Annotated in this window: 50 protein-coding genes and 1 tRNA gene (2 of these 51 only partly in view); 37 read left to right on the top strand and 14 right to left on the bottom strand. The window is 64.8% G+C overall.

Annotation, left to right across the window (positions count from 1 at the left end; translation table 11 throughout):
* Positions 1-214, bottom strand: partial view of an SOS response-associated peptidase gene (locus AC07PE_RS23565; protein WP_498769088.1) — the 5' end (the start) only. The gene continues 470 nt to the left of window position 1, outside the view; 214 of the gene's 684 nt are visible here — the first part of the coding sequence; it begins with the start codon at positions 212-214; the stop codon falls past the left edge of the window.
* Positions 215-559: 345 nt separating this feature from the next.
* On the opposite strand from AC07PE_RS23565, the gene AC07PE_RS23560 reads away from it, so the two are divergent.
* A complete protein-coding gene (locus AC07PE_RS23560; RefSeq protein WP_498769086.1) occupies positions 560-754 on the top strand; it encodes a hypothetical protein in 195 nt (64 codons plus the stop codon).
* Between the two features lie 3 nt (positions 755-757).
* Here AC07PE_RS23560 and AC07PE_RS23555 read toward each other — a convergent pair whose 3' ends face one another.
* Positions 758-1,354 (bottom strand): hypothetical protein, encoded by a 597-nt coding sequence (locus AC07PE_RS23555; RefSeq protein ID WP_498769084.1) that lies wholly within the window; start codon positions 1,352-1,354, stop codon positions 758-760.
* Between the two features lie 442 nt (positions 1,355-1,796).
* On the opposite strand from AC07PE_RS23555, the gene AC07PE_RS23550 reads away from it, so the two are divergent.
* Entirely contained in the window at positions 1,797-3,350 is a 1,554-nt protein-coding gene (locus tag AC07PE_RS23550) for a hypothetical protein (protein ID WP_498769082.1), read from the top strand.
* Between the two features lie 52 nt (positions 3,351-3,402).
* Here the strand turns inward: AC07PE_RS23550 and AC07PE_RS23545 are convergent, their stop codons facing one another.
* A complete protein-coding gene (locus AC07PE_RS23545; RefSeq protein WP_498769080.1) occupies positions 3,403-4,848 on the bottom strand; it encodes an NAD-dependent succinate-semialdehyde dehydrogenase in 1,446 nt (481 codons plus the stop codon).
* An 83-nt stretch (positions 4,849-4,931) separates the two neighbouring features.
* On the bottom strand, positions 4,932-5,399 hold the full coding sequence (locus AC07PE_RS23540; protein WP_498769078.1) for an Lrp/AsnC family transcriptional regulator: 468 nt from the start codon (positions 5,397-5,399) through the stop codon (positions 4,932-4,934).
* A gap of 117 nt (positions 5,400-5,516) precedes the next feature.
* Between AC07PE_RS23540 and AC07PE_RS23535 the strand changes: the two genes are divergently transcribed.
* Positions 5,517-9,047: an indolepyruvate ferredoxin oxidoreductase family protein gene (locus AC07PE_RS23535; protein WP_498769076.1), complete on the top strand. Its 3,531-nt coding sequence runs from the start codon at positions 5,517-5,519 to the stop codon at positions 9,045-9,047.
* A gap of 5 nt (positions 9,048-9,052) precedes the next feature.
* Here AC07PE_RS23535 and AC07PE_RS23530 read toward each other — a convergent pair whose 3' ends face one another.
* Entirely contained in the window at positions 9,053-9,949 is an 897-nt protein-coding gene (locus AC07PE_RS23530) for an alpha/beta fold hydrolase (RefSeq protein WP_498769074.1), read from the bottom strand.
* An 81-nt stretch (positions 9,950-10,030) separates the two neighbouring features.
* Here AC07PE_RS23530 and AC07PE_RS23525 point away from each other — a divergent pair.
* The 11 genes from AC07PE_RS23525 to AC07PE_RS23475 all read left to right on the top strand — a co-directional run bounded on the left by AC07PE_RS23525 (position 10,031) and on the right by AC07PE_RS23475 (position 21,365).
* Positions 10,031-10,115: transfer RNA gene (locus tag AC07PE_RS23525), tRNA-Leu, on the top strand.
* Between the two features lie 90 nt (positions 10,116-10,205).
* Entirely contained in the window at positions 10,206-10,991 is a 786-nt protein-coding gene (locus AC07PE_RS23520) for a hypothetical protein (RefSeq protein ID WP_498769072.1), read from the top strand.
* Positions 10,992-11,017: 26 nt separating this feature from the next.
* Entirely contained in the window at positions 11,018-13,255 is a 2,238-nt protein-coding gene (locus tag AC07PE_RS23515) for a penicillin acylase family protein (protein ID WP_498769070.1), read from the top strand.
* Between the two features lie 132 nt (positions 13,256-13,387).
* Positions 13,388-14,011, top strand: a complete 624-nt coding sequence (locus tag AC07PE_RS23510; RefSeq protein ID WP_498769068.1) for a PEP-CTERM sorting domain-containing protein — start codon at positions 13,388-13,390, stop codon at positions 14,009-14,011.
* 138 nt (positions 14,012-14,149) lie between these two features.
* A complete protein-coding gene (locus AC07PE_RS23505; protein ID WP_498769066.1) occupies positions 14,150-14,701 on the top strand; it encodes a thymidine kinase in 552 nt (183 codons plus the stop codon).
* A 14-nt stretch (positions 14,702-14,715) separates the two neighbouring features.
* Entirely contained in the window at positions 14,716-15,210 is a 495-nt protein-coding gene (locus tag AC07PE_RS23500) for a hypothetical protein (protein ID WP_498769064.1), read from the top strand.
* A gap of 82 nt (positions 15,211-15,292) precedes the next feature.
* On the top strand, positions 15,293-17,575 hold the full coding sequence (locus AC07PE_RS23495) for a carboxy terminal-processing peptidase (RefSeq protein ID WP_498769062.1): 2,283 nt from the start codon (positions 15,293-15,295) through the stop codon (positions 17,573-17,575).
* A gap of 179 nt (positions 17,576-17,754) precedes the next feature.
* A complete protein-coding gene (locus AC07PE_RS23490) occupies positions 17,755-18,429 on the top strand; it encodes a PEP-CTERM sorting domain-containing protein (RefSeq protein ID WP_498769060.1) in 675 nt (224 codons plus the stop codon).
* A gap of 141 nt (positions 18,430-18,570) precedes the next feature.
* Positions 18,571-19,761 (top strand): acyl-CoA dehydrogenase family protein, encoded by a 1,191-nt coding sequence (locus AC07PE_RS23485; protein ID WP_498769058.1) that lies wholly within the window; start codon positions 18,571-18,573, stop codon positions 19,759-19,761.
* Positions 19,762-19,773: 12 nt separating this feature from the next.
* Positions 19,774-20,916, top strand: a complete 1,143-nt coding sequence (locus AC07PE_RS23480) for an acyl-CoA dehydrogenase family protein (RefSeq protein WP_498769056.1) — start codon at positions 19,774-19,776, stop codon at positions 20,914-20,916.
* On the top strand, positions 20,913-21,365 hold the full coding sequence (locus tag AC07PE_RS23475) for a MaoC family dehydratase (protein WP_498769054.1): 453 nt from the start codon (positions 20,913-20,915) through the stop codon (positions 21,363-21,365). Before AC07PE_RS23480 ends, AC07PE_RS23475 begins: the two co-directional genes overlap by 4 nt.
* On the opposite strand, the gene AC07PE_RS23470 is transcribed toward AC07PE_RS23475, so the two are convergent.
* The 5 genes from AC07PE_RS23470 to AC07PE_RS23450 all read right to left on the bottom strand — a co-directional run bounded on the left by AC07PE_RS23470 (position 21,362) and on the right by AC07PE_RS23450 (position 29,895).
* Positions 21,362-22,282 (bottom strand): diguanylate cyclase, encoded by a 921-nt coding sequence (locus tag AC07PE_RS23470; protein WP_498769052.1) that lies wholly within the window; start codon positions 22,280-22,282, stop codon positions 21,362-21,364. The two genes, AC07PE_RS23475 and AC07PE_RS23470, sit on opposite strands and share 4 nt — an antisense overlap.
* Positions 22,279-26,772, bottom strand: a complete 4,494-nt coding sequence (locus tag AC07PE_RS23465; RefSeq protein ID WP_498769050.1) for a response regulator — start codon at positions 26,770-26,772, stop codon at positions 22,279-22,281. The genes AC07PE_RS23470 and AC07PE_RS23465 overlap by 4 nt, the downstream gene beginning before the upstream one ends.
* A 69-nt stretch (positions 26,773-26,841) precedes the next feature.
* A complete protein-coding gene (locus tag AC07PE_RS23460) occupies positions 26,842-28,059 on the bottom strand; it encodes an acyl-CoA dehydrogenase family protein (protein WP_498769048.1) in 1,218 nt (405 codons plus the stop codon).
* A 15-nt stretch (positions 28,060-28,074) separates the two neighbouring features.
* Entirely contained in the window at positions 28,075-29,142 is a 1,068-nt protein-coding gene (locus tag AC07PE_RS23455; RefSeq protein WP_498769046.1) for a phosphotransferase, read from the bottom strand.
* A 57-nt stretch (positions 29,143-29,199) separates the two neighbouring features.
* The gene (locus AC07PE_RS23450) at positions 29,200-29,895 is read right to left on the bottom strand and encodes a histidine phosphatase family protein (RefSeq protein ID WP_498769044.1); all 696 of its coding nucleotides are present in this window, start codon (positions 29,893-29,895) and stop codon (positions 29,200-29,202) included.
* Positions 29,896-30,124: 229 nt separating this feature from the next.
* Here AC07PE_RS23450 and AC07PE_RS23445 point away from each other — a divergent pair, with 229 nt between their 5' ends.
* From AC07PE_RS23445 to AC07PE_RS23370, 16 genes are all read left to right on the top strand, one after another.
* On the top strand, positions 30,125-31,831 hold the full coding sequence (locus tag AC07PE_RS23445; protein ID WP_498769042.1) for a GspE/PulE family protein: 1,707 nt from the start codon (positions 30,125-30,127) through the stop codon (positions 31,829-31,831).
* Between the two features lie 3 nt (positions 31,832-31,834).
* Positions 31,835-33,082 (top strand): type II secretion system F family protein, encoded by a 1,248-nt coding sequence (locus tag AC07PE_RS23440; RefSeq protein ID WP_498769040.1) that lies wholly within the window; start codon positions 31,835-31,837, stop codon positions 33,080-33,082.
* Positions 33,079-33,558 (top strand): prepilin-type N-terminal cleavage/methylation domain-containing protein, encoded by a 480-nt coding sequence (locus AC07PE_RS23435; RefSeq protein ID WP_498769038.1) that lies wholly within the window; start codon positions 33,079-33,081, stop codon positions 33,556-33,558. The genes AC07PE_RS23440 and AC07PE_RS23435 overlap by 4 nt, the downstream gene beginning before the upstream one ends.
* A 63-nt stretch (positions 33,559-33,621) precedes the next feature.
* Positions 33,622-34,131: a type II secretion system protein gene (locus AC07PE_RS23430; protein WP_498769036.1), complete on the top strand. Its 510-nt coding sequence runs from the start codon at positions 33,622-33,624 to the stop codon at positions 34,129-34,131.
* A gap of 35 nt (positions 34,132-34,166) precedes the next feature.
* Positions 34,167-34,754 carry a pilus assembly FimT family protein gene (locus tag AC07PE_RS23425; protein ID WP_498769034.1) on the top strand — a complete coding sequence of 196 codons (588 nt, stop codon included), beginning with the start codon at positions 34,167-34,169 and terminating at the stop codon, positions 34,752-34,754.
* Positions 34,755-34,785: 31 nt separating this feature from the next.
* Positions 34,786-35,370, top strand: coding sequence for a type IV pilus modification PilV family protein (locus tag AC07PE_RS23420; RefSeq protein WP_498769032.1), 585 nt, complete (start codon positions 34,786-34,788; stop codon positions 35,368-35,370).
* Positions 35,367-36,368 carry a prepilin-type N-terminal cleavage/methylation domain-containing protein gene (locus tag AC07PE_RS23415; protein ID WP_498769030.1) on the top strand — a complete coding sequence of 334 codons (1,002 nt, stop codon included), beginning with the start codon at positions 35,367-35,369 and terminating at the stop codon, positions 36,366-36,368. The genes AC07PE_RS23420 and AC07PE_RS23415 overlap by 4 nt, the downstream gene beginning before the upstream one ends.
* Complete coding sequence (locus AC07PE_RS23410; RefSeq protein WP_498769028.1) at positions 36,365-36,796, top strand: agglutinin biogenesis protein MshP; 432 nt, start codon at positions 36,365-36,367, stop codon at positions 36,794-36,796. Before AC07PE_RS23415 ends, AC07PE_RS23410 begins: the two co-directional genes overlap by 4 nt.
* A 32-nt stretch (positions 36,797-36,828) precedes the next feature.
* The gene (locus tag AC07PE_RS23405) at positions 36,829-40,080 is read left to right on the top strand and encodes a hypothetical protein (protein ID WP_498769025.1); all 3,252 of its coding nucleotides are present in this window, start codon (positions 36,829-36,831) and stop codon (positions 40,078-40,080) included.
* Between the two features lie 190 nt (positions 40,081-40,270).
* On the top strand, positions 40,271-41,164 hold the full coding sequence (locus tag AC07PE_RS23400) for an agglutinin biogenesis protein MshI (protein ID WP_498769023.1): 894 nt from the start codon (positions 40,271-40,273) through the stop codon (positions 41,162-41,164).
* A complete protein-coding gene (locus AC07PE_RS23395; RefSeq protein ID WP_498769021.1) occupies positions 41,161-41,814 on the top strand; it encodes a hypothetical protein in 654 nt (217 codons plus the stop codon). The genes AC07PE_RS23400 and AC07PE_RS23395 overlap by 4 nt, the downstream gene beginning before the upstream one ends.
* On the top strand, positions 41,811-42,527 hold the full coding sequence (locus AC07PE_RS23390; protein ID WP_498769019.1) for a type II secretion system protein M: 717 nt from the start codon (positions 41,811-41,813) through the stop codon (positions 42,525-42,527). Before AC07PE_RS23395 ends, AC07PE_RS23390 begins: the two co-directional genes overlap by 4 nt.
* Complete coding sequence (locus AC07PE_RS23385) at positions 42,524-42,904, top strand: hypothetical protein (RefSeq protein ID WP_498769017.1); 381 nt, start codon at positions 42,524-42,526, stop codon at positions 42,902-42,904. Before AC07PE_RS23390 ends, AC07PE_RS23385 begins: the two co-directional genes overlap by 4 nt.
* A 23-nt stretch (positions 42,905-42,927) precedes the next feature.
* The gene (gene mshL, locus AC07PE_RS23380; RefSeq protein WP_498769015.1) at positions 42,928-44,700 is read left to right on the top strand and encodes a pilus (MSHA type) biogenesis protein MshL; all 1,773 of its coding nucleotides are present in this window, start codon (positions 42,928-42,930) and stop codon (positions 44,698-44,700) included.
* Positions 44,700-45,608 carry an ExeA family protein gene (locus AC07PE_RS23375; protein WP_498769013.1) on the top strand — a complete coding sequence of 303 codons (909 nt, stop codon included), beginning with the start codon at positions 44,700-44,702 and terminating at the stop codon, positions 45,606-45,608. The genes mshL and AC07PE_RS23375 overlap by 1 nt, the downstream gene beginning before the upstream one ends.
* A 10-nt stretch (positions 45,609-45,618) precedes the next feature.
* Positions 45,619-46,956, top strand: a complete 1,338-nt coding sequence (locus AC07PE_RS23370; RefSeq protein WP_498769011.1) for a tetratricopeptide repeat protein — start codon at positions 45,619-45,621, stop codon at positions 46,954-46,956.
* A 157-nt stretch (positions 46,957-47,113) separates the two neighbouring features.
* Here the strand turns inward: AC07PE_RS23370 and AC07PE_RS23365 are convergent, their stop codons facing one another.
* Both AC07PE_RS23365 and AC07PE_RS23360 read right to left on the bottom strand, forming a co-directional pair.
* On the bottom strand, positions 47,114-48,271 hold the full coding sequence (locus AC07PE_RS23365; RefSeq protein ID WP_498769009.1) for a pyridoxal phosphate-dependent aminotransferase: 1,158 nt from the start codon (positions 48,269-48,271) through the stop codon (positions 47,114-47,116).
* Between the two features lie 28 nt (positions 48,272-48,299).
* The gene (locus AC07PE_RS23360) at positions 48,300-48,755 is read right to left on the bottom strand and encodes a putative toxin-antitoxin system toxin component, PIN family (RefSeq protein WP_498769007.1); all 456 of its coding nucleotides are present in this window, start codon (positions 48,753-48,755) and stop codon (positions 48,300-48,302) included.
* A 36-nt stretch (positions 48,756-48,791) separates the two neighbouring features.
* Between AC07PE_RS23360 and yaaA the strand changes: the two genes are divergently transcribed.
* Both yaaA and AC07PE_RS23350 read left to right on the top strand, forming a co-directional pair.
* The gene (gene yaaA, locus AC07PE_RS23355; protein WP_498769004.1) at positions 48,792-49,565 is read left to right on the top strand and encodes a peroxide stress protein YaaA; all 774 of its coding nucleotides are present in this window, start codon (positions 48,792-48,794) and stop codon (positions 49,563-49,565) included.
* Between the two features lie 127 nt (positions 49,566-49,692).
* Entirely contained in the window at positions 49,693-50,697 is a 1,005-nt protein-coding gene (locus AC07PE_RS23350; RefSeq protein ID WP_498769002.1) for a S41 family peptidase, read from the top strand.
* Positions 50,698-50,735: 38 nt separating this feature from the next.
* Here AC07PE_RS23350 and AC07PE_RS23345 read toward each other — a convergent pair whose 3' ends face one another.
* The gene (locus AC07PE_RS23345; protein ID WP_498769000.1) at positions 50,736-51,575 is read right to left on the bottom strand and encodes an outer membrane protein assembly factor BamD; all 840 of its coding nucleotides are present in this window, start codon (positions 51,573-51,575) and stop codon (positions 50,736-50,738) included.
* Between the two features lie 99 nt (positions 51,576-51,674).
* On the opposite strand from AC07PE_RS23345, the gene AC07PE_RS23340 reads away from it, so the two are divergent.
* Both AC07PE_RS23340 and pgeF read left to right on the top strand, forming a co-directional pair.
* The gene (locus AC07PE_RS23340; RefSeq protein ID WP_498768998.1) at positions 51,675-52,691 is read left to right on the top strand and encodes an RluA family pseudouridine synthase; all 1,017 of its coding nucleotides are present in this window, start codon (positions 51,675-51,677) and stop codon (positions 52,689-52,691) included.
* Positions 52,691-53,479, top strand: a complete 789-nt coding sequence (pgeF, locus tag AC07PE_RS23335) for a peptidoglycan editing factor PgeF (RefSeq protein ID WP_498768996.1) — start codon at positions 52,691-52,693, stop codon at positions 53,477-53,479. Before AC07PE_RS23340 ends, pgeF begins: the two co-directional genes overlap by 1 nt.
* Here pgeF and AC07PE_RS23330 read toward each other — a convergent pair.
* A complete protein-coding gene (locus AC07PE_RS23330) occupies positions 53,472-53,678 on the bottom strand; it encodes a hypothetical protein (protein ID WP_498768994.1) in 207 nt (68 codons plus the stop codon). The two genes, pgeF and AC07PE_RS23330, sit on opposite strands and share 8 nt — an antisense overlap.
* A gap of 55 nt (positions 53,679-53,733) precedes the next feature.
* Here AC07PE_RS23330 and phaC point away from each other — a divergent pair, with 55 nt between their 5' ends.
* The 3 genes from phaC to AC07PE_RS23315 all read left to right on the top strand — a co-directional run.
* Entirely contained in the window at positions 53,734-55,491 is a 1,758-nt protein-coding gene (gene phaC, locus AC07PE_RS23325) for a class I poly(R)-hydroxyalkanoic acid synthase (RefSeq protein WP_498768991.1), read from the top strand.
* A gap of 183 nt (positions 55,492-55,674) precedes the next feature.
* A complete protein-coding gene (phaR, locus tag AC07PE_RS23320) occupies positions 55,675-56,232 on the top strand; it encodes a polyhydroxyalkanoate synthesis repressor PhaR (RefSeq protein ID WP_498768989.1) in 558 nt (185 codons plus the stop codon).
* Between the two features lie 114 nt (positions 56,233-56,346).
* Positions 56,347-57,671 carry the 5' portion of a tetratricopeptide repeat protein gene (locus AC07PE_RS23315; RefSeq protein WP_498768986.1) on the top strand. The gene runs 547 nt beyond the window's last position, so the window shows 1,325 of its 1,872 coding nt (coding positions 1-1,325); it begins with the start codon at positions 56,347-56,349; the stop codon falls past the right edge of the window.

Here is a 57,671-nt window from a genome sequence, read left to right as displayed (position 1 = left end):
CGATCGGGATCTTGCCCTCGGCCCAGCGGGGCCGGTAGCTCCAGAACACGTCGTCGACGCGGTGCTCGCCGTCCTGCATATGCAGCACGGGCCGATAGGTGCCGGGCGCGGCGTTGGTCGTCGGCGCGGATTCGCTGTCGAAGACCGCGTCGGCCCAGCCGAAGGCATTGGCGTAATGGCGCGCGGTCTGGCTTTGGTCAAATCGTCCACACATGGCCCGATCCTACCGCAGTCGCGGCAAACCGGTCGTCCGTTAGCCGGGCAGTATCGCCATGCGCAGGGTTGCAAAGTGGATGTGAGACCAGGCTGACGTCACGACGGGGATTTGCTTACCCATTCCGGGCCTTGTGAGGGCCGAAGACGTCCCAATTTCCTGTCATGTTTCGTCAAGTAGTCTCTCTGCTTCTTTGTGTGTCTCCACCTCAGTGATCGGCTGAGTATTTGCCGCTGTTCGCCTACGCGACAGCGGCATTTTTTACGAGCTTCCGCTCGTGCATTTGCAGCCGGGCCGATGCAGGCGTAAGCTGTGCTCACAACATTCGTATAAATGGAGACAATCATGAAGCTACGTTTTGCCCATGTGCATCTACCGGCGCGTTTCCATGGTCCCCTGCGTTTCGGCAGCCGCTGGCGCGGCCACGAGCTTGGGCTGCGCATCTGTCAGATCGTCGCGTTTGCCCTGCTGGCGGTGGTGGGTGGGCAGCTGATCGCCCAGCTGATCAGGTTTGTCGTGCGGACCTTCGCCGCTACCTGAGCCCTACAGGCGGATCGTAATCTCGATCTTTTCGGAGGCTATGCCAAGGGACTCGGCGAGCTTGCGCTTGGCTTCCGCGATCGCATCGATCAGATTCGCGCCTTTTATTTCGCCGGCATCCGCCGTTGCGAAGGCGGCAGCTTTTTCCTGCACCTGCAGCGGCGCGGGGCTGCCCATGAGCTGCTGCCAGTCCAGTTCGTCCGGATTCAGGTCCAGGCGGCGAAACACTTCGGACGTCTCCAGGTAAGCCACCGGAAAGCGCTGGCTGTTAGCGAGTAGTTGCCATGCGCCGGGAATGTGAACCATCGCATAGGTCTCGAATTCAATCGTGATCCTTGCCGCATGCGCCGACGGTTTCGTGCTCTTGATGCGCGCGATCAGGAAAGCGACGCCATGCTCGAAATCCATCGCGGCCCACTGCTCGCGGCGGTTGCGGACGCAGACGAGGTACTGCGCCGCCTCCACGCGGATCGGGCTGGCGGTCCAGTGGCCGCATCCGCCTTCCTCGCGCATCCGCCGCAAATCCTTGCCTGTGTAGACGATTACACTTTCCATGAGCATTCCGGTAATGATTGACTCGACATTACTGGTTTGCATCATTGGCAGGTTTGATGGTGCTCACCTTGCTCGCGTATGCGGCGCCCGTTCTATCGGCAGGTATCTGGCGCCTATATGCTTGCTCCTATTTGATAAGGGTCACGAGTCAACTTTTCACCAGCAACTTCAGACGAACTCAGCCGTCCAAACCAGCGTAAGGAAAGCCACACGAAGGCGTTCCGAGCGAAGCGGCCCGAAAGCCGCCCATAACTTTTGGACAAATGAGGACAATCATGGAAATGCTTCGATTAGTTACCGAATTCCTTACGATATTGGAAGACAAGCCTTACGCAGCCATCGTCTTGATTGCACTGGCAGCCGTCATCAGGCAATGGCCGCCCAAGGCCTGAGCGTCGCGCCGCCGGCCAGGGCGGAACCTCTGCATTGCCATTCAGGTCCAAGCTGGGAATGGCGAAATCGAGCACGCGAAGCAGCGGAGACGCCCATGTCCAGAGTGATTGTCATACTCGCCTTCCTGGCCTGCTGGCTGACCGGCTGCGCGCCTTTTCCTCCCAACCGGCAGGCAAATGCCGAGCCTGCGCCAGGCTGCGCAGCGGTCTTCGAAAGCGCCAGGTCCGCGCAAGCGGCGCAGACGGCAGGCTCGGACAGCGACCGTGCAGAAAACGATCCACGCCTCGATTACAGCACGCCATGCTGGCAGGCTGCGCACGAGTACACGCCCGCTTACGATCTGTATTTCGTCGAATTCGACGATCATGGCTGGCTTTCCAGTCCCGCCAGCGAATCGCTGCGGATCAAGTGGGTCATGCAGCGGCTGAATGCGCTATCCGAACAGGGTGGCGGCACGCCCTTGAATCTGATCGTCTACACCCATGGCTGGCATCACACGGCAGCGCCGGACGACAGGAACGTGAATGCTTTCCGTAACCTGCTGGCGCGTGCTGCGCGGCTCGAACAACGCATGAGCGCGCGGCCCGAGAACGGCGCCGCCAGGCGCCAGCGCAAGGTCGTGGGCGTGTACATCGGGTGGCGCGGCGACTCGGTGCTGGGCCCGGGCATCAAGCATTCCTCGATATGGGACCGCAAGCTCGCGGCCGAGGAGGTGGCGCAGGAACTGTTCGCGCGCCTGCATAACTTCTACCTGGCCCACGCCTGCCACTTTTCGGAAGCGAGCGACGCCAGGATTGCGGGAAAATCGGCTGCCGTCCCGGAACCGCGGCAGTGCAACGATGTGCACATGCTGACGATCGGCCACAGCTTCGGCGCCTTGATCACCTATCGCGCGCTGGCGGGCCGGCTGATCGCCAATATTGCGGAGTCCCAGGCACCCGGCGACCGGGCCGATGTGCCGCCTTACGCGCACAGTTTCGGCGACCTGGTCGTCCTGATCAATCCAGCCTTCGAGGGCGTCCATTTCGAGGCGCTCGCGAGAGCTGCCGCCGAGCGCGCATATCGATCGGACGCGCCGGGACAAGGACGTCACGGAGCGCAGCTTCCCATCATGATCGTGCTGCAATCGGAAGGCGATTGGGCCACGCGGCGCTTCTTTCCCGCCTTCCGAACGTTCACGACGATCTTCAGCCCTTCGCGGGGGACGGCGCAGTCGGACGCCAGCCGCAACAGCGTCGGCTGGACCGACCGCTACGTAACACATAGGCTGGACCTCGAGACCGCTGCAGACGCCAACTGCAATCTCGAATGCCGGCTCGAACACGAACACGCCTGGAGCAAGGCGCAACAGCAGATACGCTACAAGGGCTTCGGCGAACCGAAGCTGTCCTTGACCAACGGACAGGTGCTGAAACGATGCGCCGTCAACGACAAGGGCAGGCTGGTATGCGGCGACGAGCTTGGTGCCAGCTTCGTCCGCGACCCGCTGGGCCTGGAGCGGCCACCATTCATGCCGGTCTGGGTGGTCAGGACGGACCCGCGCATCATCAAGGATCACACTGATTTCCTGAACCCGAATCTGATCGTGTTCATTCGCCAGATGTATTACACGGTGCTGGCGGAGTCGCTCGCCGAGCCGCGCGACTGAAAGAAGCTGACGCGGCGGCGCCGGCAAGCTGCCGAACGCCACCGGCAGCTACTTACACCCCGACCATCGAAACGGCCTTGGTATTAAGGTAGGCTTCCAGCGCCTCCGGGCCGCCTTCGGAACCGTAGCCGGAATCCTTGATGCCGCCGAAAGGCAGCTCGGCGCTCGGGGTAGCCGGCTGGTTAATCCACAGCATGCCGACTTCCACGCGGTTCATCAGCAGCTGGGCGTTCTTGATCGAGCGGGTGAAGGCATAGCCGGCCAGGCCGAAGGGCAGGCGGTTCGCTTCAAGGATCGCATCTTCCAGGCTGTCGAAACCGCGCACCGCGGCCACCGGGCCGAAGGGCTCGTCGTTGAACACGCTGGCTTCCAGCGGGACGTCGGCCAGGATGGTCGGGGCGAAGAAGTTGCCTGCCTCGCCCACGCGCTTGCCGCCGGTCGCCAGCACCGCGCCCTTGGCCTGCGCATCTTCGACCACCTTCGCCATCGCCGTCACGCGGCGCGCGTTGGCCAGGGGGCCCAGCGTGATCCCTTCCTGCAGGCCGTCGCCCAGCTTCAGGCCTTCGGCATGCGCCACCAGCGCGCGCGTGAATTCTTCCTTGATCGCGTTGTGGACCAGGAAGCGGGTCGGCGAGATGCAGACCTGGCCGGCATTGCGGAACTTGGCCGCACCGGCCGCCTTCACCGCGAGCATCACGTCCGCGTCTTCGGCGATGATCACCGGCGCATGGCCGCCCAGTTCCATGGTCGCCCGCTTCATGTGGGCGCCGGCCAGTGCGGCGAGCTGCTTGCCGACCGGGGTCGAGCCGGTGAAGGTGACCTTGCGGATGACCGGGTGCGGGATCAGGTAGCCGGAGATTTCGGCCGGGTCGCCGAACACCAGGCCGACCACGCCGGCCGGCACACCGGCATCGACGAAGCACTGGAACAGGGCCGCAGGCGAAGCGGGCGTCTCTTCCGGCGCCTTGCACAGGAAGGAGCAGCCGGTGGCCAGGGCGGCGGCCAGCTTGCGGACGACCTGGTTGATCGGGAAGTTCCAGGGCGTGAAGGCGGCGACCGGGCCGACCGGCTCCTTCAGCACCAGTTGCTGGGCTGCCGGATTGCGCGCGGGGACGATGCGGCCATACACGCGCATGCCCTCGGCCGCGAACCAGTCGATGATCTCGGCGCCGGCCATCGCTTCCATCTTCGCTTCCGCCAGCGGCTTGCCCTGTTCCTGGGTCAGCAGGCGGGCGATGTCGGCGGCGCGTTCGCGCAGCAGGCTGGCGGCGCGGCGCATCGTGGCGGCACGTTCGGCGGCGGGGACGGCACGCCAGGTCTCGAAGCCCTTTTGGGCGGCGGCCAGGGCGCGGTCAAGGTCGGCGATGCCGGCGTGGGCGACCGTGCCGATGGCCTGGCCGGTGGCCGGATTGACAACCGGGATGGTCTTGCCGCTGGCGGCGTCGCTCCATTCATTGGCGATCAGGAGACGGGTGTCGGGATAGCTGGATGTCGTCATGTGAGTCGGTTCCTGTGTTGACGTGAACTGGAAATTGGGTACTGAGACCGCCATGATCGCATTGTCTGGCATTCCTTGCATGGCTACAGCGGCAAGGCGGTCTCGTACTTCACCTCCCGCAGCGCCACGCTGGTATTCACCTGCGACACCCCGTTCAGCTTCACCAGCACGTTGTGCAGGAAGTCGTGGTAGGCATCCATGTCGGCCACCACCACCTTCACCAGGTAATCGGAGGTGCCGGTGGTTTCGTAGCACTCGACCACTTCCGGCCGCAGCCGCATCGCCTGCTCGAACTGTTCGACCACGCCCTCCGCGTGCCGCAGCAGCGAGACGTGCAGCAGGCACACCACCGACAGCCCCAGCTTGCGGCGGTCGAGCAGGGCGGTGTAGCGCAGGATGTAGCCGTTGTCTTCCAGCTCCTTCTGGCGCCGCCAGCAGGGGCTGGCCGACATCCCGATCTTTTCCGCCAGCTCGTTGGAGGAGATCCTGCCGTCCTTCTGCAGCTCGGCGAGAATTTTCATGGATGCTGCATCAATCGAATGATTTTTCATCTTTTTGGCCAGAAGTAGACAAGTTCTTGCAATTCTAGCGTCGCAGATTGCAAAGATAGAAAAAATCTTTCGCGCCCGCGAGCCTATCCTGTCTCATCATTTACCTACTATAAAAACATGAACGACATGACGCTCCCCGCGCCGGTCGGGCTGGCAGACCCCGACTACGCACTCGACGACAACCTGACCCGTACCCAGGGCCGGGTGTTCCTGACCGGCACCCAGGCCCTGGTGCGCCTGCTGTGCATGCAGAAGCAGCTGGACGAAGCGAACGGGCTGGACACGGCCGGCTTCGTCAGCGGCTACCGCGGCTCGCCGCTGGGCGCCGTCGACCAGGAACTGTGGCGCGCCAAAAAGCTGCTGGCCGAGCGGCGGATCGAATTCCTCCCCGCGATCAACGAGGAGCTGGGCGCGACCGCCGTGATGGGATCGCAGCAGGTGGAAGCCAATCCCACCCGCAAGGTCGACGGCGTGTTCGCCATGTGGTACGGCAAAGGGCCGGGCGTGGACCGCGCCGGCGACGCCCTCAAGCACGGCCACGTGTACGGCTCATCGCCGCACGGCGGCGTGCTGGCCATTCTCGGCGACGACCACGGCTGCGTGTCCTCGTCGATGCCGCACCAGAGCGAGCAGGCGCTGATCGCCTGGGGCATGCCGGTGATTAATCCGGCCAACATCCAGGAGTACCTGGAATTCGGCCTGTACGGCTGGGCGCTGTCGCGTTATTCCGGCGCATGGTGCGGCTTCAAGGCGATCTCGGAAACGGTGGAAGGCGGCGCGGTGGTCGAGCTGCCGCCCATGCCCACTTTCGCCACGCCGACCGACTACACGCCGCCGCCGGACGGCCTGCACAACCGCTGGCCGGACCTGCCTGGCCTGGCGCTCGAGCAGCGCGTGGCCGCCAAGCTGGAGGCGGTGCAGGCCTTTGCGCGCGCGAACTCGATCGACCGCCTGGTGGTGCCGGCGCCGGACGCCCGCATCGGCATCATCGGCGCCGGCAAGGCTTACCTGGACCTGATCGAAGCGCTGGAGCGCATGCAGCTGCCGCTGGCGCGCCTGGCCGAACTCGGCGTGCGCCTGTACAAGCCGGGCCTGAGCTATCCGCTGGAACGCACGCGCTTGTCCGCCTTTGCGCAAGGGCTGGACGAGATCCTGGTGGTCGAGGAAAAGGGGCCGGTGATCGAGCAGCAGGTCAAGAACCTGTTCTACAACCTGCCGGCCGAACAGCGGCCCACGGTCGTCGGCAAGCTTGATCGCGATGGCGCGCCGCTGCTGTCCGCGCTGGGCGAGCTGCGGCCCTCACGCATTGCGCCGGTAATCGTGCGCTGGCTGGGGACGAAGTATCCGGCATTGGACCTTAACCGCTTCCTTCCCGATTTCTGCGCCGCCGAGCTGCCCTTCGACCCGGCAAATGGCGTGCGCCGCACACCATACTTCTGCTCCGGCTGCCCGCACAATACCTCGACCCGCGTGCCCGAAGGCAGCCGCGCGCTGGCCGGCATCGGCTGCCACTTCATGGCCACCTGGATGCAGCGCGACACCTATTATTTGTCGCAGATGGGCGGCGAAGGCATCAGCTGGGCCGGCACCGCGCCTTTCGTGGGCGAGAAGCACATCTTCCAGAACCTGGGCGACGGCACCTACTATCATTCCGGCTCGCTGGCGATCCGCCAGAGCGTGGCCGCCGGCACCAACATCACCTATAAAATCCTGTACAACGACGCGGTCGCGATGACCGGCGGCCAGCCGGTGGACGGCACCTTGTCCGTGCCGCAGATCCTGCAGCAGGCGATCAGCGAAGGCGTGAAGAAGGCAGTCGTCGTCACCGACTACCCGGACAACTACGAAGGCGTGGTCCTGCCGGAAGGCGTCACCGTGCACCACCGCAGCGAACTCGATGTCATCCAGCGCCAGCTGCGCGAAATCCCCGGCACCACGGTGCTGGTGTATGACCAGACCTGCGCCGCCGAGAAGCGCCGCCGCCGCAAGAAGAACAAGCCGGACCACATCGTGTTCCCCGATCCGGCGCGCCGCATGGTGATCAATCCGGCCGTGTGCGAAGGCTGCGGCGATTGCGGCGTGCAGTCGAACTGCCTGTCCATCCTGCCGCTGGAAACGGAGCTGGGCCGCAAGCGCCAGATCGAGCAATCGTCCTGCAACAAGGACTACTCCTGCGTCGAAGGCTTCTGCCCGAGCTTCGTCTCGGTCCTGGGCGGCACGCTGCGCAAGCCGGCCGGCGTGAAAATGTCGCTGGCCGACCTGGAGCGCGCGCTGGAAAGCTATCCGGTCCCGCCCCAGCCGGCGCTGGCGAAACCCTTCGAGATCCTGGTGGCGGGCGTCGGCGGTACCGGCGTCGTCACGGTGGGCGCGCTGATCACGATGGCGGCGCACCTGGAAGGCAAGGGCGCGTCCACGCTGGACTTCATGGGCTTCGCGCAGAAGGGCGGCGCGGTGCTGTCCCATGTGCGGGTGGCGTCTTCGCCCGAACGCTTGCACCAGGTCCGCATCGACCTGCGCCAGGCCGACGCCGTCTTTGCCTGCGACCTGGTCGTGGCCGCGATGCCGGACGGCCTGGCCGTCATCTGCCATTCTCACACCAGAGTGGTCGCCAACGAATACGAGATCCCGACCGCGGACTTTACCCGCGACCGCGATGCCCAGGTCGACCGCGAAGGCCTGCTCGGCAAGCTGGCCGCCGCGGCGGGCGAGGCGAACCTGCTGCGCCTGAACGCGCAGGCCACTGCCGCACGCTTCCTCGGCGACCCGATCGGCAGCAATATCCTGCTGATGGGCTATGCCTGGCAGCAGGGTCTGGTGCCGGTCGGCCTGGTCGCACTCATGCGTGCGATCGAGCTGAATGGCGTGGCGGTCGACATGAACAAGCGCGCCTTCACGCTGGGCCGCCTGCTCGCCGCCGACCAGGCGAAGCTCGATGGCATGGCGCAGCCGGCGCAGGTGATCCAGTTCGCCGCGCCGAAGTCGCTGGAGGAGATGGTGGCCTTCCGCGTCGACTGGCTGACGCGCTACCAGAATGCCGCCTATGCGCAGCAGTACGCGCAAGCGGTGGCAGCGGTCGAACAGCGCGAGATCGCGCTCGAAGGCAGCGGCTCGCGCAAGCAGGTGGCCAAGGCGGTCACGCGCAACCTGTTCAAAGTCATGGCCTACAAGGACGAATACGAAGTGGCGCGCCTGCATGCCGACCCGGCCTTCCGCGCGCAAATTGCCGCCCAGTTCGACGGCGACTACAAGCTGGGCTTCCACCTGGCGCCGCCGCTTCTGGCGCGCAAGAAGCCCGGTTCAGAGGTGCCTGCCAAGATGGTGCTGGGCGGCTGGATGATGCCGGTGTTCGGCGTGCTGGCCCGCTTCAAGGGCCTGCGCGGCACGGCCTTCGACCCCTTCGGCTACACGCGCGAGCGCAGGCAGGAGCGTGCGCTGCGCGACCGCTACCTGGCCTTCGCACGCGGCCTGGCGAGCGGCCTGCGCGCGGACAACAAGGAAGCGGCGCTGAAGCTGGCGCAGCTGCCGGAGCAGGTGCGCGGCTATGGCCACATCAAGCAGGCGGCCATGGACAAGTTCGACGGGCAGTGGGCAGAGCTGAGCGCGCGCTACCGCGATGACGTGGTGGTGGAGCTGAAGCGCCGGGCCTGAGTCAGCTAAGCGGCAAGGAAAGGCAGCGCCTGCGCCAGCAGGGCCTCCGGCGCTTCCTCGGGGATGTAATGCCCGCAGGGCAGGGCGGCGCCGCGCACGTCCTCGGCCACCTTTTGCCACTCCTGCAGCGGCTCGAAGCAGCGCTGCACGATGCCGCTCGCGCCCCACAGCACCAGCAGCGGCATGGCCAGGCGGCGCCCGGCCGTACGGTCGGCGCGGTCGTGCTCGAGGTCGATGCCGGCGGCGGCGCGGTAGTCTTCGCACAGGCCGTGGGCGCTGCCGGGCAGGGCCAGGCAACGCTGGTATTCGGCCAGCGCGCGCGGATCGAAAGGCGCCAGGCCGGCGCTGCGGCTGCCCATCACGCTGGTGATATAAGCGGAAGGATCCGCCTCGATCAGGCGTTCCGGCAGAGGCGCCCGCTGGATCAGGAAGAACCAGTGCCAGTAGGCGCGCGCGAAGGCTTCGGTGGTCTGCTCGTACATCGCCAGCGTCGGCGCGATGTCGAGCAGGACCATGCGCTCGACCGCCTCCGGATGGTCCATCGCAAGCCGGTGCGCGACCCGCGCGCCGCGGTCGTGGGCCAGCACCTTGAAGCGCTCGAAGCCGAACGCGCGCATCGTTGCGAGCACGTCGGCGGCCATGGTCCGCTTGCTGTAGTTGGCATGGTCCTCAAGACCCGGCGGCTTGGAAGAATCGCCGTAACCGCGCAGGTCGCAGGCCACCAGGGTGAAGTGCTGCGCCAGCTCGGGCGCCACCTTGTGCCAGATGGCGTGGGTCTGCGGATGGCCGTGGAGCAGGAGCAGGGGCGGGCCGCTGCCGCCGGCGATGGCGTGGATGGCAATGCCGGGCGCGGTTTCGATGGTCCGGGTCTGGAAGCCGGGGAAGAGGGATGTCATCGTCATGGTGGATTCCCTGGGGCGCATGCCTGCAATGTAGCGTAAACTACCACCATCGTCGGCGACCGTAGTACAATCCCGCCCGGCGCGGGCATGGCGGAACTGGTAGACGCATCAGACTTAAAATCTGCCGCCGCGAGGCGTGCCGGTTCGATTCCGGCTGCCCGCACCACCTCATCTTCATTCTTCAGTTGAGTCCCTGCATGGTGTAGCATGCGCAAAGCAAACGCTACACACAGCAATCGAAGTGCAAGGACCCGAATTGAACATCACGATTAACGACGAACTCCGTACTTACGTCGACCCCCTCACGCCCGCCGAACACGAAGCCCTGGAACGCAGCCTGCTCACCGAAGGGTGCCGCGAAGCGCTGATCCTGTGGCGCGACGTCCTGATCGACGGCCATAACCGCTACGCCATCTGCAGCCAGCACAACATCCCGTTCCGGACCGTCCAGAACGACAGTTTCGACTCGATCGAAGACGTCAAGCTGTGGATGATCGATAACCAGCTGGCGCGCCGCAGCGTCACCGATTTCCAGCGCGGCCTGATGGCACTGCGCAAGAAGGAGATCCTGGCCGCGCGCGTGGTCCAGAAGACCGACGACGAACTGCAGACCGAGGCTGACCAGGCCGTCCCCTTTGCCCCGCCGTGGAACACGCGCCAGGAAGTGGCGCGCGCCGCCCGCGTCTCGGCCAACACCATCAGTCAGATCGAGCGGATCCAGAAGGCCGCCGCGCCGGAGCTGGTGGAGGCGGTGCGCAGCGGTACCATCTCGATCAGTTCCGCCGCCAACGTGGCCTCGCTGCCGAAGGAAGCCCAGGTAGCGGCGGTCGCCGGCGGCAAGAAGGAGCTGCAGCAGGCGGCGCGCCAGGTGCGCGAGCAGAAGAGCGCCGCCAAGCCGAAGAAGGAGGCCGAGTTCGAGACGCCCGAAGACCAGATCAAGGCCCTCAAGGCCCAGGTGGCCGAGCTGAAGGACCGCGTCGCCACCCTGATCGGCGAAAACGACGTGCTGAAGCAGAAGCTGGTCCTGCTCGGCGCCGAATAAAACCATAATAACATCCAGGAGACCCCATGCCGACTTCCCGCCTGATCGCCTCGACCGCCGCACTGAGTCTGGCCGTGCTGGCCGCGCTGCCGCCCGCGATGGCGGCCGCCGCACCCGAGGCGACGGCGCAAGCCGCCGGCAGCTTCTCGAACGCCGAACTGGCGCGCCTGAAGAAGGCGGCCCAGCGCGTAACGATCCTGCGCGACAAGTGGGGCATCCCTCACGTGTACGGCAAGACGGACGCGGACGCGGTGTTCGGCATGGTGTACGCCCAGGCGGAAGATGACTTCAACCGCGTCGAACTGAATTACATCAATGCGATGGGGCGCCTGGCCGAGGTCGAGGGCGAGAAGGAGATCTGGCGCGACCTGCGCATGAAGCTCTATATCGACCCGCTTGAGATGAAAGCCAAATACGCGGCCAGCCCCGCGTGGCTGAAGAAGCTGATGAACGGCTGGGCCGATGGCCTGAACTGGTACCTGGCCAGCCATCCGCAGGTGAAACCCAAGCTCCTGACCCGCTTCGAGCCGTGGATGGCCCTCAGCTTCAGCGAGGGCAGCATCGGCGGCGACATCGAGTCGATCAACCTGAAACAGCTGGAAGCCTTCTACGGCAAGGCCCCGGCGCCGGTAGTGGCGATGGCGGATATCGGCACCGGCTTCGACCCGGAACCGACCGGTTCGAACGGCTTCGCGATCGCGCCGCAGCGCACCGCCGGCAAGCACGCGCTGCTGATGATCAACCCGCACACCTCCTTCTACTTCCGCCCCGAAGTCCACATGGTCAGCGAGGAGGGCCTGAACGCCTATGGGGCCGTCACCTGGGGCCAGTTCTTCATCTACCAGGGGTTCAACGAGCGCCTCGGCTGGATGCACACCTCGGGCGGCGGCGACGTCATCGACGAATACCTGGAAAGCGTGGCCGAGCGCGGCGGCAAGTTCTTCTACAAGTACGGCAAGGAGGAGCGTCCGCTGCGCAGCAAGACGATCGCGCTGCCGTACAAGACCGCGGACGGCATGGCCAGCCGCAGCGTGACGGCCTTCTTCACCCACCACGGCCCGGTGATCCGGGAAGAGGGCGGCAAGTGGGTGGCCGTGAAGATGATGGACGACCCGGTGCACGCGCTCGAGCAGTCGTACGGCCGTACCAAGGCGCGCGACTACGCGGCCTTCCTGAAGGTGATGGACCTGCGCACCAACTCCTCGAACAATACCGTGTACGCGGATGCCGACGGCAATATCGCCTACTTCCACGGTAACTTCGTGCCGCGCCGCGATCCCCGCTTCGACTGGAACCATCCGGTCGACGGCAGCGATCCGGCCACTGAGTGGAAAGGCCTGCACGAGGTGAAGGAGACGATCACCGTCTTCAACCCGAAGAGCGGCTACATCTCGAACACCAACAACTGGCCCTGTACCGGTTTCGGCGCCAGCAGCCCGGACTGCGCGGCCTACCCGAAGTACATGTGGTCCTTGCCGCAGAACGCGCGCGGGGTGCACGCCGAACGCGTGCTGCACGATGCGCAGGACCTGAGCATCGACGGTTTGATCGGCAAGGCCTACGATCCTTACCTGACCGCCTTTGAACCGCTGGTGCCGGCCCTGCTGAAGGACTGGGACGCGCTGCCGCAGGGCGACGCGCTGAAAACGCGGCTGGCCGAGCAGGTCGCAATGCTGCGCGGCTGGGACCTGCGCTGGGCCGTGGATTCCGTGCCGACCTCGCTCGCCGTCTACTGGGGCCAGGAGATGGTGAAGGACGCCGCCACCCGCGCCCGCGCGGCGCAGGTGCCGGTGGTCGATTTCATCCAGACCAGGCTGGATTCCCGCGAGCGCCTGGACGCGCTGGCGCGGGCGGCGGACAAGCTGCAGGCCGACTTCGGCAGCTGGAAGACGCCGTGGGGCGAGATCAACCGCTTCCAGCGCCTCAGTGGCGAGGTCGACCTGCACTACGACGACAGCAAGCCCAGCATTCCGGTGGCCTTCACCTCGGCCAACTGGGGTTCGCTGGCGTCCTTCGGCATGACGGCGAAGCAGACCACCAAACGCATCTACGGCGACCGCGGCAACAGCTTCGTGGCCGCGGTGGAGTTCGGGCCGCGCGTGCGCGCGAAGAGCATCCTGGCCGGCGGCGAGAGCGGCGACCCGAAGTCGCCGCACTTCAGCGACCAGGCCGAGATGTACAGCCGCGGCCAGTTCAAGGACGTGCTCTTCTATAAAGAGGACATCGAGAAACATCTCGAGCGCAAATACCATCCTGGACAGTGACACGATCTGAGCCGTCCCTGCACGCACTTTTACGCATCGCAAAGCGCGCGCAAAACACGTGTTAGCTCGATTGCAACAATTGCATTCCTGATATCTACTGGTCCTCCGATCGATATTTTCAGGAGTGCAATCGTGGCTACCAAACCCTCCCTCAGCAAGATCTTCTGCGCCGCGGCGCTGCTCTGCGCCGCAGCAGCAGCCCAGGCCGACATTACCGTCTATACCAGCCAGGCCGATTTCCTGGCCGCCGTATCGGCGCCGGGCGTCGATACCTTTGACGACCTGACCGTGGCGCCCCTGGGCGAATCCCTGAGCCGCAACGCCGGCGCTTATACCTACAACGTGTATTCCGCCACCGGCCTGTATGGTGCGGGCGGCAGTGGCGGCGACTACTGGCTGTCGAACAACACGGCGATCGCCCCGATCGTGTTCGCGGGTTTCAGCGGCGGGGTCAGCGCTTTCGGCGGCAATTTCTTCGCGTCCGATGTGCTTGGCCAGTACACCACCGGCAACCTGATCCTGACGGCGGTCGACGGCACGGCGCTGACCTACGGCCTGGCCGGCGCCGCAAGCACCGATTTCCTCGGCTTCGTCTCGACCTCGCCGCTGGCCGCGGTCACGCTTGCCACCGATGGCGGCGCCGGCTACTGGCCGACCGCCAACAATGTCGTGATGGCCGTGCCGGAGCCCGTCACCTACGGCATGCTGCTGGCCGGGCTGGGCTTCGTCGGCCTGATGAGCCGCCGCCGCAGCTAGACCGCAGCCCCGCCGCACCTGGCTGTCGCAGCAAGGCCGCCCGGACGCCGATTATCGGCCCGGGCGGTTTTCCATTGCGGGACTGCTTGCTATAATTTTGCAAGTTAACAAGTCCTTTGGACTCAGGCGGAAGGCGCAGTGGCAAAACTCTATTTCAGGTATTCGGCAATGAACGCCGGCAAATCCACCTCGCTGCTGCAGGTGGCCCACAACTACGAAGAGCAGGGCCAGAAGGTCCAGCTGTACACCGCCGCCATCGATAACCGCTACGGCGTCGGCCTCATCACCTCGCGCCTGGGGCCGCAGCGCGAAGTCGGCCTGTTCGACGAGAACACCGATTTCCTGGAAAACGCGCCGGAAGTGGCCTGCGTGCTGGTCGACGAAGCGCAGTTCCTGACCAAGGAACAGGTGGTGCAGCTGCACCGCCTGGCCCAGGTGCGCGGCGTGCCCGTGATCTGCTACGGCCTGCGCAGCGATTTCCGTGGCGACCCCTTCCCGGGCTCGGCCTATCTGCTGGCGCTGGCCGACGACATCGAGGAAATCAAGAACATCTGCACCTGCGGCAAGAAGGCGACCATGAACATCCGCGTCGACGCGGAAGGCCGCCGCATCCGCGAAGGCGAGCAGGTCAGCATCGGCGGTAACGAAAGCTACCGCCAGGCCTGCGGCCGCTGCTTCTACAAGGGCTGAGGGGCAGCACCGGGATGGGCGACATCCTGCTCTACCTGGTGCCCTCGCTGGCGCTGGCCTTCCTGATCTGGCTGGTCACCTCGCTGCACCCGCTGTTCTTCCTGTTCAGCGCGGCCGGCACGCTGTGCCACGAGCTGGCGCATTTCTCGGTCGGGCTGCTGCTGGGCGCGGAACCAACCGGCTTCTCGATCATTCCAAGACGTACCGGGCGTACCTGGGAACTCGGTTCTGTCACTTTTGCCAACCTGCGCTGGTACAACGCTGCGCCGGCGGCGCTGGCGCCGCTGCTGGTGCTGCTGGTGCCGATCGGGGTGGCCTGGTGGCGCACCCGCGGCGCATGGCATTTCGGTCCTGCCGACTTGGCGCTGACCCTGCTGCTGGCGCCGCAGTTCCTGTCCTTCTGGCCGTCGCCGGTCGACTGGCGGCTGGCGGTGCGCAGCTGGCCCTGGCTGGTGATTGTCGTTGTGGCAGCGGCTGCGGCTGCGGCCCAGTTTCTTAAGCTCGGCTGAAGACGCATACAAGCCGACTCTACGTCGTCTTACTATCCTGTAGAATTGGTCGCACGAGAGAATCCGCCCGGAGAAACGAACAATGAAGAAGCAGATGTTGATGGTTGCGCTGGCAGCGGCCATGTCGGTCATGTCGGCCCACGTCGTCACCGCGCAACCCGAAAAGGTCCAGCTGGCCACGGCCCAGGCCAACACGGGCCCGCTCAAGCCGTCCGCCGCCCAGACCCAGGCCGCGCTGTGGGCCTCGCGCGTCCTCGCGCGCTACCACTACAAGGCGCTGCCGCTGGACGACGCGATGTCGGCCAAGATTTACGACAACTACTTCAAGACGCTCGACAGCGAGAAGCTCTACTTTACCCAGGCCGACGTCGACCAGTTCGCGCCGGCCCGCACCAAATTCGACGACGCGATCAACAACGAGGACCTGACGCTCCCGTTCCAGATCTATAACGTCTACCAGCAGCGCTTCAACGACCGCATGGCGTATGCACGCGAGCTGGTCCAGAAGGGCGGCTTCGACTTCACCGTCAACGAAAGCCTGCAGATCGACCGCGAAAAGGCGCCCTGGGCCAAGAACGAGGACGAAGCCCGCGACCTGTGGCGCAAGCGCGTGAAGAACGACTGGCTGCGCCTGAAACTGGCCGGCAAGGACGAGAAGGGCATCCGCGATACCCTCGACAAGCGCTACGAGGGCTACCAGAACCGCCTCAAGAAGCTGAACAACGAGGACGTGTTCCAGATGTTCATGAACGCCTACGCGACCGCGATCGAGCCGCACACCAACTACCTGGGTCCGCGCTCGGCCGAGAACTTCGACATCATGATGCGCCTGTCGCTGGACGGCATCGGCGCCGTGCTGCAGTCGCGCGAAGACTACACCGTGATCCGCGAGATCGTCCCCGGCGGCCCGGCCGACAAATCCGGCAAGCTGAAGGTCGGCGACCGCATCGTCGGCGTGGCCCAGGGCAACGGCACCTTCACCGACGTGATGGGCTGGCGCATCGACGACGTGGTCCAGCTGGTGCGTGGCGAGCGCAACTCCACCGTGCGCCTGGACGTGCTGCCGGGCGATGCCGGCCCGGACGGCAAGCACGTGACGATCCCGCTGGTGCGCCAGAAGATCAGCATGGAAGAGCAGTCGGCCAAGAAGCAGATCATCGAAGTCAAGGACGGCGGCGTGAAGCGCCGTATCGGCATCGTCTCGCTGCCGACCTTCTACCAGGACTTCGAGGCGCGCCGCAAGGGTGACAAGGACTTCAAGAGCGCCACCCGCGACGTGCAGCGCATCCTCGGCGAGCTCAAGAAAGAGAAGGTCGACAATGTGCTGATCGACCTGCGCAACAACGGCGGCGGCTCGCTGATCGAGGCGGTCGAACTGACCGGCCTGTTCATCGACAAGGGACCGGTGGTGCAGCAGCGTACCGCCGAAGGCCGCATCGACGTCGAGAGCGACACCCAGTCCGGCCTGGCATGGGACGGTCCGATGGGCGTGCTGATCAACCGCGGCTCGGCCTCGGCGTCCGAGATCTTCGCCGCCGCGATCCAGGATTACGGCCGCGGCATCGTGATCGGTGAACCGAGCTTCGGCAAGGGCACGGTGCAGACCCTGATCAACCTCGACCGCTTCTCGCAGAGCGACAAGATGAAGTACGGCGAGCTGAAGATGACCATCGCCCAGTTCTTCCGCATCAACGGCGGCACCACGCAGCTGCGCGGCGTGACCCCGGACATCAAGCTGCCGGTGACCTCGGACGCCGAGAACTTCGGCGAGTCGTCCTACGACAACGCGCTGCCCTGGGTGCAGATCAAGCCGGCGACCTACCTGCCGTCCGGCGACCTGAAGGAACTGGTCACCCCGCTGCAGAAGCGCCATGAGGCCCGCGTTGCCAAGGACAAGGAGTTCCGCGACATCGAGCAGGACATCGCCGAAGCCCTCAAGCTGCGCAAGGACAACCTGATCTCGCTGAACGAGGCCGTGCGCCGCAAGGAACGCGAGAACCAGGAAGCCAAGGCCCGCCTGCGCGAATCGCGTCTGGCCGATGCCCAGGAGCCAGGCAAGTCGGACGAGCCGGTTGCCGGTCCGGGTAGCAAGGAGCAGCGCGCCAAGGCGCCGAACCCGACCGCGCCGAAGAAGAGCAATGTCGCGCTGAAGGGCGCAGCGCGCTCCGACGACGGCCTGCAGGGCGACGAGCGCAGCCTGGCGGCGGAAATCGCGGCCGAAAAGGCAGCCAAGAACGCCAAGGACGTGTATCTGCAGGAAGCCGCCCATATCCTGGCCGACGAGGCAGGCATGCTGAAGGCGGATACCCGCATGGCATCGCGCACGATGCCTTACATGTCAGCAATGAAACAGAACGGTAACTAAGCAAATGTTAAATACCTAACACAAGCGTTCGGCGCTCTGGTGCACTAAAAAGGGGATTTTCTGCGGAAAATCTCCTTTTTTTATGCCGCACAATTGAAAATTGCCTTTTTTGCAGCTGTGGTACATTAACTCAGCAATTGCAGAAAAAATAATTTTTAACATTGTTCTAGGAGCGCATTATGACAATTCGTTATCTCATCGCGTTGGCCTTGACGGCTAGCGCATGCGCCGCACACGCTGACGTGATTCCTTCCTCGGGTGGGGCCGGCATCGTTAGTGGCAGCAATGTTGCTGGTGCAGTGGGTGACTCGAGCGTGATCGCCGGGGTCACTCGCGGCGCCAACAGCGAAGCCCTGGTGCAGGCGCTGTACGACAAGGTCAGCGCCAGCGTCGGCCACGACATGAAAGTCACCCTGAAACAAGGCGTCGACGGCGTCTATGTGACGGGTCTGAGCACCGCCAAGGCGGCTGCCCTGGCGGGTGACGGCATGTCGGTGGTCGTGACGCCGGACGGCTTCAAGATCGTCGACAACGCTGGCGCAGGCAACAACACCGCCACTTCCGGCGGCGGCGCCAGTTCGGGCGGCGGCGGCTACAGCGGCGGCCCCGCCATGTCGACCCCAGCCATTGCCCCGCCGGTCAGCATGCCGGGGAATGCCGAGCTCGACAACGGCACCCCGGGTAACGTCGACATCAGCGTCGGCGTCGGCGGCAACCTGGGCAACAACGGCAATCAGGGCGCGCAGGACGGCCAGGGCCAGGACGCAGCTGCAGTGCCGGAACCCTCGACCGTGGCGCTGATGCTGGCAGGTATGTTCGGTGTCGCCGGCCTGAAGCGCCGTCGCGCACGCTGATCCCTGGGCTGCACGGCATCACCACCAAAGCGGGCTGCGGCCCGCTTTTTTACGTCCCGCGTCAGGCCTCAGTTCAGGTACAATCTTTGGAACGGTCGTGCTTTTTTGGCGCAGCCAGAAGAACAAGAGGAGACAGACTGAATGGACCTGAATTACAGCAGCGACGACCTGGCCTTCCGCGACCGCGTGCGCGCTTTCCTGGAAGCCGAGCTGCCATCCGAGCTGCAGCACAAGGTACTCAACCACCTGCGCCTGTCGAAGGACGATTACGTGCGCTGGCACCGGATCCTGGCGCGCCAGGGCTGGGTGGCGCCGGGCTGGCCGCAGGAATTCGGCGGCCCCGGCTGGACCGCGGCCCAGCGCCACATCTTCGAGGAAGAGTGCGCGCGCGCCGGCACGCCGCCCATCATGCCCTTCGGCGTGAACATGGTGGCGCCGGTGATCATGGCCTTCGGCAGCCAGGCCCAGAAAGAACACTACCTGCCGCGCATCCTGTCCTGCGAGGACTGGTGGTGCCAGGGCTACTCGGAACCGGGCGCCGGTTCGGACCTGGCATCGCTCAAGACTACGGCGGTACGGGATGGCGATCACTACGTCGTCAACGGCCAGAAAACCTGGACCACGCTGGCCCAGCACGCCGACATGATCTTCTGCCTGGTGCGCACCGATCCGGGCGTGCGCAAGCAGGAGGGCATCTCCTTCCTGCTGATCGACATGAAAACGCCCGGCATCACGGTGCGCCCCATCATCATGCTGGACGAGGACCACGAGGTGAACGAGGTCTTCTTCGACAACGTGCGGGTCCCGGTGGCCAACCTGGTCGGCGAGGAAAACCGCGGCTGGACCTACGCGAAATACCTGCTCGGCCACGAGCGCACCGGCATCGCCGCCGTCGGCCGCTCCAAGCGCGAGCTGGCCCGCCTCAAGCGCATGGCCGGCCGCGAGCAGAAGAACGGACGCCCGCTGATCGAGGACCCGCTGTTCGGCGCCAAGGTCGCCGAGCTGGAGATCGAGCTGATGGCGCTCGAAACCACGGTGCTGCGCGTGCTCGCCCAGGCCCACAAGGCGCCGGGACCGGAAGCCTCGGTGCTGAAGGTGCGCGGCACCGAGATCCAGCAGCGCCTCACGGAACTGATGGTCGAAGCGGCCGGCCCGATGGCCTTGCCCTTCGACGCGGCCTACCTGGAAGGCGAAACGGCGCACAGCGTCATGGACGACGACTTCGCCGCGCCGCTGCTGCCGCACTACTTCAACTACCGCAAGACCTCGATCTACGGCGGCTCGAACGAGATCCAACGCAATATCATCTCCCAGATGATCCTGGGCCTGTAAGGAAGAACACCAATGGACTTCGAATTCAAGGAAGAGCAGCTGCAGCTGGCGGACGCCCTCAAGCGCTGGATCGCGCGCGATTACGGCTTCGAGGCGCGCCGCGCCATCGTGGGGTCGAGCGCCGGCACGTCGGACCAGGCCTGGGCCACGCTGGCGGAGCTGGGCCTGACCGCGCTGCCGGTGCCGGAAGAGCAGGGCGGCTTTGACGGCGACGCCGTCGACATGTTCGTCGTGATGCAGGAGCTGGGCCGCGGGCTGGTGGTCGAACCCTATTTCGCCACCGTGCTGGGCGCCCAGTTTCTGAAACTGGGCGGCGGCCATGGCGCGCTGCTGGAACAGGTGGCGAGCGGCGAACTGAAGCTCGCCTGCGCGCTGGGCGAGCGCCAGTCGCGCCACGACATGCGTGACATCGCCACCCGTGCGGAAGCGGATGGCGACGGCTGGCTGCTGAACGGCGAAAAAAAGGTGGTGCTGCATGGCGCCCAGGCCGGCATGCTGATCGTGTCCAGCCGCAGCGGCGGCGCCCAGCGCGACGAGGATGGCATCAGCCTGTTCGTCGTGCCTGCCGATGCGCCGGGCGTGCGCATCGTCGACTACCGCATGCTGGACGGCCAGCGCGCCGCCGACATCCGTTTCGACGGCGTCAGGCTGGGCGCCGACGCGCTCATCGGCCAGCCGGGCGCCGGCTGGACGGTGCTGGAAGCGGCCCTCGATTACGGCGCCGGCCTGCTGTGCGCCGAAGCCGTGGGCGCAATGGATGCGTTGTTTGCCGCCACCCTGGACTACCTGAAGACGCGCCAGCAGTTCGGCGTCCCGATCGGCAAATTCCAGGCCCTGCAGCACCGCATGGCCGACATGTACATCCACCTCGAGCAGGCCCGTTCGATGGCCATGCTGGCGGCGGTGCGCCTGCGCTCGGACAATCCGGCAGAGCGGCGCCAGGCGGTGTCCGCGGCCAAGTACCGGGTCGGCCAGGCCGCGCGTTTCGTCGGCCAGCAGGCGGTCCAGCTGCACGGCGGCATGGGCGTCACCGACGAACTGCCGGCGGCCCACTACTTCAAGCGCCTGACGACGATCGAGCTGACGCTGGGCGATTCGGACCACCATCTGGCGCGCTTCATGGCGCAGCCGGGGTTTACGGGACTCGCAGCATGAAGACTGAATGGTATTTCGAGGATTTCCATCCCGGCCAGGACATCGACCTCGGCACCCGCAGCGTCAGCGAAGAGGAGATCATCGCCTTTGCAAGCGCTTTCGACCCGCAGCCCTTCCACATCGACAAGGAAGCGGCGGCGAAGTCGATCTACGGCGGCGTGATCGCGAGCGGCTGGCACACCTGCAGCATGATGATGCGGATGGTGGTCGACGGCCTGATGGCGAAATCATCGAGCATGGGCTCGCCGGGGCTGGACGGCATACGCTGGCTGGCGCCGGTGCGCGCCGGCGACACCCTTAACGTGCATTACCAGACCACCCAGGTGAAGGCCTCGAATTCGAAGCCCGACCGCGGCGTGGTGTGGTCGAAGTGGGTGGCCATCAACCAGCATGGCGAGACGGTCTGCACCGTCGAAGGCATGGGGATGTTTTCGAGGCGCCCGGCTTAGGACGTGCTGACCCGGTACTGATTGCGGCCGCCGGCCTTGGCCTGATAGAGCAGGGCGTCCGCCACCTGCACCAGGTCGGCCGGCAGGCTGTGCTCGCCGGGCACCATCGAGGAGATGCCGATGCTGACCGTCAGCCGCTGGCTGGTGGGGGAGGCCGCGTGCGGCAGGTCCACCATTTCCAGTTCGTGCATCAGGCGCCGCGCGACGCCGACCGCGCCCTGTTCGTCGAGCTGGGGCAGCAGGATCGCGAATTCCTCGCCGCCGTAACGGGCCACCAGGTCCTGGCTGCGGGCGGCGGCGCGGCGCATCGCCCGTGCCACTTCCACCAGTGTGGTGTCGCCGGCCGGGTGGCCGTAATGGTCGTTGTAAAGCTTGAAGTGGTCGATGTCGACCATCAGCAGCGACACCGCCAGCTGCGCGCGTCCGCAGCGCCGCCATTCCATTTCCAGGCGCTCGTCGAAGGCGCGGCGGTTCGCGACCCCGGTCAGCGCGTCGGTCAGGATCAGGGCGCGCAGGGCGTCGCGCTGGCGCTTGACGGTCAGCTGGGTCCGCACCCGCGCACGTACCACGGCGGCGTTGACCGGCTTGCTGATGAAGTCGGCCGCGCCTGCGCCCAGCGCGCGGGTCTCGTCCTCGGGCGACTTGAGAGCGGTGACGAAGATGACCGGAATGTCGCTGGTCTCGGGCGCCGCGAACAGCGCCTTGCACACGGCGTAGCCGTCCATGCCCGGCATGACGGCATCCAGCAGGATCAGGTCAGGCTGCTGGCTGCGGGCGATCTCGAGCGCGCGCGGACCGTCCATCGCGAACAGCACCTCATGCTCGTCCTGCAGGGCGGTATGCAGGATCTGGATGTTCTCCATGGCGTCGTCCACCACGAGGATGCGGCCGTTGACGGCCATGTCGGTCCAGCTCATGCATCCTCCTCCTTGTCCAGTAGTGCGCCGACCAGCGCCGCGGCAAGGTCGAAACGCAGGGTCGCCACCGCCTCCGCCAGCGGCTGCACCGCCTCGGGCGCCAGGTGCGCAAGGGCGGGGCGCAGCGAGTCGAACTGCGCCATGGCCTTCATGTTGTTATTTTGTAGCAAATCGCGTAAATGCGCCAACGCGTCCCGGAGCGGCGGTTGTTCAATTGCATTCCCGGCAATGCCCGGTTCGGGCGCCGCGGCGCGCAACTCCTCGGGCAGGCTGCGCGCCGCTTCCAGCACGGTCGCCAGCGCCCCCTCCAGGCGCGCCAGGCGCAGCGCCAGCGCGGCCTCGTCTTCGCCCCGCAGGGCATGTTCCAGGTCGAGCGCCTGGTCCGCCACCTCGGTGGCGCCGAGGTTGGCGGCAACCCCGCGCAGGCGGTGGATGGCTTGGCCAGCCCGGACCCGGTCGCCCGCCGCCAGCAGCGCGCGTACTTCCTTGACCACGCCGCCCTGCGAACTCTCGAAGCGCTTGAACACGGCGGAGAAGGCGGCGAAGCTGCCGCCGAAGCGCGGCAGCGTGGCCTTCAGGTCGATGCCCGGCAGCAGCGCCGGCGGCATCTCCGGCGCCGCGCCGTCGGTGTCGGCCGGCCCGGGCGCGAGGCGGCCCGTCAGCCGGCGCAGCGCGTTCACCAGTTCGTCGACGTCGATCGGCTTGGCCAGGTAGCCGTCCATCCCGGCCTGCAGCGCGCGGCGGCGGTCTTCCTCCATCGCGTTGGCCGTCATCGCCAGGATGGGCAGGGTGTCGTAGCCCATCGCGCGGATCGCGGCGGTGGCTTCGAAGCCGTCCATCACCGGCATCTGCAAGTCCATCAGCACCGCGTCGTAATGCCTGGTGCGCTCGGCCAGCATGCTGACCGCCAGCTGGCCGTTGCCGGCGAAGTCGACGCTGGCGCCGGCGTGCAGCAGCACGTAATTCGCGACCTCCTGGTTCAGCAGATTGTCTTCGACCACCAGCACGCGCATGCCGGCCAGGCGTCCGCCCAGCGGCGCGGCAGGCGGCGGGATGGCGGGCACGCCGCCGTTTTCGAGCTCGGCCAGCGCCTCCTCCAGCGTGGCCGGCGTGAACGGCTTGGCCAGTACGGCGTCGACGCGCAGGTCGGCCGCCAGGGCGTCGATGCGCTCGCGTTCCGGGTCGGCCGCCAGCAGGGCGCAGCGCGGCATGGCGATGCCACGGTCTGCGCGCGCGAAGGCCAGCACCGAGGCGCCGTCCAGGTCCGGCATGGCGCTGTCGATGAAGGCCAGGTCATAGGCGCCGCCGCGCAGCAGCGACAAGGCCTCGGCGCCGGTGGCCGCGCGGTCGACGCTCCAGCCGCGGCCCTCGAGCGCGCGCGCCAGCGCCTCGCGGCTGCTGGTGTTGTCGTCGGCGACCAGCACGCTCTTGATGTTCCCGGGCGCGGGCAGGGCGGGTGTGGCGCCGGCATCGAGGCCGAACCAGGCCGAGAAGCGGAAGCGCGTGCCCTCGCCGGGCGTGCTCTCCACGCGCAGGTCGCCGCCCATCAGTTCCACCAGGCGGCGGCTGATCGCCAGGCCCAGGCCCGTGCCGCCGTACTTGCGGCTGGTCGAGCTGTCGGCCTGCGAGAAGGCTTCGAACATGCGCTGCTGCTGCTCGGGTGCGATGCCGATGCCGGTGTCGCGCACCGCGAAGGCCAGCTCGACGCGGCCATCGGCGCCGCCGACGGCGTCGATCGACAGCACGACTTCGCCGCGCTCGGTGAACTTGATCGCATTGCCGACCAGGTTGAGCAGCACCTGCTGCAGGCGCATCGGATCGCCGACCAGGCGGCTTGGGACCGCCGGGTCGACCGCGAACACCGGCTCGATGCCCTTGTGCCAGGCGCCCGCCGTGCCCAGCACCGCGATGCTGGCCAGGACGTCGTCGATGCGGAAAGCCGTGCGTTCGAGCGCCAGCTGACCGGCCTCGACCTTCGAGTAATCCAGCACGTCGTTCAGCATCGACAGCAGCGAGCGCGCCGCCATCTGCATCCGCGCGACATAGGTCCGCTCGCGCCGCTCCAGCTTCGCTTCCTCGAGCAGGCGCGCCAGGCCGATGATGGCGTTCATCGGGGTGCGGATCTCGTGGCTCATGTTGGCCAGGAACTCGCCCTTGGCGCTGCTGGCCGCTTCGGCCGCGCGCAAGGCGTCCTCGAGGCGCGACTGGGTGCGTTTCAGTTCCGTCACGTCGGAGTGCAGCATGTAGAAGCCGCGCACCCGGCCGTCCGCGTCGAAGTCCGGGATATAGCTGCCCCAGGCCTGGATCACCTGCTCGCTGCCCTTGCGCTGCAGCTGGCGTTCGAAGAACTGCGGCTCGCCGCGCAGCACGCCATCCAGGTAGGGCTGGACCTGGGCCATCTGGGTCTCGTCCATCAGCTCCCAGGCGGTGTGGCCGATCACCTCGGCGGCTGGGCGGCCCAGCCACTCGATGTAGGGACGGTTGGCGAACTGGCAGCGCAGGTCGGCATCCCAGTAGCCGACCAGGGCCGGCAGGTTGTCGGTGACGGTGCGGATCATGCGCTCGTTCTGTTCGAGGCGCTGGCTGGCCGCGCGCAGGGCGGCGTCGGTCTGTACGCGTGTCGTGATGTCGCGGATGGTGCCGTGTACGATGCCTTTGCCGCCGATGTCGACCCCGTTCAGCAGGACGTCAGCATGGAACAGGGTGCCGTCGCGGCGCATGTGCATCCACTCGAAGCGCCAGGTGCCCTGGTCGACGGCACGCCGCATATATTCCTGGGCCAGCTCGTCGGAGCGGCGGCCGTCAGGCTGGTATTCGGGCGAGACGCTGGCCGGAGAAAGCTGCAGCAGTTCGTCGATGCCCGCGCAGCCAAACAGCGCCACCGCGGCCTGGTTCGCGCTGACGAAGCCGGCGCCGTAGGCGGCCAGCACGTGGGCGTCGGCCGAGCCCTCGAACAGGGCGCGGAACAGGGCTTCGTTGTCGCGGTTGCGCTCTTCCGCGGCGCGGCGTTCGGTGATGTCGAGCACCACCGCGTTGATGCCGACCAGCTCGCGATCCTGGTCATGAACCGGATAGTAGCTGCACATCCAGTAGCGCATCACGCCCGGTTCGGCCGGCGAATCGCCGCTGTCCTCGACTTCGATCAGCGGCCGGCCGTTGGCCAGCACGCGGCGGTAGGGCGCCTCGATCGCCACGCCGCGCGCGCCCAGCAGCTCGGGCAGGGTGTGGCCGATGTGGCCGGCGGCCGGGATCGCGTTGATCGCCGCCAGGTAGTCGTTGACCATGACCACGCGCAGATCGCGGTCGAGGAAGGCCAGGCCCACCGGCGCGGTCGCGTACACGGTGGAGAGCAGGGCGTTGGAGCGCTGCAGTTCGTTGGTACGGGCCGCCACCAGTGCTTCGAGGCGGGTCCGGTACTGCAGCAGGTCGCCCTCGACCTTGCGCAGCGCGCGCGCCACCGCGGCCGCTTCCTTGATGCGCAGCTCCGGGATCCGCAGCGGCTGGCCGCGTCCCAGGTCGGCCGCGGGTTCGGTCAGGGCGCCGACGTCGCGCGCGATCGAGCCGCCGATGGCCCAGGCCAGCAGCAGGCTGATCGCCAGCAGGAAGCCGATGCCGGCGAGGGTCGTGCCCGGCGAGCGCCCCAGCAGGTCGCGCTGGGCGTGGCGCGGAAAGCCGATGGTGACGGTCCAGTCATGCGCCGGCGTGCTGGCATAGGCGGCGTTGAACACCTCGGCGCCGGGGCGCGGCAGGATCGCCGCGCCGCTCGGACTGCGCGCCAGCGCCGCCTGCAGTTCCGGCGGAATCACTGCGCCAATGGCACGCCCCGGATCGCCGGCCGCCGCCTCGCCGCTGCGGGCAACCAGGCGGCCGTGGTTGTCGTAGACCTGGGCGTCCCAGCGCTCGGGCAGCTGCTGGCCGGCCAGCAGTTCGGTGATGCGGCGCGGGCGCTGCTCGACGGAGAGGGCATAGGCCACCTTGCCGTCGCGCCAGACCGGCACCGCGATCGAGATCACCCAGGGCTGGGCCGGATTCCCGCGGTGCAGGCCGGAGGTGACGGCATCGCCGGTCGCGAACACGCGCCGCACGTCGGCCTCGTTGCCGCTGTTCGGCGGGGCGGCGCCCCAGGCATGGCGGGTGTCGAGCAGGTCGCGGCCGTCGGCGCCGCTGAGGACGAAGGCATAGGCGGGGAATTCGGGGCGCAGCACCTGGCGTGCGATGGTGTAGAAGGCGGCCAGGTCATCCTGCGCCAGGCTGGGCTGGCTGGCGAGGGCGCGCGCGGCGGTCTCGCCGTTGTCGAGGTCGCGGTCGACGGCCGCCGCCAGGGCCCGCGCGATCATCTGCGCATCCTGCGCCACGTGCTGGGCTTCGCGGCGGTCGGCATCGCGCGCGAACGCGAAATAGCCGAGCAGGATCGGCAGGGCGCAGCCGAGCACCAGGGTGATCAGCCGCGACCGGATCGAGGGATAAAAACGTCGTTGAAACAGCTGCACTGCACGCTCCGGCTACCATCGCGGAGCCCATGCGCCGCGATGGTGCATGTTACTTGAGGCAGGCCCTATTCAGCTATGTTTTGCGAGCTCCAGCTTGGCGATCGCGTTGCGGTGCACCTCGTCCGGCCCGTCGGCCAGGCGCAGCGTGCGGTTGCCGGCCCACTGGTAGGCCAGCGGGAAGTCGTCCGAAACGCCAGCCGCGCCATGCGCCTGGATCGCCCAGTCCAGCACCTGCTGGGCGACGGTGGGCGCCAGCACCTTGATCATCGCGATCTCGGACTGCGCCTGCTTGTTGCCGACGGTGTCCATCAGCCACGCCGTCTTGAGGGTCAGCAGGCGCGCGGTGTCGATGCGGATGCGGCTCTCGGCGATGCGCTCGCGCCAGACGCCCTGTTCCGAGATCTTGCGGCCGAAGGCGACCCGGCTGTCGAGGCGCTTGCACATCAGCTCCAGCGCGCGCTCCGCCACGCCGATCGCGCGCATGCAGTGGTGGATGCGGCCCGGGCCCAGGCGGCCCTGGGCGATCTCGAAGCCGCGGCCTTCGCCGAGCAGGATGTTCGAGCGTGGTACGCGCACGTTCTCGAACAGGATCTCGCAGTGGCCGTGCGGCGCGTCGTCATAGCCGAACACCGGCAGCGGGCGCTTAATCGTAATGCCAGGCGTGTCGCTCGGGACCAGGATCATCGACTGCTGTTTGTGGCGGGCGGCTTCGGGATCGGTCTTGCCCATCACGATGAACAGCTTGCAGCGCGGGTCGCCGGCGCCGGAGATCCACCATTTGTGGCCGTTGATCACGTACTCATCGCCCTGGCGTTCGATGCGGGTGGCGACGTTGGTAGCGTCGGAGGAAGCGACATCGGGTTCCGTCATCGCGAAGGCGCTTCGGATTTCGCCTTTCAATAAAGGCTCCAGCCATTGCCGCTTGTGTTCTTCTTGTGCATAGCGCTCCAGGGTCTCCATGTTGCCGGTGTCGGGCGCCGAGCAGTTGAAGACCTCGGGCGCCCAGGCGACCCGGCCCATGATCTCGCACAGCGGGGCGTAGTCGAGATTCGACAGGCCTTCGGGCGCGCGCTCGGAGCGCGGCAGGAACAGATTCCACAGGCCTTGCTGGCGGGCGAGGGGCTTCAGTTTTTCAATCAGTTCGGTGGGGACCCAGCGATTGCCTTGCTGTCCGTTGCGCTCGACTTCCTCTTTGAAAGCCTTCTCGTTCGGGTAGATATGCTCGTCCATGAAGGCGAGCAGGCGGGTTTGCAGCTCTTTGCAGCGGTCGGAGTAATCGAAGTTCATATTCTTGTCCTCGTTTCAGGCGCCAGCGCGCTGGGCGAATTGCCAGGCCATCTCCGCCATCGGGCGGGCGGCCTTGCCGTTTTCCAGGGCCTGGGCGCTGGACGCGGTGCCGTCAACATAGCGTTTCATGATGCCCTGCATGATGCCGGCCAGGCGGAACAGGTTGTAGGCCAGATAAAAATCGAAGTCCTCGGGGCGGATGGTGCGGCCCGTACGGCGGGTATAGGCGGCGATGTACTCGTCTGCGCCCGGGATGCCCAGCGCGGGCAGGTCGAGGCCGGCGATGCCGCGGAATTTGCCGGGCGGGATATGCCAGCTCAGGCAGTGGTAGGAGAAATCGGCGGCCGGGTGGCCCAGGGTCGACAGTTCCCAGTCCAGTACCGCCAGGATGCGTGGTTCGGTCGGGTGGAAGATCATGTTGTCGAGGCGGTAGTCACCATGCACGATGGCGGTGTCGTCGCCGGGCGGGATGTTCCGCGGCAGCCATTCGATCAGCTGGTCCATCGCCGGTATGGTCTCGGTCTGCGACGCCTGGTACTGCTTGGTCCAGCGCTCGATCTGGCGCGCGAAGTAGTTGCCGGGCTTGCCGTAGTCGGCCAGCTTGACGCCCGCATAGTCGACCGTGTGCAGCTGGGCGATGACGCGATTCAGCTCGTCGTAGATGGCGGCGCGTTCCTCACGCGTCATCCCGGGCAGCGACTGGTCCCACAGCACGCGGCCTTCGACGTATTCCATCACGAAGAAGGCGCGCCCGATTACGGATTCGTCCAGACAGAGCGCGTACTGGCGCGCGACCGGGAAGCCGGCCTTGTGCAGGGCGTCCATCACGCGGAATTCGCGGTCGATGGCGTGGGCGGAGGGGAGCAGCTTGGCGGCGGGGCCGGGCTTGGCCCGCAATACGTAGTGTTTGCCGCTGCTCGAGATCTTGAAGGTCGGGTTGGATTGGCCCCCTTTGAACTGCTCGACCTCAGGGGCGCCGCCGGGGTAGCCGTCGACGTGCTGCTGCAGCCAGGCGCCCAGGGCTTCGGCGTCGAAGCGCTGGCGTTCGGACACGGGTTTGGTGCCCATCATCTCTTCGAACATGGTGTCTCCTTCTTGTTTTGAACGATGATAGCTCATGCGCGAACGAGCGTGCTATTTTCAGCGCGACTTCCGGTACTGCTCGAACAGCAGCTCCATCGTGGTCGCGCGCGCCGAAGGCTGCAGCGGGTCCGGCGGGCTGTGGTTCACGCAGCGCACCACCCAGTCGCGTTCCTCATCGCCGACGTCGAGCGCATTGATGCATCCCGGCGCCTGCGCCAGACCGCCGAGGAAAAGGCGCTGGCCGGTGAGGGCAAGCGACAGGATCGCGCAGTTGACGCCGCCGTGCAGCACCAGCAGGACCGTGTCCCAGGACGGATCGGCGCGCAGGCGTTCGATCGCCGGATGGACGCGGGCCATCAGTTCGCCGACCGACTCGCCGCCGAGGAAGCGCTGTTCGGCCGGCACCAGGCCCTCGAAGGCGCCGGTGAAGGCGCGCTTGAGCTCCTCGGTAGGGATGGTCGACAGCCGGCCGCCACGGATCTCTTCCAGCTCCGGCCACACTTCCTGCGGGATCGCCTGTCCGGTCACGGCCAGCACCCGCGCTGCGGTTTCGACGGTACGCGGCAGGCCCGACACAATCACCCGGTCAAAGCGCACCCCGGCCACCGCGAAGGCATGCCCGGCCGCATCGGCCTGCGCTCGCCCATCCTCGTTAAGCGGCACGGTCTCCGGCAGGTAGGGCTTACCGGCTCCATCGAAATAAGTCACGCTGCCATGGCGCATCAGAAAAATCCGGCGGCGGCAAGTTGTCATGTTGTCTCCATTTGTCCTGGCTCAATTCGGGGTCAGAGCACTTTTTTAGTAAATCGACCATGGGAAATTGCCAAAAAAAGTGCTCTGACCCCGATTTGACGTTGATCATCTTACATGCTGAAGCGGCTTGACGTTACGTATGGACGACAGAATGTAATTCCACCAGTCAATTTTCTGACTTTCTGTTTTACAATTGAAGGACTAGTCCTACAAAACGTTAAAGGGTGTCATGGCGAGGCCAGAAAAAGTCAGGCTGGGCGAAATCTTGGTGCAACAGAAGCTGCTGTCGGAAGAGCAGCTGAACACCGCTCTTGCCGACCAGAAGCGCACCGGGCGCAAGCTGGGCCGCGTGTTCGTCGAGAGCGGCTTCGTCACCGAGGAGCAGATCTCCGGCGCACTGGCGCGCCAGCTCGGCATCCCTTACATCAACCTCAAGTTCTACAACATCAACCAGGACGTGGTCCGGCTGCTGCCCGAGACCCAGGCGCGCCGTTTCCGTGCGCTGGTGCTGGAAGACCGCAGCGAGACCGTGCTGGTCGGCGTCTCCGATCCGACCGACCTGTTCGCCTACGACGAGATCGCGCGCCTGCTGAAGAAGGGCGTCGAGCTGGCCGTGGTCAACGAGACCGAGGTGCTGCAGGCGATCGACCGCATCTACCGCCGCACCGGCGAGATCACCGGCCTGGCGCGCGAACTGGAGCAGGATCTCGGCGACAGCACCTCGGTCGACTTCGGCGCGCTTGCCTCAAGCTCCGGCCTCGAAGAAGCGCCGGTGGTCAAGCTGCTGCAATCGGTGTTCGACGATGCCGCCCAGGTGCGCGCCTCCGACATCCACATCGAGCCGCAGGACGGCCGCCTGCAGATCCGCTTCCGCATCGACGGTGTGCTGCACCTGCAGACCGAGGCCGATATCAAGATCGCCACCCCGCTGGCGCTGCGCCTGAAGCTGATGGCGGACCTCGACATCTCGGAAAAGCGCCTGCCGCAGGACGGCCGCTTTGCCGTCAAGGTGAAGAACCAGCGCATCGACGTGCGTATCTCGACCATGCCGACCCAGTACGGGGAATCGGTGGTCATGCGTCTGCTGAACCAGGTCGGCATGAATTTGCGCCTGGATGCGATCGGCATGCACCCGCGCCTGGTCGAGCGCTTCCGCGCCATCGTCCAGCGCCCCAACGGGCTGGTGCTGGTGACCGGGCCCACGGGTTCCGGCAAGACCACGACCCTGTACAGCGCCCTGGCCGAGCTGAATTCGGTGGAAAAGAAGCTGATCACGGTCGAGGACCCGGTCGAATACCGCCTGCCCGGCATCAACCAGGTGCAGGTGAACGACAAGATCGAACTGAATTTCGCGCGCGTGCTGCGCAGCGCGCTGCGCCAGGACCCGGACATCGTGCTGGTCGGCGAGATGCGTGACCAGGAAACCGCTCAGATCGGCCTGCGCGCCGCAATGACGGGCCACCTGGTCTTGTCGACGTTGCACACCAACGATGCTGCCAGCACCCCACTGCGCCTGATGGACATGGGCGTGCCGCGCTACATGGTGGGCGGCTCGCTGCAGGCCGTGCTGGCCCAGCGCCTGGTGCGCGTGATCTGCGAGAGCTGCACCCAGCCGCATGCGACGCCGGCGCCGGAACGCGCATGGCTGCGCGCGGAACTCGGCGACCGCGCCGAGAGCGTGCCGCTGTTCCATGGCCGCGGATGCTCGCACTGCAACGGCACCGGCTACCGCGGCCGTACCGGCGTCTACGAGCTGCTGGAGATGACCCGCGCGGTGCACGAAGCGATCAACCACCCGGACCCGGGCCACTTCCTGAAGGCGGCCCACGCCGAGATGCGCGGCGAAACCCTGCGCCGCAGCGCGGTGCGCCTGGCGGTGCAGGGCAGGACGACGATCGCGGAAGCCATGCGCGTCAGTAACCAGCTCGAGGACTAAAGCGTGCCTTTCTTTGCCTACAAGGGCCGCAACGGCAGCGGCGAACTGGTGGCCGGCGTGCTGGAAGGCGTCGACAGCGGCGCCGTTGCCGACCAGCTGTTCGGCGGCGGCGTGACCCCGCTCGAGATCAGCCCGACCACGCGCAAGGCCTCGTCGACGACTGCCGGCGGCGACAAGGAAGGCTTGTGGGCGCGCCTGACGGCGAAGAAGGTAACCTCGCTCGACGTCCAGCTGTTCAGCCGCCAGATCTACACCCTGCTGAAATCCGGCGTGCCCATCATGCGTGGCCTGGCCGGGCTGCAGGAGTCGGCGGTCAACAAGAGCTTCGCCGCCGTGATTCGCGATCTGCGCGAGTCGCTCGACGCCGGCCGCGAACTCTCGAACGCGATGCGCCGCCACCCGGACGTGTTCAACCCGTTCTACCTGGCGATGGTGCGGGTGGGCGAGATGACTGGTCGCTTGGAAGACGTGTTCCTGCGCCTGTTCGATCACCTCGAATTCGACCGCGACATGCGCGAGCGGGTGAAGACGGCGCTGCGCTATCCGACCTTCGTGATCATTGCGATGGTGGCGGCGATGATCGTCGTGAATGTGTTCGTGATTCCTCAGTTCGAGACGGTTTTCAAGAGCTTCCATGCCGAGCTGCCGCTGATGACGCGAATACTGATCGGCACCTCGCGGTTTACGGTGACATGGTGGCCAGCCTTCCTTGCAGGCGGCACTGGCGCCGTGCTGGGCTTCCGCAGTTGGACGAATAGCACGGCTGGCAGGCTGGCCTGGGATCGCTACAAGCTCCGGTTGCCAATCGCCGGGAAGATTATTCACAAAGGCACCATGGCCCGGTTTGCCCGGAGCTTCGCGCTGTCGATCCGTAGCGGCGTGCCGATTGTCCAGGCGCTCACTGTGGTGTCCCAGACCGCCGACAACGCCTACCTGTCCTTGCGTATCGAGCAGATGCGTGATGGCGTCGAGCGCGGCGAAAGCATCCTGCGCACGGCCACCAATGCTCAAGTCTTTACGCCCATTGTGCTGCAGATGATCGCGGTGGGCGAAGAAACCGGATCTCTCGACGACCTGATGGACGAGATCGCGATGATGTACGAGCGGGAAGTTGACTACGAACTGAAAACGCTGTCGAGCCAGATCGAGCCGATCCTGATTACCTTCCTCGGGGCAATGGTATTGGTGCTGGCACTGGGTATCTTCCTGCCGATCTGGGACTTGGGCAAGGCTGCCATGCACAACAAATGAAAACACGATTCCCAAAACGTCAGCAGTGTGGCTTTTCGTTGCTCGAGTTCGCCGTTGTGGTGCTGGTTTCCAGCATCGTCAGTGCGGTGGCCTTGAATCGCTTCGAGTATTACCGCGAGCAAGCGGAGCTAACGGCCGCACGTCAAGTCGTTGCGGCGCTGCGCATTTCCCTGCAAGTGCGTGCCGCGCAACTGGTGTTGAATGGCCGCGAGCAGGACCTGAATAAGCTTGCGGTCGGCAATCCCATCGAGTTGCTCTCATGGAAGCCGGCAAATTATTTGGGCGAATATTACTCGCCTGACCAGAAGCAGATCGGCCAAGCAGGATGGGTGTTTGACCCACGCGACAAAACCCTTGTGTATTTGCCTAAAAATGCTCAAAGTTTTTCTTTCAGCACATCAAGATTGCTTAGATTCAAGGTAGAATTTGCTCGCAGTAGTAGCAAAGGCCTGGCCCTGAATCAAGTCAGCGGATAGGCGGTCGTTAATCACCACAAGCGGCACCATTCCGCACTCACTTCACTTAATTCGGAGAATTCAATGAATAAAAGCTTCAAGGTCCAGGCACAGGGCGGTTTCACCCTGATCGAACTGATCGTCGTAATCGTTATCCTTGGCATCCTGGCTGCAACGGCTCTGCCGAAGTTCGCCAACCTTAGCGGTGATGCGCGTTTCGCCAACATTACCGCCGCTCGTGGTTCGCTGGCATCGGCATCGGCGCTGGTTCATGCACAGGCTTTGGTCAAGAACGCGACAGGTTCTGTCTCCATGGAAGGCACCTCCATTGCACTGAGCTCGGGTGGCTACCCGACCACTGCTTCGATTCTGCTCGCTGCAAATATTAACGGCAACGACTACGCGACGCTCTCGACCGCTGCGGCTGCGACCGCCACGTCGCCGGTCGTCGCTGCGAACCAGGTCGTGCTGATCCCTAAGGGTATTGAAGGAACGGCTACCGCAGTCAATTGCTACGTGACCTATACGCTGGATCCGGCTGCGACAACTGCACCCGTAATCAATTCTGTCGGCAGCGTTTCCGCCTGCCAATAAGAGTGTGACGGTCCCTGGACGGCATGCGTCTTGACATGCAAGCATCCAGCCACGCGGGCCGGCTTCTCTCACCAAGCCGATCGGCAGGCTTCACGATGGTCGAACTGATCGTCGTGATGGTCCTGATCGGCATTCTCGGCGCCATCGGCGCCGCGCGCTTTTTCAATCGTACCGGCTTTGACGCCGCAGCTTTTGCAGACCAGAGCACGGCCATGCTGCGCTACGCACAAAAGCTGGCCATTGCCCAGAATCGCAAGGTCTACGTTCAGGCGAGCGTCTCGGGCCTGAAGCTGTGCTATACCGCCAACAACCCTTGTGGCGCCACCGAACGCGTCGACGCACCGTCCGGCGCGAACAGCGGCAACGCAGCCACACGCGCCTTCTGCACCAGCGGCGGGACATACATAGCAAGCTGGAATTGCGAGGGCGTGCCGTCCGGTGCTACCCTCGGCCTGAACTCGGCAGCACCCCCCATCATGTATTTCAACGGCCTCGGCCGTCCCTATGCCTCCACCGATACCGGCACCGGCGACAGCAGCTTCGTGGCGCTGACCCTGACCATCAAGGGCGACGACGTCACCCGCATCGTGTCGGTCGCGCAGGAAACCGGCTATGTATTCTGAGCATCTGCCAGTGCGCCAGCGCGGTGTCACGATGATCGAACTGATCCTGTTCATCGTGATTGTGAGTGTCGCCATCGGCGGCATCATTGCGGTCATGAACCTGACCAGCCGGGGCAGCGTCGACCCGGTACGGCGCAAGCAGGCGCTGATCATCGCCGAGGGCCTGCTGGAAGAGATAGAACTGGCCAAGTTCTCGTATTGCGACCCGGCCGATCCGGTCGCGGCGGACGAGACAGGCACCACGTCCACCGCAGCTTGCACCACGGCCCCGGAGCGTTGGGGCCAGCTGGCTCCCGAGCCGGCCGGATCGGGCAGGCCCTACGACAACGTGAACGATTACGTCAGCGCGCCGGATACCTGGACCAGCGCCTTCAATAACGGTAGCGGCGCGCTGGCCGATGCAAATGGCGCCACGCTAGACGTTACCGGCTATACGGCGCGCGTGAAAATCGCGCCGGCTGTGCTGAACGGCATGGGCAACGCGCTGGCGAGTCCCCCGAATGCGGCCAATACCGCGGATACGGATGTGCTGCGCATCACCGTCGAAGTCAAGTACGATAACGAGACCATCACGCTGGACGGCTACCGCGTTCGCTACGCGCCGAACCACTTATGACACGGCGTATCGTTCCTCCTCGCGGCAGCCGCGGCTTTACCCTGGTCGAGGCGATCATGACGATCGCCATCATCGGCATCATCGGCGGCATCGTTGCGGTGTTCATCCGTGCCCCCATCCTCAACTATCGCGACACGGTCGACCGCGCCGAGCTGACCGACCAGGCAGACCTTGCGCTGCGCCGTATCGCGCGCGACATCCGCCTTGCTTTGCCGAACAGCGTCCGGGTCAGCAGCGGCGGCGACCACCTCGAGTTTTTGCAGACCCGCTCGGGCGCACGCTACCTGGCGGCTGAGGATGGCGTTGCCCCCACCCAGATCCTGAGCTTCGACGATACGACCGACACCAGCTTCAGCGCATTGTCGCCGCCCGCCAGCTTTGCCAACGTTCAAGTGGGTGATTTCGTCGTCGTTTATAACCTCGGCTCCGGCTTATCGCCCGCGAATGCTTACGATTTCGACAGTACCGGCGATACGGCAGGTAACGTCGGCAAGTCCAACAACAAGGCCGCGTGCCCGGCGGTTTCGTCCGTCACCGCGGCAGGCAACATCGCCCGCATCTGCGCCTTGAACCCGGCGCCGAGCGATCCCCTGCCGCGGACGGTGAACGATGCGGCGCTTGGCCTCCCGGTCCGTACCATTACGCTGGCCGGCAATCCTTTCGCACGGCAGCAGACGGCGCTCGCCTCGCCTTTACAACGTTTCCAGGTGGTCTCGGGGCCGGTCAGTTTCTACTGCGCGACGGGCAGCGACGGCCGCCTCGCACTATGGCGGGCGTGGAACTATCCGATTGCGTCGACACAGGCAGTTCCAACCGCTAGTGCCGCCCGCGCCATGATTGCAAGCGGTCTCAGCAGCTGCAACCAGATCTTTTCCTATGGCACTGCGGCATCCCAGCGCACCGGGCTGGTACGCGTTGCGCTCACGCTACGGGGCCGAACCGAGGACCAGACGCCCATTCGCCTCGTTCACCAGATTCACGTGGACAACACACCATGAACCGTCTTCTCCGCATCCGGCGCGAGGCCGGGGTAGGCATTGTCACGGCGATCTTCCTGCTGGTTGTGCTGGCGGGGCTTGGGGTCGCCATGGTTGGTATCTATACGTCTCAGCAGGCCAGTGCCAACGTTGATCTATTGGGTGCCCAAGCTTACCAGGCCGCTCGCGCCGGGCTGGAATGGGGCATTTACAAGGCGCGTGCCGGCGCGTGTACGTCTGCAGCGCCGATCAAGACCTCTTTCAAGATGCCATCGGGTTCGTCACTCTCGGCATTTACGGTTTACGTGAGCTGTACAGCCCAGGGCGCCGCGCCGCTGGTCCGCTACCTTGTCACCGCGGATGCCTGCAATATGCCCGACAGCGCCGGCACCTGCCCGCTCGTGAACAATGCCGAATCCGTCCGCCGTACTCTGGAGGCAGAGCTATGACGATATGCATCGGCAAGCGCTTACTGGCGTGCATGCTCACCCTGATGCTCATCGGTTCTGTGTTACCAGCTCAGGCTGCCACGCCGATCTCCTTGGTCGCCACCTTCCGCGGCAATTACAACTTTACCGGCACCGAAGCCGTGCTGCGGACGTCGAACAACAGCAACGACGCTTGTACCCTCGTGGCTGACGGCACCGCCGTCAGCGGTACGGTGTCGGGGATTCCAAGTGGTGCGACGATCGAGAGCGCACAATTGTACTGGGCCGGTTCGGGCGCTACGGCAGATTACACGGTCAGCCTGGACGGCATCGCGGTCAAGGCCGACAGCATCGTCAAGCCTGACGGCACGACCCTGACGCGCAAATACACTGCGTCCGCCACCGCCAACGGCACGAATTATAAGTACTTCAGCGGTGCTGCCAACGTGACTGACATCGTCAAGAAAAAAGGCAACGGCACCTACAAGTTCAACAACCTCGCAGTCGACAACGGCAATCCGTGGTGCAACGTACAGGGCGTCTTGGGCGGATTTGCACTCGTCATCGTGTACTCCGAGTCGAGTGAGCCGTTCAGAATGTTGAACTTGTACGAAGGGTTTCAGGATTTCCAATACACGAGCCTGGCCATCGACCTCGGCGACTTCAAGGTGCCGAATCCCTTGCCAGCCGCGGTAACCGGTCGTATCGGACATGTAACCTGGGAAGGCGACTCTACACTGTCGCAGGGGGGCGAAGACCTCCTGTTCAACGGTAACGAGCTGACGGACAGTATCAATGCGAAGGGTAACCAGTTCAACTCCGCCAGTAACGTAACTGGCGACAAGAACTCGTATGGCGTCGATTTCGATATCTATACACTGAAGTCGCCGGTCATCCAGCCGGGTCAGAGTACCGCCACCACAACCTACCGTTCGGGGCAGGACTTGGTCCTGCTGAGTGCCGAAGTGGTCGCAATGCCGTATGTGGCGAACGCCGACCTGGCGCTGTCGATGTCGCGCAGCGGCAGCCTGACCGTCGGCAGTTCGACCGACTATACCTTGACCGTGACGAACGTCGGTATCGATGCCGAACGCGGGCCTGTGACCATCGTGGATACCCTGCCGGCCGGCTTGAAGCTGGTCGGCACCAGTGGCACCAACTGGAGTTGCTCGAACGTCCAGAGCAACGGCCAGACCGTGGTGACCTGTACCCAGGCCGGGCCGGTCGCGCCGAACGCCAAGATGACCCCGCTCGTTATCGCAGTCACGCCGACCACCAACGCAAACTATACGAATTCGGCGCTCGTGTATGGCAAGACAGGGGATGACAACAGCAAGAACGACACGGCGACCGACCAGAGCAACGCGGTCGACTACAACTCGGCGACGGTCGCGTTTACGAAAGAGTCTTGTAATAACGGCGACAAGATCGTCACCTTGCCGTCCGAGCTTGGTTGTCACAAGTTCATCGGGCCAGTCGTCGCGGCGGACACCAACACCAAGATTTATATCACTGCCGTCACGGTCCAGAACGGCGTGCAGGTCGCGACCGCGCTGGACAGCAAGGACAATACCGTACCGATCGAGCTAAGCTTCAGCTGCCTGCCGAACAGCTCGGCAGCCATCAGCTATGCCGGTCTTACCAATTTCAAATGCGATGGCAGTGCCAAAACGGTCAACGTAAAGCTGCCGGCAAACAAGGTAACCGGCGTGCTGACGGATAATAGTCCTCTGGCGCCTTTCTTCTATGCTGACGTGGGCCGCGTCACGCTGTCGATGAAGGTCTATGGAAGCGTGATGGGCACGGTGAACTTCATTTCCAAGCCACTGGACATACGCTTCCGCGACATACTTCGGGCGAGTGATAATTATTCGAACCCGGGCGGTCTGTCGGGCAGCACCGCCTGGGCCAAGCCCGATCTCGGCTTCGCCGTGTCGGGTGAAGGTTTCATGATGCGTATAGGCGCTATCATGGCCGACGGCAACTGGGCGCCCAGCTTTGGCGCCGAAGCCGCCGCATTGGCCAAGGTCTTGCCTCCTGATAGCCTTGATCTCGATTTCAGGCTGGACACTTTCGCGGTCAACCTTGCCGGCATGCCCAAAGTACCGATCGCGGCCACCGGAGTGCTCGCGAGCAAGGTTCCTGATGCTTTCATGGTCGACCAGGCGTTCAAGCTCAGCACGGTCGCGGGCTTGACCAACATGTTCGAGGCCAAGGCAAGGTATTTCGAAGCAGGCATGCTCGGCATCACGCCCTGGCTGGTTGATTACCTTGGCACCGGACAGATTGGGGGTTCCGATGCTGCCGCAGACAGCGCCGCGCGCCTCGTGGCGAGTACCCGCGTGGTGGGGCGTTTCTATCCGGACCATTTCGATACCGATGTGACGCCAAATTTCAGCTGCAGCGCCTCAATGAGTTGTCCATCGGCCGCAGGACTGTCCGTGGACAACGGCGGCACTTATTCGATGCAGGCTTTCGACTTCGCGGTCCATGCCTACGGTCTGCCAAAAACAACTAACGGACCGCCAACCCTGCTCGCGCTGTTCCAGAATCTTGCGCGTCCCTTGGCACTTTCCGCTTCGAAGGCGCCAAACCTGGCACAGGCGCCGGCGGTCGGCGCCTTCGTGGCCGACCCCACGGCGGAATTGACACCGCCCGCGTCGGCGAACGATTTTCCGGACCTGGAAGGCAGCGCCACCTGGCGACTTGGTGCGCCCTACGATCCCGCCAACCGCGCTGTTAGTGCGTGGGGGGCGCCGACACCGATTTATCTGCGCGCTGCGATGGACGAGCTGCGCGGTTCGGGCACCTCTTCGGTCAAGGCGACCGTGACCTCGATGACCCCGGCAACGGCTGCAGCCGGCACGCAATACGAAGCCGGCTTGATGGTCGTTGCGGGCCGCCTGTTTGTGCCGAACGTTTTCGGTTCGGACCTGTTGCGCCTGCCGGTGCCACTGACTGCCCAGTACTGGAGCGGCAGCGCTTGGCTAACCAGCGATTTCGACAGCAGCAGCATGGTCGCAAGCACAATTACGCCCCTCGCAAAAGGCTGCCGCCTGGCATATGCCCAAGATCAGATCGGAACCTGCAAGTCCGCTGCGCCACTGACGATTGCGGGAGCTGTCCCGATCCGGTTGGCCAAAGGGAAAGGCGTTCTGAGCTTGCAAGCACCGGCGCGAGGTACGGTTGGCAGCGTCGATTACTCGCTCAGCAGCCCTGCAGCGCCATGGTTGCCCAGCACGCAAGCACGCGCCACATTCGGTTTGTACAAGAGTCCATTGATCTATTTGCGTGAGGTGTATTGACAACGCTGGATAGTCAAATTGTGGTGGCAACCGGAAATATTTTTCCTGAGTGAAAAAATGGTATCGGCTTTTCGCACAAGATGAATATAATCAAGGGTCTAGTGCAAACAGCTCAAAACTCACGGAAGTTGACCGCCCCGGCATGCGTTTTTTAAGGAAAGCATCACAGACAGGAGCCTGGCTCGCAATCGTGCCCCAGCGTGACGGCATCGCCGCCGCCAGCATCCGCCGTCCGTCCGAGGGCAAGCCGGTGATGACGGTCGCTTCCTTTTTTGCCGGCGCAGCCAGCGTCGACGCACTCGAAAAGGCGGGCAAGGATCTGCATTGCGCGAACTACCGCTGCACCACGGTGCTGGGCGGGGGCGACTACCAGTTCATGAGTGTGGAAGCGCCCAATGTACCGCGCGAGGAACTCAAGACCGCGATGCGCTGGCGCCTGAAGGACATCCTCGACTTCCCGGTCGACCAGGCCACCTACGACGTCCTCGACATCCCGCTCGACCCGAACGCCGCTGTGCGCCCGCAGCAGAGCATCTTCGCGGTTGCCGCGCGCAACAGCGTGATCCAGGCGCGCCAGAAGCTGTTCACGCAATCGAAGATCCGCCTGCGCACCATCGACATTCCCGAAATGGCCCAGCGTAACGTGTCGGCCATGCTGGAGCCGGACGGCCGCGGCATCGCCATGCTGTCCTTCGGCGAGGACGGCGGCCTGCTGACCGTGTCCTGGCGCGGCGAGCTGTACCTGTCGCGCCGCATCGACGTGACCCTGGCCCAGCTGCTGGAGGCCGACCAGGAACGCCGCCACCAGAGCTTCGACAAGATCACCCTGGAGCTGCAGCGCTCCCTCGACAACTTCGAGCGACAGTTCTCCTTCATCAGCGTGGCCAAGCTGGTGTTGGCGCCGAGCGGCGCGGCGGGCCTGCAGGAATACCTGTCGAGCAACCTGTACACCCGCGTCGAGACCCTCGACCTGGGCGAGGTGCTGGACCTCGGCGGCATGCCGGAACTCGACGGCGCGGCGCGCCAGCAGCGCTTCTTCGTCGCCATCGGCGCGGCCCTGCGCGTGGAAGAGGGAGCGGCATGAGCCAGCAGATCAACCTCTTCAACCCGGACTTCCTGCAGAAGAAAAAGGTCTTCACCGCGAATGCCATGGCGATCGCCCTCGGCGTGCTGGTGCTCGGCCTGGTGTCGGTCGGTGTGGCCGCCAAAATGCGCGTCGCCAGCCTGCAGGTGCAGGCCGACAGCGGCGCGGCCCAGCTGGAAAAGACCCAGAAGCGGCTCGCCAGCGTCACGGCCGAGTTCACGCCGAAGAAGGAAGACCCGCGCCTGGCCGAGGAACTGGGCCTGGCCCAGGGCGAGCTGGCCGGTCTGAAGGAAGTGGCCGGCGTGATCGAGCGCGGCGAATTGGGCGATACCCAGGGCTATGCGGAATACTTCCGCGCGCTGGCTCGGCAGAGCGTCGAAGGCCTGTGGCTGACCGGCGTGCGCATCGAAGGCGCCGGCCTCGATATCGGCGTGCGCGGCCGCGCGATGGACCCGGCGATGGTGCCCGGCTTCCTGGGCCGCCTGCGCAACGAGCGCGTCATGCAGGGCAAGCCGGTCGGCAGCCTGCAGATCGGCGAGGCCGCCGCGCTGAAGGTGGTCCGCGACGGCAAGGAGACCAGCGCGCCGGCGCCCTACGTCGAATTCAGCCTGCAGTCGGCGCCGCAGAAAAATCCGGGGGACAAGCCATGAAACAGCAATGGCTGAAACTCGCCGCGCGCATCGACGCCCTGAGCCAGCGCGAACGCATCATGAGCTTTGTGGCGACCGCCGCAGCGCTGATTTTCATCGCCCAGTTCAGCATGATCGGGCCGCTGCTGCGCAAGCAGGAACTGCTGCGCAGCCAGGTCGTGCAGCAGCAGAACAACATCGCCGGCATCAACGAACAGATCGCCCAGAAGCTGCAGGAAGCCGAAGCCGATCCGGACGCGCCGGTGCGCGCGCGGCTGGCGGCGGTGCGCGAGGAATCCGGCCGGCTGACCGAGACCCTGCGCGCGATGCAGCAGGGCCTGGTGGCGCCGGAGCGCGTGGCGCCGCTGCTGGAAACCATCCTGCGCGCCAACGGCCGTCTGAAGATGGTGTCGGTGCGCACGCTGCCGGTGGAGCCGCTGAGCGGCATCGGCGCGAAGCAGGGCGCCGCCGCAGGGGCCAGCGAAGCCGCGCCCGTGCCTGCCGCCGCTGCCCCGAAAACCGGCGGCAAGCGCGAGCTGCTGTTCCGCCACGGGGTCGAACTCACCGTGCGCGGCAGCTACCTCGACATGGTCGACTACATGACCGCGCTGGAAAGCCTGCCGACCCAGCTGTTCTGGGGCAAGGCCAATCTCGAGGTCGAGGAATACCCGAGCGTGCGCCTGACCCTGACCCTGTACACCCTGAGCCTGGACGAAAAATGGATGAAGCTGTGAACCTGACCAAAGCCGCGGCGCTGGCCGCAGTGCTGTTCGCCGCTTCGTGCGCGCAGGCTGCAACGCTGCAGGACCCGACCCGGCCGCCGGCCGGCGCCATCGCCGCCAGCGCCGCACCAACGGCAGCTGTCGCCGGTCCGCGCCTGCAGAGCATCCTGGTCGCGCGCGAGGCGGGCGGCCGCCACCTGGCCGTGATCGACGGCGAGACCGTGCGCCTGGGCGAGCAGTTCCACGGCGCGCGCGTGACCCGCATCGGCGACAACGAGGTCGAACTGGTGCGCGGCGCCGAGCGCCAGGTACTGCGCCTGTACGCCGAGGACACGCGCGGCCTGACCCCGGTGCGGACGCCGGCCACCACCGCCCCGGCGCGGCGCTGAGAGCCCGAGAAGAGGACGAACCCATGCGACACATATTCTCCCTGACGGTACTGGCGGCGGCGCTCACGATGGCAGGCTGCCAGACCGCCCCGAGCTCCACCACCTACGACCAGATCAAGCGCGACGTCAACACCGCCGCATCCGGCCGCGCACCGGCCGCGCCGGCGGTCGACGATGCCGTCGCCAACGCGCTGCTGCCGCCGGCGTCCAGCCTGGCCACCCAGCTGCCGAAGGCGCGCCCGGCGCTGGAGGAGCGCTTCAACGTCTCCTTCAACAACGTCCCGGCCCAGCAGTTCTTCCGTTCGATCGTGGCCGGCACCCGCTACAACATCCTGGTGCATCCGGACGTCGGCGGTTCCATTACCGCCAACCTGAAGGACGTGACCCTGCAGGAGACCCTGGACGCGGTGCGCGAGATGTACGGCTACGACTACAAGATCGAGGGCACCCGCATCTCGATCAAGCCGCTGACCATGCAGACCAAGATGTTCCGCGTGAACTACCTGGTCGGTAATCGCCGCGGCGTGTCGAACCTGCGTGTGTCCTCGACCTCGGTGTCGAATGCCGTGAACGGCCAGAACGGGCAGAATGGCCAGAACGGCAGCCAGGGTTCGAACCAGAACAACCAGAACAACCAGAACGGCGCCAACGGCCAGAACCAGAACCAGGTCGAGAGCACCGACGTCAGCACCACCTCGAGCACCGACTTCTGGGGCGACCTGAAGACTTCCATTGAAGCCATCGTCGGCTCGAAAGAGGGCGGGCGCAGCGTGGTGGTCAGCCCGCAGTCGGGCGTGATCGTGATCCGCGCCATGCCGGACGAACTGCGCAACGTCGACGCTTATTTGAAAGCGACCCAGCTGGCGGTCGACCGCCAGGTGATCCTGGAAGCGAAGATCCTCGAGGTCGAGCTGAACGACAGCTTCCAGAGCGGCGTGAACTGGGCTTCCTTCGCTTCGATCAAGAGCGGGCATGACAACCGCGTGTCGGGTGGCTTGCTGTCGCCCGGTTCGACCCTGACGCCGCTCCCGTTCAACGGCGGCCAGCCGCCCGCCATCAGCGACCCGAGCACAGGCCTGTCGGCCAGCTCCGGCTTCTCGCTGTCGAACGCCGCCGGCGCCGCCGGCTCGATGTTCGGCCTGGCGGTCCAGACCAGCAACTTCGCGGCCCTGATCTCCTTCCTCGAGACCCAGGGCACGGTGCACGTGCTCTCCAGCCCGCGCGTGGCTGCGGTCAATAACCAGAAGGCCGTGCTGAAGATCGGTACCGACGAGTTCTTCGTGACCGGCGTGACCACCAACACCAACTCGACCGCGGCCGGCACCACCACCACACCGAGCGTGACCCTGCAGGCCTTCTTCTCGGGCGTGGTGCTGGACGTGACCCCGCAGATCGACGAGAAGGGCAACATCCTGCTGCACGTGCACCCTTCGGTAAGCCAGGTCTCGACCGTCAACAAGGCCGTGAGCCTGGGCTCGGCCGGCAACCTGAATCTGCCGCTGGCGGCATCCGCCACCTCGGAGCTGGACAGCATCGTGCGCGGCTCGAACGGCCAGGTAGTGGCGATCGGCGGCCTGATGCGCCAGTCCTCGACCGCCGACAACTCGCAGGTGCCGGGCGCGGGCAGCGTGCCGGTGCTGGGCAACCTGTTCGGCGCCAAGAAGCGCGTGAACCAGAAGCGCGAGCTGGTGGTGCTGATCAAGCCGACCATCGTCGAGGGCATCAACAACTGGAACGACGACCTGCTCGACGCCGGCCGCCGCATCGAGCAGTTGGCGCCGCGAGGGATGCGCTGATGTACGACGCACACTTCGGCCTGCGCGAGGCGCCCTTCGGGATCACGCCGGACACCAGCTACTTCTTCGGCAGCCCGCGTTCGCAGGAAGCGCTGAACACGCTGCTGGTGGCGGCGCGCAACGGCGAAGGCTTCATCAAGATCACGGGCGAAGTCGGCACCGGCAAGACCCTGTTGTGCCGCAAGTTCATGGCGACCCTGGGCGATGGCTTCGTTACCGCCTACATTCCGAATCCCTTCCTGGAAGCGCGCACGCTGATGCTGGCGCTGGCGGACGAACTCGAGATCGTGCTCGACAAGGACGTCGACCAGCACCGCATGCTGAAGTCCATCACGGAACGCCTGCTGGAGCTGGCCGGGCAGGGCAAGCGCGTGCTGCTGTGCCTCGATGAGGCCCAGGCGATTCCGGTCGAAAGCCTGGAGGCACTGCGCCTGCTGACCAACCTGGAAACGGAAAAGCGCAAGCTGCTGCAGATCGTCCTGTTCGGCCAGCCGGAGCTGAACCGCAAGCTGGAACTGGAATCGATCCGCCAGCTGGCACAGCGCATCACCTTCCACTACCACCTTGGCCCGCTGAGCCGCGACGACCTCGATTTCTACGTGGCGCACCGCCTGCGCGTGGCCGGCTTTGCCGGTGCGCGCCTGTTCTCGGCCGGCGCCATCGCGAAGCTGTACAAGGCCAGCGGCGGCGTGCCGCGCCTGGTGAATGTGCTGGCCCACAAGGCCTTGATGCTATGCTACGGCCAAGGCGGCCATTCGGTGACGCGCGCGCACGTGAACGCCGCCGCGCGCGATACCCTGGCGACCAGTGCCGGCCGCGGCAAGGGCCGCCGTATCCTGCCCTGGGCCGCTCTGGGTGCACTGCTGGCCGGCGCCGCCGCCAGCCTGGGTTGGGTGATGACACGATAATGAGCCTGCGATGAGCCTGATTAACAAGATGCTCCAGGACCTGGACGCGCGCGGCACTCCCGCCGCGGGGTCCATCGAGTCCCAGATTCGGCCGGTGGCGCGCGAGCGCGAGCGGCTGGCGGACCGCTTCGACCGGCGCACGCTTGCGCTGGCCGGCGGCGGCGTTTGCATGGCCTGCGCGGCCGTGGCGCTGGCCTGGTACGGCTGGGGGCATTATCAGCAAGGCCGCGTTGCGGCCAAACCGGTAGCAGCAGCCGTTACGGCGGCGCCGGCGGCCGCGCCTGTAGTATCGAAGCCGGCGCAGGGCATGAGCAGCAGCATCACCATGGGGCCGGCTACCAGCGCCGCCCCACAGCCGCTGCCTGCACCAGTACCGGTTGCGGCAGCGCCTGCGACTGTTCACGAGCAGCAGGTAAAGGACAAGTTCGACGCGCCGGCGGTCAAGGAAACGTCCGCACCGAAGAGCGTCGCCGGCTACGAGCCGGACAGCGAGGAAGCGCGCGCCGCACGCCAGGCCATCATGGCCGAGCTGCAGTCGCGCATGAAGACGCCCGGCATCAAGATCAAGCCGGCGGCCGCCGCGCATGAGCTGAAGGAACCGAAGCAATCGAAGGAATCGAAGCGCGAGGCGAAGCGCCGCAAGCTGGCCGAAGAGCGCGAGCTGAAGGCGGCACGCCGCGCCAAGGCCGGCGCCGACGCCGACAGCGCCAGGGCCGCCGCCAAAGGCAAGCGCAGCGCGGGCAGCGCCAGCACCGCCGGCGCCCAGGGCCGCCAGGAATCGGGCGCCCAGCGCGCCGAGGGCGAGTACCGTCACGCGCTGAACGCGCTGCAGGACGGCCGCATGACGGAAGCCGTCGCCGCGCTCGAACAGGCGCTGAAGCTCGACCCGGCCCACGAAGCCGCGCGCCAGACCCTGGTCAGCCTGCTGATCGAAGCGAAGCGCGGCGACGAAGCGATCCGCCACCTGCAGACCGCCCTGGCCCTCGATGCACGCCAGCCGGCGCTGGCGATGCTGCTGGCGCGCCTGCAGATCGAACGCGGCGCCTCCGGCGTCGACACCCTCACGCGCACGCTGCCCTACGTGGGCAACAACGCCGACTATCACGCCTTCCTGGCCGGCGCCCTGCAGCGCGAACAGCGCCACCGCGAGGCAGCCGAGCAGTACCAGGCGGCGCTGCGTGCGTCGCCGGGCAACGGCGTGTGGTGGATGGGGCTTGGTATGTCGCTGCAGGCGGAGAAGCGCAATGCGGAAGCGCTGGAGGCCTTCCAGCGGGCGCGGGCCAGCGGCAGCCTGTCCGCGGAATTGCAGGCCTTCGTCGAGCGGCGTTTGCAGCAGCTGGGCCGCTGAGCTTCGTCACGGCGTCGGTAACCCGCAGCGCGTAAACGTCATCCCCGCGCAGGCGGGGATCCAAGTTTGCTTGCGTTTCGACTGCTCACGCAGAACCTGGATTCCCGCCTGCGCGGGAATGACGTTTCGAGCTTGCGGGCAGAAACAGCGCTCCGGCTCACACCTTCGCCAAACGCTCCAGCGCAAGCCGCAAAGTCTCATCCTGCTTAGCAAAACAAAACCGCACGATGCCCGATTCCTTGCCGCGGCTGTAGAACGCCGACACCGGGATCGCCGCCACCTTCACCTCGCGCGTCAGCCATTGCGCGAACTCGGATTCGCTCAGGTCCGAAATCCCGTCGTAACGCACGCACTGGAAATAAGTCCCGTCCGCCGGCAGCAAGGTGAAGCGCGAGTTCGCCAGCCCGTCGCGGAACAGGTCGCGCTTGCGCTGGTAGAAGGCCGGCAGATCCAGATAGGGCGCGGGGTCGCGCATGCAGCCGGCCAGGCCGTGCTGCATGGGCGTGTTCACGGTGAACACGTTGTACTGGTGGACCTTGCGGAACTCCGCCATCAAGCTCGCCGGTGCAGCGACGTAGCCGACCTTCCAGCCGGTCACGTGGTAGGTCTTGCCGAAGCTGGAGACGACGAAGGCGCGCTCCGCCAGCCGCGGATCGCGGCTCACGGATTCGTGCCGCTGGCCGTCGTAGACCATGTGTTCGTAGACCTCGTCGGCCAGGATCAGGATGTCGGTCCCGTCGACGATCGCGGCCAGCGCGTCCAGGTCGGCGGTGCGCAGGATGGTGCCGGTCGGGTTGTGCGGCGTATTAATCACGATCATGCGCGTGCGCGGCGTGACCGCGGCCGCGATCTCATCCCAGGGCACGCTGTAGCCGTTCTCGTCGACCCGCATCGACACCGTCACCGGCACGCCGCCGGCCAGCTGCACGGTCGGCAGGTAGCTGTCGTAGGCGGGTTCGATGACGATGACTTCGTCGCCCGGATGCACGGCGCACAGGATGGCCGTGGTCAGGGCCTGCGTGGCGCCGGCCGTGACCGTGATCTCGGTGTTGGCGTCGTAGGCGCGGCCGTACAGCGCCTGGATCTTGGCGGCGATCGCCTGGCGCAGGGCCGGCACGCCGGGCATAGGCGGATACTGGTTCAGGCCGGCGCGCATGGCTTCGTCGACGAGGTCCAGCAGGCGCGGGTCGCAGCCGAAATCGGGAAAGCCCTGGCCGAGATTGACCGCGCCGTGCTCGGCGGCGAGGTTGGACATGACGGTGAACACGGTGGTGCCGACGGCCGGCAGGCGCGATTTCAGAACGGGAGTTGGCATAGGTGTGATGACGGCTTGTTCGATGGCTTCATTCTAGCGCGCCGGGCGCTTCGTCTTTGGTCCAGGCCTCAGGCGTCATGATGCGGAACAGACCTTCCTTGGCCGTCTTCTTCGCCAGCTTGAGCAGGGCCTTGTCCTTGGTGACGAGGATCGCGGCGCCGGCATCGCGCGCGATTTCCAGGAATTTCTGGTCGTCGCGGTCGGTGCAGACCGGCAGGCGGTCGGCGCGGCTGTCGGGCGCCACCACGCGGATCAGGGCGTCGAAGCGGGCGGCCGCGTCCGGCCGGGTGCTGTCGTCGAGCGGCAGATGGGAATAGTGGAGGACGATCCGGTATTCGTCGCGGCAATCGGAGCGCGTTACCGCCTCGACCGCGCCGCTTTCGAGCGCAGCCAGCAGGCTGGCCCAGCGTGGGTCGCGGAACACGAAGAGGTCGAGGCAAACATTGGTGTCGATGACGATGAGTTTCTGTGAAGCAGGTATCATGTCGGCAATTCTACCGGTTGTACACGTTTCCTACCTATGCTGATCGTACTTTCGCCCGCCAAATCGCTCGACCTCGACTCGCCGCCGACCACCAAACAACGCACCACGCCGCAATTCATCGACCGCGCCGCGGAACTGATCCGGGTGCTGAAGGACTACTCGCCGGCCCAGGTCGGCGAGCTGATGGACATTTCCGACCCGCTGGCGGTACTGAACGTGACCCGCTACGCCAGCTGGCATCCGGACCATTCCGACGCGCGCCAGGCGGTGATGTCCTTCGACGGCGACGTCTATACGGGCCTGGACGCGCGTAGCCTGAAACCGAAGGCGCTGGCCTATGTGCAGGACCACGTGCGCATCCTGTCCGGCCTGTATGGCCTGCTGCGTCCGCTGGACCAGATGCATCCCTATCGCCTCGAGATGGGCACCAAGCTGGCCAATCCGCGCGGCAAGGACTTGTACGCCTTTTGGGGCGAGACGGTGACGGGCGCGCTGAACGAGGTGCTGGCCGCGAACGGCGCGACGGCGCTGGTGAACCTGGCGTCGGAGGAATACTTCCGCTCGGTGAAGCCGAAGCTCCTAAATGTGCCGGTGATCACGCCGGTGTTCGAGGACTGGAAGAACGGCAAGTACAAGATCATCTCTTTCTTCGCCAAGCGCGCGCGCGGGATGATGGCGCGCTACGCGGCGGAGAAGGGGATTACCGATCCGGCAAAGCTGAAGAAGTTCGACGTGGACGGCTACGCCTTCGACAAGGCGGCGTCGACGGAGCGGGAGTGGGTGTTCAGGCGGCGTGTCGAGGCGCTCTGAAGCTCGGACCGGCCGGTCGCAGAACATGCACGGGTCGGCGCATTCGACTGGACCGGCGTGCCGCTATTGCCTAGGCTAAAGGCGTTCGCGTAACACGTCCAGCCTGGCTGCCATCGGGAGAAAAGAATTGAAAAGAAAATTCTTGGTCATATTGTCCGTTTTCTCCCTGGCGCTGATCGGCACGGCTGTCGCGCTGCCGGAGCGCTACTGGCCGTTTTCCAGCGAAGTAGTGGTCGACGGCCCGATGCGTGCAGAGGCGATCGACAAGCTGATTGCCGGGCTGAACCAGCATTACGTTTTCCCCGATACCGCAAGACAGATCGAAACGCTGCTGCGCAAGCGCCAGCGTGATGGCGCCTATGACAGGATGGTGAACGGCGAGCAGTTTGCCGCACAGCTCACGGCCGATATGGCTTCCGTGGCCCACGACCGGCACATGAAGGTCAAGTTCAGCCTCAAGCCCATGCGATCCAGACGCGCCTTCGAGGCGGTCGCCTACACAGGGGCTGCGCGAGTTCCCAACCGCAACTATGGCGTCGACAAGGTCGATCGACTGAGTCCCGCCATCGGCTACCTGCAGCTGTCCTCATTTCCGGCTGCTTCTCTTGTAGCGCCGAAGTACGCCTCCGCCATGGACAGATTGGCGGACACCGATGCGCTGGTCATCGATGTCCGCGGCAACCGCGGCGGATCGCCCGAATCGGTGGCGCTCCTGGTCAGCTATTTTGTCGACCGCCGTACCCGCCTGAACGACATCTGGTCGCGCGATTCCGGCGTGACGAGACAGTTCTGGACCGAAGACAGACTCGATGGCAGACGCTATGGCGGCAAGAAGCCTGTGCTCATTCTGGCCGGTCCGGGCACGGGGTCAGCGGGCGAAGATTTCACTTATACGATGCAGGCCCTGAAGCGCGCCACGGTGATCGGTGAGCCGACCTGGGGCGGCGCCCATCCGGTCGCGTTTTATCGCCTCGGCGAGCACTTTTATGCCGGCATCCCGAACAGCCGCAGCATCAGCCCGATTACCCTCACGAACTGGGAGGGTTCAGGGGTCAAGCCCGATGTCGCGACGCCATCGGCCAATGCGCTTGCGGTGGCGAAGGAGCTGCTGCAGCGGCAGCTCGGGAACTGACGGCCAAAATAAAGCCCGCATCGAGCGGGCTTTGTGTTTTACTGCACAGCATCCTTCGGCGCCGGCTGCGGCCCCGATTTCGCCCAGAACTTCCACCACGGCGCATCGCCGCTGCCCTTTCCGCCCAGGAAGTGGCTGTTCGGGTAGTTCTTCTGGAACACGCGCTGCGTATCGTCGCGCAGGTCGAACATGCCCAGCTTGTCGTAGGCGCGGATCATGATGAACAGCGCTTCCTCGCGCGCCGGCGCATCCGAGTAGTCGGTCACGGCGCCCTGCGCACGGTTCAGCGCGGCCAGGTACGCGCCGCGGCGGTAGTAGTAGTTCGCCACGTGGACTTCGTAGGAAGCCATCGCGTTGATCAGGTAGTTCATGCGCAGGATCGAGTCCGCTGCGTATTTGCTGTTCGGGAACTTGTCGACCAGTTCCTTGAAGGCGGCGAAAGCTTCGCGCGTCGCTTTCGGGTCGCGTTCGGTCGGGTCCTGGGCGTAGATGAAGCTCATGAAGCCGATCTGATCGTTAAAGTTGATCAGCCCGCGCAGGTAGTACATGTAGTCGACTTGCGGGTGGTTCGGGTGCAGCTTGATGAAGCGTTCCACCGCAGCAAGCGCCTCGGCCTGGTCCTGGGCCTTGTAATGGGCGTAGGCGATTTCCATCTGCGCCTGCGTCGCATAAGTGCCGAAGGGGTAGTTGGTTTCCAGCTTTTCGAACAGCTTGATGGCGGCTTCGTAGTGGGCGCCATCCATTTCTTCACGCGCCTCAGCGTATAATTTCGACGCTGACACGTTCTTGCTTTCGTCGGACTTACCCGGGAACAAACCGCAAGCTGACAAACTGAGCAGGGCGCACGTCACTACCAATACAGACAATTTTTTTTGCATGAGCTTTTTGCAAGAAAGTTTTTACCGAGATTCAACGAACGGCTGATTATAGCCGATGGGAACAACGTGATATTAAATGCTGCGCCGAATTCGGCGGAAATGATTTCTAACCCCGATTTGGACGACGATCTGGACGCCGAGTTCGCCCCCGAACCAGGGCTGGCGCCGAGCGGTGTCGACTTTTCGCCGATCACCCTGACTTTGGACCCGTCCCACTGCGGCCAGCGCCTCGACAAAGTCGTCGCCGGCCTGGTGCCGCAATTCTCGCGCAGCCGCCTGCAGCAATGGTTCGACGACGGCCACATCCTGGTGGACGGCAAGCCGGCCAAGGGCAAGGGCACGGCCTACGGCGACGAAACCGTCCTCGTGGTGCCGCAGCCGGCGCCCGAAGACACCGCCTTCACGCCGGAAGCGATGGAACTGAACATCGTCTACGAGGACGAGTCCATCCTGGTCATCAACAAGCCGGCCGGCCTGGTCGTGCACCCGGGTTCGGGCAACTGGTCCGGCACCTTGCTGAACGGCCTGCTGCACTACTGCCCGCAGCTGGTGTCGGTGCCGCGCGCCGGCATCGTGCACCGCCTGGACAAGGATACCAGCGGCCTGATGGTGGTCGGCAAGACCCTCGAAGCCCAGACCGACCTGGTGCGCCAGCTGGCGGCGCGCACCGTCAAGCGCGAATACTTTGCGCTGGTGTGGGGCACGCCGCGCCTGTCCGGCACCGTCGATTCGCCGATCAGCCGCCACCCGACCGAGCGCACCAAGATGGCGGTGTCGAACGCGCCGATGGCCAAGCCGGCGATCACGCACTACGAGCTGCTGGCGAAGGGCGAGCTGGACCGCCGTCCGGTCAGCCTGGTGCAGTGCCGCCTCGAGACCGGCCGCACCCACCAGATCCGCGTGCACATGCAGTCGCTGGGCTACAGCCTGGTCGGCGACACCGTGTACGGCAAGCCGCACCTGCTGTCCTTCTTCCACCGCCAGGCCCTGCAGGCGCGCCGCCTGGGCCTGACGCACCCGGCTACCGGCGAGCACATGGAGTGGGTCGTGCCGCTGGCGGCCGACTTCGCCGAGCTGCTCGCACGTTCCGGCATCGAAGAGCCGGAAGCGGCTTGATGCCGGCCCTCGATCCTGCGCAGGTGCTGTGGCCGGACTGGCTGGATCTGCCTGCGAACGTCGGGGCGCTGGCGACCACCCGCCTGGGCGGTGTCAGTCTTGCGCCATTCGACGATAGTCACGGTGGCGGCGGCCTGAATCTCGGGCGGCAGGTGAAGGACGATCCGGAGGCCGTGCGCGAGAACCGCGCGCGCCTGCAGGCGCTGCTGCCCGGGCATCCGGCCTGGATCGCCCAGGTGCACGGCGCCGACGTGGTCGATGCGCGCCTGGTGCAGCCGGGCGCGCCGGTGCAGACCGGCGACGCCAGCACTGCGGTCGATGCGGGCATCGTGTGCGCGATCCTGACCGCGGATTGCCTGCCGGTGCTGTTCGCCGATCTCGATGGCAAAGTGGTCGGCGCCGCCCATGCCGGCTGGCGCGGGCTGGCAGCCGGCGTGCTCGGCGCGACCGTGGCGCGCATGCGGGAGCAGGGCGCCGGCGAGATCACCGCCTGGCTGGGACCGGCCATCGGTCCGCAAGCCTTCGAAGTCGGCCCGGACGTGCTGGATGCCTTCCGCGCCGCGCTGCCGAATGGCGAAGCGGAAGAGGGCTTCCGTCCCTATCCCGGACGTGAAGGCAAATACCTGGCGGAGATGCCGCTGCTGGCGCGGCGCATGCTGGCCCGCGACGGCGTCACCCGCGTGCATGGCGGCAATCGCTGTACCTTCACCGAAGCCGATCGCTTCTATTCCTACCGCCGCGATGGCGCCGGCAGCGGGCGCCAGGCCAGTTTGATCTGGATTAAATAGGCGGGGTGTCGCTGCGCGTACGCTGCTGTGCTTCGCGCTTGCGCGCCCGCCCGCGCCGCCATGCTCCCGTCAGGTAAAAAACAAGAGATAATGGCAACATCCCGTAAAACAGGAAGGTCATGATGCCGGCCACGACGGAGGTTTCGGTGGCCGCCATCAGGGTGACGACATACATCCATCCGATGGCGACGATCCACATGGCTTTTTCCCTGGTTGCACGTTTGAATACCCGATTCTAAACAATGGATGCCGATATGAATACGCCCGAAGCACCTTCGCAGCCAGGCGCTGCATGGATGTCGCAGTTTTCCGATCCTTCTGTCTGGCAATCCTGGATGAAGTTCGCCGACCCTTCGGCCTTCAACGGGGGCATGGCCCAGCAGGCGGCGCCGGTGATGCGCATGCTGGGCGATTTCGGCGCCGGCCTGCCGCAGGCCAAGCTGGAATCCCTGCGCAATGACTATCTGCAGAAGGCGATGCGCCTGTGGCAGGACGTCATGAGCGGCAAGACGCCCGAGTTCAAGGACCGGCGCTTCTCGGCGCCCGAGTGGACCGCGAATCCGATGTCGGCCTTCAGCGCGGCGTCCTATCTGTTGAATGCCGAATTCCTGATGGCGATGGCGGAAGCCGTCGAGGCGCCAACGCGTGACAAGCAGAAGATCCGCTTCGCCGTGCAGCAGATCGTCGACGCGCTGTCGCCGGCGAACTTCCTGGCGACGAACCCGGAAGCCCAGCAAAAGATGATCGAGACCAAGGGCGAGAGCCTGACCAAGGGTCTGCAGAACATGCTGGCGGACATGCAGAAGGGCCGCATTTCGCAATCCGACGAAGCCGCCTTCGAAGTCGGCCGCAACGTCGGCATCACGCCGGGCACGGTGGTGTTCGAAAATGAACTGTTCCAGCTGATCCAGTACACCCCGGCGACGCCCACTGTGCACGAAGTGCCGCTGCTGATGGTGCCGCCTTGCATCAACAAGTTCTACATCCTCGACTTGCAGCCTGAAAACTCGCTGGTGCGCTATTTGGTCGAGCAGGGCAACACCGTCTTCATGATGTCCTGGCGGAATCCGGACCAGACGATGGCCGGCAAGACCTGGGACGATTTCGTCGATCAGGGCGCGATTACCGCCATCAATGTCGCTCGCGAAATCTCGGGCAAGGAAAAAGTGAACGTGTTCGGCTTCTGCGTCGGCGGCACCATCGCCGCTTCCGCACTGGCAGTCGAGGCGGCGCGCGGCAACCAGCCGGCGGCCAGCCTGTCCCTGTTCACGACCCTGCTGGACTTTGCCGACAACGGCGTGCTCGACGTCTTCGTCGACGAGACCCAGGTCGCGATGCGCGAACAGCAGCTGGCGAAGGGCGGCCTGATGCCGGGCCGCGACCTGGCCACTACCTTCTCCTCGCTGCGCCCGAACGACCTGGTGTGGAACTATGTCCAGCAGAACTACCTGAAGGGCAAGACCCCGCCGGCCTTCGACCTGCTGTACTGGAACGCCGACAGCACCAACCTGCCGGGCCCGATGTTCTGCTGGTATCTGCGCAATACCTACCTGGAAAACAAGCTGAAGGTGCCGGGCGCGCTGACGGTGGCCGGCGCCAAGGTCGACCTTGGCAAGATAGATTGCCCGGTCTTCGTCTACGGCTCGAAGGAAGATCACATCGTGCCCTGGGAAGCGGCCTTCGCCTCGATGAATCTGCTGAATCCGAAAAAGCCCAAGGCGAACCGCTTCGTGCTGGGCGCCTCCGGCCACATCGCCGGCGTAATCAACCCGGCTTCGAAGGGCAAACGCAGCCACTGGGTCAACCAGACAAATGGCCGCAACCGTCCGAAGAGCGCGGCGGAGTGGATGGCGGGCGCCACCGAGGTCAAGGGCAGCTGGTGGGCTGAGTGGGCCAAATTCCTGGCCGAGAACGGCGGCAAGGACGTGCCGCCGCCCGCGCAGCCGGGCAACGAGCGCTACCGGGCCATCGAAGCGGCCCCGGGACGCTACGTAAAAGCACGGGCAGACTGATTTCTTATCGGGAAGGCAACTTGCAAGATGAATAATCGAGTTGCCTACCGAATAATTGCTGCACCTGCGTTCGCAACGTGGTATTTTTACCGTCTATCCTCTTGGAATCGGAGACACCACGGACTGTACCCCGGCCCGTGGACCGCATAACAGAGCGCTGCGGCGCAATATTTGGAACCTGAGATGAGCAGTGGAAAAAAGAGTAGCGAACGCCTGATCAAGAAATACCCGAACCGCCGGCTGTACGACACCCAGACCAGCTCCTACATCACCCTCTCCGACGTCAAGCAACTCGTGCTCGACGCCGACGAGTTCACGGTGGTCGACGCCAAGACCAGCGAAGACCTGACCCGCAGCATCCTCCTGCAGATCATCCTGGAAGAAGAAGCGCACGGCGCGCCGATGTTCTCCAGCGCAGTGTTGTCACAAATCATCCGTTACTACGGCCATGCGATGCAGGGCATGATGGGCTCCTACCTGGAAAAGAACGTCCAGGCCTTCACCGACATCCAGAACAAGTTTGTCGGCTCGGCCACCGGTACCTTGGAAGGCAAGCCGTTCTCGACCGAGATGTGGACCCAGTTCATGAACATCCAGGGCCCGATGATGCAGGGCATGATGAACAACTACATCGACCAGAGCAAGAACCTGTTCCTGCAGATGCAGGAGCAGATGCAGAGCCAGAGCAAGGCGATGTTCGGGACCTTCCCGTTCGGGGTGCCGACGGATACTAAGAAATAGCATCGTTTCCGTGTTAATGATTTTTTTAATTCCCTGCTCCGCAAATTACGCTGAGTGGGGAATTTGTTTTCGAACAGTAGTTTTAGTGAAGGTTCTGAAAGGAACTTCGGCTTCATGATTCTCTTCAGGCGTTTTTTCATTCTCCATTTTTTTATATTGCTCTTCAGTACCCATATCTGGGCTAATGCGGAGGCTGAGTCGGATAGTCATCCGAATGAGGCGAAGGCGCAGCAAGTCAATGATGACCTACAAAGCCGCTTAAATAAGTTAGAGGTAGAGTTTGCGGTTGAAAAGCAAACATCATCATTGATTAGTGAGTCTGTCGACAAGCGATTGGCGGACTTTAGTACTCTAGCAACGATGCAAGGCAGCCATACGTCGTGGGTCGGGAATTTGGTTGCCGTGTTTAGTGTTTTAATTACATTGTTTGTATTCGGCGCAGGTTTCATTACTTATTTTAGTGTGAGGAATCGTGCAATCCGTGAGGCCCAGGAAGTTGCTGAAGAATGGTTTAAGAAGAATGCCGAAGAGCTTAGTAATAAATTTCGCAACGTGGAAGAGCGTGTGAATAATGCGCTAACCTCAATTGCGGCCATTGAGGCGAAGGCGCACAGTGATGCGGCAGCTGCAAAACAACGATTCGATGAAACTCTTCAAGAAAAACTCCGCGAGGTTGACCGTACGTTCGAGGAAAAGCGTAAGACCAGAGATGGCAACAACGGCGGGAGTGTTGACGCCTCGCTAAATATAAGTCGTACATCAGCTGGTGACACGTCGCGCACATCTGATGCTGGTTCAGATGATCGTGCAGAGCTGCACTTCAAACAAGCATCGGAACTCGGTAGAAGTGGGGCGCATAGCGCTGCCGTGGCAGAATTCGATATTGCGATCCAGTATTCGAAGAACTCGTCTAGATTTGACCAAGCCAAATATGCTGCCTCTAAAGGTTTGGTTTTATTGCAAGCAAAAAAGTATGATGACGCCCTTGCAGTTTTCGAAAGTGTTGAGCATGAATTTTCGACCGATGAGGACTCAGGGGTTAAGGCGCAAGTAGCTTTTTCGCTTTTGGCGGCGAGTACGATTTACGAGCGCCGTAAGGAAAGCGAAAAGGAAAAGGCTGCGTTTGAGAATATTAAGAATCGCTACGTTCCTGGCGACTCTTCAGACATGAGATTCCTCTTGTCAACAGCGCTTTATAAACGTGCTCGAAAATTTGCTGCGTCGAAAGACTATCATAGCGAAGTCGAGGCACTCAATGAAATATTGTCGATATATGGCGAAGACGACTCTGAGGACATGCAACACCTCGTCGCCTCAGCGCTGTTCAGTAAGGCAGACGCGTTAGCAAAATTGGGCAAGTCTCTTGAAGCAATTGAGGTCCATAGGGAGCTTGAGAAGCGATTCGGCGATACACCTGACGATTCTGTGTCACAAGTTGT

The organism is Telluria sp. GW821-FHT07G12 (assembly GCF_059418525.1).
The sequence above is the reverse complement of the archived record's forward strand: the minus strand, read 5'-3'. Positions and strand labels throughout refer to the sequence as shown.

Excerpts from the sequence above, each read along its gene's own strand:
- AC07PE_RS23560 (WP_498769086.1), top strand. The coding sequence starts at position 560 with ATGAAGCTACGTTTTGCCCATGTGCATCTACCGGCGCGTTTCCATGGT.
- AC07PE_RS23555 (WP_498769084.1), bottom strand. The coding sequence starts at position 1,354 with ATGATGCAAACCAGTAATGTCGAGTCAATCATTACCGGAATGCTCATG.
- AC07PE_RS23550 (WP_498769082.1), top strand. The coding sequence starts at position 1,797 with ATGTCCAGAGTGATTGTCATACTCGCCTTCCTGGCCTGCTGGCTGACC.
- AC07PE_RS23545 (WP_498769080.1), bottom strand. The coding sequence starts at position 4,848 with ATGACGACATCCAGCTATCCCGACACCCGTCTCCTGATCGCCAATGAA.
- AC07PE_RS23540 (WP_498769078.1), bottom strand. The coding sequence starts at position 5,399 with ATGAAAAATCATTCGATTGATGCAGCATCCATGAAAATTCTCGCCGAG.
- AC07PE_RS23535 (WP_498769076.1), top strand. The coding sequence starts at position 5,517 with ATGAACGACATGACGCTCCCCGCGCCGGTCGGGCTGGCAGACCCCGAC.
- AC07PE_RS23530 (WP_498769074.1), bottom strand. The coding sequence starts at position 9,949 with ATGACGATGACATCCCTCTTCCCCGGCTTCCAGACCCGGACCATCGAA.
- AC07PE_RS23515 (WP_498769070.1), top strand. The coding sequence starts at position 11,018 with ATGCCGACTTCCCGCCTGATCGCCTCGACCGCCGCACTGAGTCTGGCC.
- AC07PE_RS23500 (WP_498769064.1), top strand. The coding sequence starts at position 14,716 with ATGGGCGACATCCTGCTCTACCTGGTGCCCTCGCTGGCGCTGGCCTTC.
- AC07PE_RS23495 (WP_498769062.1), top strand. The coding sequence starts at position 15,293 with ATGAAGAAGCAGATGTTGATGGTTGCGCTGGCAGCGGCCATGTCGGTC.
- AC07PE_RS23490 (WP_498769060.1), top strand. The coding sequence starts at position 17,755 with ATGACAATTCGTTATCTCATCGCGTTGGCCTTGACGGCTAGCGCATGC.
- AC07PE_RS23485 (WP_498769058.1), top strand. The coding sequence starts at position 18,571 with ATGGACCTGAATTACAGCAGCGACGACCTGGCCTTCCGCGACCGCGTG.
- AC07PE_RS23480 (WP_498769056.1), top strand. The coding sequence starts at position 19,774 with ATGGACTTCGAATTCAAGGAAGAGCAGCTGCAGCTGGCGGACGCCCTC.
- AC07PE_RS23475 (WP_498769054.1), top strand. The coding sequence starts at position 20,913 with ATGAAGACTGAATGGTATTTCGAGGATTTCCATCCCGGCCAGGACATC.
- AC07PE_RS23470 (WP_498769052.1), bottom strand. The coding sequence starts at position 22,282 with ATGAGCTGGACCGACATGGCCGTCAACGGCCGCATCCTCGTGGTGGAC.
- AC07PE_RS23460 (WP_498769048.1), bottom strand. The coding sequence starts at position 28,059 with ATGAACTTCGATTACTCCGACCGCTGCAAAGAGCTGCAAACCCGCCTG.
- AC07PE_RS23455 (WP_498769046.1), bottom strand. The coding sequence starts at position 29,142 with ATGTTCGAAGAGATGATGGGCACCAAACCCGTGTCCGAACGCCAGCGC.
- AC07PE_RS23450 (WP_498769044.1), bottom strand. The coding sequence starts at position 29,895 with ATGACAACTTGCCGCCGCCGGATTTTTCTGATGCGCCATGGCAGCGTG.
- AC07PE_RS23445 (WP_498769042.1), top strand. The coding sequence starts at position 30,125 with ATGGCGAGGCCAGAAAAAGTCAGGCTGGGCGAAATCTTGGTGCAACAG.
- AC07PE_RS23435 (WP_498769038.1), top strand. The coding sequence starts at position 33,079 with ATGAAAACACGATTCCCAAAACGTCAGCAGTGTGGCTTTTCGTTGCTC.
- AC07PE_RS23430 (WP_498769036.1), top strand. The coding sequence starts at position 33,622 with ATGAATAAAAGCTTCAAGGTCCAGGCACAGGGCGGTTTCACCCTGATC.
- AC07PE_RS23425 (WP_498769034.1), top strand. The coding sequence starts at position 34,167 with ATGCAAGCATCCAGCCACGCGGGCCGGCTTCTCTCACCAAGCCGATCG.
- AC07PE_RS23420 (WP_498769032.1), top strand. The coding sequence starts at position 34,786 with ATGATCGAACTGATCCTGTTCATCGTGATTGTGAGTGTCGCCATCGGC.
- AC07PE_RS23415 (WP_498769030.1), top strand. The coding sequence starts at position 35,367 with ATGACACGGCGTATCGTTCCTCCTCGCGGCAGCCGCGGCTTTACCCTG.
- AC07PE_RS23410 (WP_498769028.1), top strand. The coding sequence starts at position 36,365 with ATGAACCGTCTTCTCCGCATCCGGCGCGAGGCCGGGGTAGGCATTGTC.
- AC07PE_RS23405 (WP_498769025.1), top strand. The coding sequence starts at position 36,829 with ATGCTCACCCTGATGCTCATCGGTTCTGTGTTACCAGCTCAGGCTGCC.
- AC07PE_RS23395 (WP_498769021.1), top strand. The coding sequence starts at position 41,161 with ATGAGCCAGCAGATCAACCTCTTCAACCCGGACTTCCTGCAGAAGAAA.
- AC07PE_RS23390 (WP_498769019.1), top strand. The coding sequence starts at position 41,811 with ATGAAACAGCAATGGCTGAAACTCGCCGCGCGCATCGACGCCCTGAGC.
- mshL (WP_498769015.1), top strand. The coding sequence starts at position 42,928 with ATGCGACACATATTCTCCCTGACGGTACTGGCGGCGGCGCTCACGATG.
- AC07PE_RS23375 (WP_498769013.1), top strand. The coding sequence starts at position 44,700 with ATGTACGACGCACACTTCGGCCTGCGCGAGGCGCCCTTCGGGATCACG.
- AC07PE_RS23370 (WP_498769011.1), top strand. The coding sequence starts at position 45,619 with ATGAGCCTGATTAACAAGATGCTCCAGGACCTGGACGCGCGCGGCACT.
- AC07PE_RS23365 (WP_498769009.1), bottom strand. The coding sequence starts at position 48,271 with ATGCCAACTCCCGTTCTGAAATCGCGCCTGCCGGCCGTCGGCACCACC.
- AC07PE_RS23360 (WP_498769007.1), bottom strand. The coding sequence starts at position 48,755 with ATGATACCTGCTTCACAGAAACTCATCGTCATCGACACCAATGTTTGC.
- yaaA (WP_498769004.1), top strand. The coding sequence starts at position 48,792 with ATGCTGATCGTACTTTCGCCCGCCAAATCGCTCGACCTCGACTCGCCG.
- AC07PE_RS23345 (WP_498769000.1), bottom strand. The coding sequence starts at position 51,575 with ATGCAAAAAAAATTGTCTGTATTGGTAGTGACGTGCGCCCTGCTCAGT.
- AC07PE_RS23340 (WP_498768998.1), top strand. The coding sequence starts at position 51,675 with ATGATTTCTAACCCCGATTTGGACGACGATCTGGACGCCGAGTTCGCC.
- pgeF (WP_498768996.1), top strand. The coding sequence starts at position 52,691 with ATGCCGGCCCTCGATCCTGCGCAGGTGCTGTGGCCGGACTGGCTGGAT.
- AC07PE_RS23330 (WP_498768994.1), bottom strand. The coding sequence starts at position 53,678 with ATGTGGATCGTCGCCATCGGATGGATGTATGTCGTCACCCTGATGGCG.
- phaC (WP_498768991.1), top strand. The coding sequence starts at position 53,734 with ATGAATACGCCCGAAGCACCTTCGCAGCCAGGCGCTGCATGGATGTCG.
- phaR (WP_498768989.1), top strand. The coding sequence starts at position 55,675 with ATGAGCAGTGGAAAAAAGAGTAGCGAACGCCTGATCAAGAAATACCCG.